The 56,031-nt window shown below is 74.4% G+C and carries 52 protein-coding genes and 2 pseudogenes; 24 read left to right on the plus strand and 30 right to left on the minus strand.

Going from position 1 to position 56,031, the window contains the following annotated elements; translation table 11 throughout:
• Window positions 1-100, plus strand: a 100-nt coding sequence (locus tag ABZ881_RS13330) for an integrase core domain-containing protein (RefSeq protein WP_358484755.1), incomplete at its 5' end; no start/stop codon positions are given.
• A gap of 2 nt (window positions 101-102) precedes the next feature.
• Here the strand turns inward: ABZ881_RS13330 and ABZ881_RS13335 are convergent.
• A complete protein-coding gene (locus ABZ881_RS13335; RefSeq protein WP_358484401.1) occupies window positions 103-474 on the minus strand; it encodes an oxidoreductase in 372 nt (123 codons plus the stop codon).
• Between the two features lie 211 nt (window positions 475-685).
• Here ABZ881_RS13335 and lpdA point away from each other — a divergent pair, with 211 nt between their 5' ends.
• From lpdA to ABZ881_RS13365, 6 genes are all read left to right on the plus strand, one after another.
• Window positions 686-2,080: a dihydrolipoyl dehydrogenase gene (lpdA, locus tag ABZ881_RS13340; protein ID WP_344028778.1), complete on the plus strand. Its 1,395-nt coding sequence runs from the start codon at window positions 686-688 to the stop codon at window positions 2,078-2,080.
• Between the two features lie 61 nt (window positions 2,081-2,141).
• Window positions 2,142-3,926 (plus strand): 2-oxoglutarate dehydrogenase, E2 component, dihydrolipoamide succinyltransferase, encoded by a 1,785-nt coding sequence (gene sucB / locus ABZ881_RS13345; RefSeq protein ID WP_358484403.1) that lies wholly within the window; start codon window positions 2,142-2,144, stop codon window positions 3,924-3,926.
• 144 nt (window positions 3,927-4,070) lie between these two features.
• Window positions 4,071-4,961 carry a TIGR01777 family oxidoreductase gene (locus tag ABZ881_RS13350; RefSeq protein ID WP_344028773.1) on the plus strand — a complete coding sequence of 297 codons (891 nt, stop codon included), beginning with the start codon at window positions 4,071-4,073 and terminating at the stop codon, window positions 4,959-4,961.
• On the plus strand, window positions 4,958-6,229 hold the full coding sequence (locus ABZ881_RS13355; RefSeq protein WP_358484405.1) for an NAD(P)/FAD-dependent oxidoreductase: 1,272 nt from the start codon (window positions 4,958-4,960) through the stop codon (window positions 6,227-6,229). The genes ABZ881_RS13350 and ABZ881_RS13355 overlap by 4 nt, the downstream gene beginning before the upstream one ends.
• A 10-nt stretch (window positions 6,230-6,239) precedes the next feature.
• Window positions 6,240-6,965, plus strand: a complete 726-nt coding sequence (gene lipB / locus ABZ881_RS13360) for a lipoyl(octanoyl) transferase LipB (protein WP_344028766.1) — start codon at window positions 6,240-6,242, stop codon at window positions 6,963-6,965.
• Between the two features lie 35 nt (window positions 6,966-7,000).
• On the plus strand, window positions 7,001-7,483 hold the full coding sequence (locus ABZ881_RS13365) for a helix-turn-helix domain-containing protein (RefSeq protein ID WP_358484407.1): 483 nt from the start codon (window positions 7,001-7,003) through the stop codon (window positions 7,481-7,483).
• Window positions 7,484-7,495: 12 nt separating this feature from the next.
• On the opposite strand, the gene ABZ881_RS13370 is transcribed toward ABZ881_RS13365, so the two are convergent.
• Window positions 7,496-8,437: an LLM class F420-dependent oxidoreductase gene (locus ABZ881_RS13370; RefSeq protein ID WP_358484409.1), complete on the minus strand. Its 942-nt coding sequence runs from the start codon at window positions 8,435-8,437 to the stop codon at window positions 7,496-7,498.
• 54 nt (window positions 8,438-8,491) lie between these two features.
• Between ABZ881_RS13370 and ABZ881_RS13375 the strand changes: the two genes are divergently transcribed.
• From ABZ881_RS13375 to ABZ881_RS13385, 3 genes are read left to right on the plus strand one after another with little or no spacing between them, the layout of a single operon-like run.
• A complete protein-coding gene (locus ABZ881_RS13375) occupies window positions 8,492-9,418 on the plus strand; it encodes an SDR family NAD(P)-dependent oxidoreductase (protein WP_344028758.1) in 927 nt (308 codons plus the stop codon).
• On the plus strand, window positions 9,415-10,419 hold the full coding sequence (lipA, locus tag ABZ881_RS13380; RefSeq protein ID WP_344028755.1) for a lipoyl synthase: 1,005 nt from the start codon (window positions 9,415-9,417) through the stop codon (window positions 10,417-10,419). The genes ABZ881_RS13375 and lipA overlap by 4 nt, the downstream gene beginning before the upstream one ends.
• A gap of 46 nt (window positions 10,420-10,465) precedes the next feature.
• Window positions 10,466-11,203, plus strand: a complete 738-nt coding sequence (locus tag ABZ881_RS13385) for a DUF4191 domain-containing protein (protein WP_358484412.1) — start codon at window positions 10,466-10,468, stop codon at window positions 11,201-11,203.
• 12 nt (window positions 11,204-11,215) lie between these two features.
• On the opposite strand, the gene ABZ881_RS13390 is transcribed toward ABZ881_RS13385, so the two are convergent.
• Window positions 11,216-11,689 (minus strand): RDD family protein, encoded by a 474-nt coding sequence (locus ABZ881_RS13390; RefSeq protein ID WP_358484414.1) that lies wholly within the window; start codon window positions 11,687-11,689, stop codon window positions 11,216-11,218.
• A 185-nt stretch (window positions 11,690-11,874) separates the two neighbouring features.
• Here ABZ881_RS13390 and glnA (ABZ881_RS13395) point away from each other — a divergent pair, with 185 nt between their 5' ends.
• Entirely contained in the window at window positions 11,875-13,296 is a 1,422-nt protein-coding gene (glnA, locus tag ABZ881_RS13395; RefSeq protein ID WP_358484416.1) for a type I glutamate--ammonia ligase, read from the plus strand.
• 153 nt (window positions 13,297-13,449) lie between these two features.
• Here the strand turns inward: glnA (ABZ881_RS13395) and ABZ881_RS13400 are convergent, their stop codons facing one another.
• From ABZ881_RS13400 to ABZ881_RS13440, 9 genes and pseudogenes are all read right to left on the minus strand, one after another.
• Entirely contained in the window at window positions 13,450-13,983 is a 534-nt protein-coding gene (locus ABZ881_RS13400; protein ID WP_358484758.1) for a cold shock domain-containing protein, read from the minus strand.
• A 6-nt stretch (window positions 13,984-13,989) separates the two neighbouring features.
• A pseudogene (locus ABZ881_RS13405) lies at window positions 13,990-14,163 on the minus strand (cold shock domain-containing protein); the annotation flags it as partial.
• Window positions 14,164-14,199: 36 nt separating this feature from the next.
• A pseudogene (locus ABZ881_RS13410) lies at window positions 14,200-14,394 on the minus strand (cold shock domain-containing protein); the annotation flags it as partial.
• A gap of 121 nt (window positions 14,395-14,515) precedes the next feature.
• Window positions 14,516-15,439, minus strand: coding sequence for an SIP domain-containing protein (locus tag ABZ881_RS13415; RefSeq protein ID WP_358484419.1), 924 nt, complete (start codon window positions 15,437-15,439; stop codon window positions 14,516-14,518).
• Window positions 15,436-16,116, minus strand: coding sequence for an isochorismatase family protein (locus tag ABZ881_RS13420; protein WP_358484420.1), 681 nt, complete (start codon window positions 16,114-16,116; stop codon window positions 15,436-15,438). The genes ABZ881_RS13415 and ABZ881_RS13420 overlap by 4 nt, the downstream gene beginning before the upstream one ends.
• Before the next feature lie 25 nt (window positions 16,117-16,141).
• Window positions 16,142-17,350: an isochorismate synthase gene (locus ABZ881_RS13425; protein ID WP_358484422.1), complete on the minus strand. Its 1,209-nt coding sequence runs from the start codon at window positions 17,348-17,350 to the stop codon at window positions 16,142-16,144.
• A gap of 48 nt (window positions 17,351-17,398) precedes the next feature.
• Complete coding sequence (locus ABZ881_RS13430) at window positions 17,399-18,703, minus strand: SidA/IucD/PvdA family monooxygenase (protein ID WP_358484424.1); 1,305 nt, start codon at window positions 18,701-18,703, stop codon at window positions 17,399-17,401.
• Window positions 18,696-18,932: an MbtH family protein gene (locus ABZ881_RS13435; protein ID WP_344028733.1), complete on the minus strand. Its 237-nt coding sequence runs from the start codon at window positions 18,930-18,932 to the stop codon at window positions 18,696-18,698. Before ABZ881_RS13435 ends, ABZ881_RS13430 begins: the two co-directional genes overlap by 8 nt.
• Window positions 18,933-19,180: 248 nt before the next feature.
• Window positions 19,181-19,447: a GlsB/YeaQ/YmgE family stress response membrane protein gene (locus ABZ881_RS13440; protein ID WP_344028730.1), complete on the minus strand. Its 267-nt coding sequence runs from the start codon at window positions 19,445-19,447 to the stop codon at window positions 19,181-19,183.
• Window positions 19,448-19,667: 220 nt separating this feature from the next.
• On the opposite strand from ABZ881_RS13440, the gene ABZ881_RS13445 reads away from it, so the two are divergent.
• On the plus strand, window positions 19,668-20,753 hold the full coding sequence (locus tag ABZ881_RS13445; RefSeq protein ID WP_358484426.1) for a 2-oxoglutarate and iron-dependent oxygenase domain-containing protein: 1,086 nt from the start codon (window positions 19,668-19,670) through the stop codon (window positions 20,751-20,753).
• A 306-nt stretch (window positions 20,754-21,059) separates the two neighbouring features.
• Here ABZ881_RS13445 and ABZ881_RS13450 read toward each other — a convergent pair whose 3' ends face one another.
• Genes ABZ881_RS13450 through ABZ881_RS13465 form a run of 4 tightly spaced genes read right to left on the minus strand, consistent with a single transcriptional unit; the run spans window position 21,060 to window position 22,918 of the window.
• The gene (locus ABZ881_RS13450) at window positions 21,060-21,494 is read right to left on the minus strand and encodes a heme-binding protein (RefSeq protein ID WP_358484428.1); all 435 of its coding nucleotides are present in this window, start codon (window positions 21,492-21,494) and stop codon (window positions 21,060-21,062) included.
• A 34-nt stretch (window positions 21,495-21,528) separates the two neighbouring features.
• The gene (locus tag ABZ881_RS13455; RefSeq protein ID WP_358484430.1) at window positions 21,529-21,951 is read right to left on the minus strand and encodes a nitroreductase/quinone reductase family protein; all 423 of its coding nucleotides are present in this window, start codon (window positions 21,949-21,951) and stop codon (window positions 21,529-21,531) included.
• Window positions 21,952-21,964: 13 nt separating this feature from the next.
• Window positions 21,965-22,681, minus strand: a complete 717-nt coding sequence (locus ABZ881_RS13460; protein WP_358484433.1) for a M50 family metallopeptidase — start codon at window positions 22,679-22,681, stop codon at window positions 21,965-21,967.
• A 30-nt stretch (window positions 22,682-22,711) separates the two neighbouring features.
• On the minus strand, window positions 22,712-22,918 hold the full coding sequence (locus ABZ881_RS13465; RefSeq protein WP_358484435.1) for a hypothetical protein: 207 nt from the start codon (window positions 22,916-22,918) through the stop codon (window positions 22,712-22,714).
• 173 nt (window positions 22,919-23,091) lie between these two features.
• Here ABZ881_RS13465 and ABZ881_RS13470 point away from each other — a divergent pair, with 173 nt between their 5' ends.
• Complete coding sequence (locus ABZ881_RS13470; protein WP_358484437.1) at window positions 23,092-24,036, plus strand: MerR family transcriptional regulator; 945 nt, start codon at window positions 23,092-23,094, stop codon at window positions 24,034-24,036.
• Here the strand turns inward: ABZ881_RS13470 and ABZ881_RS13475 are convergent.
• The 3 genes from ABZ881_RS13475 to ABZ881_RS13485 form a co-directional block, all read right to left on the minus strand.
• Entirely contained in the window at window positions 24,018-27,053 is a 3,036-nt protein-coding gene (locus ABZ881_RS13475; RefSeq protein WP_358484438.1) for a bifunctional [glutamine synthetase] adenylyltransferase/[glutamine synthetase]-adenylyl-L-tyrosine phosphorylase, read from the minus strand. The two genes, ABZ881_RS13470 and ABZ881_RS13475, sit on opposite strands and share 19 nt — an antisense overlap.
• 243 nt (window positions 27,054-27,296) lie before the next feature.
• On the minus strand, window positions 27,297-28,121 hold the full coding sequence (locus ABZ881_RS13480) for an alpha/beta fold hydrolase (RefSeq protein ID WP_358484441.1): 825 nt from the start codon (window positions 28,119-28,121) through the stop codon (window positions 27,297-27,299).
• 30 nt (window positions 28,122-28,151) lie between these two features.
• Window positions 28,152-28,583 (minus strand): Rid family hydrolase, encoded by a 432-nt coding sequence (locus ABZ881_RS13485; RefSeq protein WP_358484443.1) that lies wholly within the window; start codon window positions 28,581-28,583, stop codon window positions 28,152-28,154.
• Between the two features lie 43 nt (window positions 28,584-28,626).
• Here ABZ881_RS13485 and ABZ881_RS13490 point away from each other — a divergent pair, with 43 nt between their 5' ends.
• Window positions 28,627-29,103, plus strand: a complete 477-nt coding sequence (locus tag ABZ881_RS13490; protein WP_358484445.1) for a MarR family transcriptional regulator — start codon at window positions 28,627-28,629, stop codon at window positions 29,101-29,103.
• 168 nt (window positions 29,104-29,271) lie between these two features.
• Here ABZ881_RS13490 and glnA (ABZ881_RS13495) read toward each other — a convergent pair whose 3' ends face one another.
• Both glnA (ABZ881_RS13495) and ABZ881_RS13500 read right to left on the minus strand, forming a co-directional pair.
• Entirely contained in the window at window positions 29,272-30,615 is a 1,344-nt protein-coding gene (gene glnA, locus ABZ881_RS13495; protein ID WP_344028706.1) for a type I glutamate--ammonia ligase, read from the minus strand.
• 93 nt (window positions 30,616-30,708) lie between these two features.
• On the minus strand, window positions 30,709-32,352 hold the full coding sequence (locus ABZ881_RS13500; RefSeq protein WP_358484447.1) for an alpha/beta hydrolase: 1,644 nt from the start codon (window positions 32,350-32,352) through the stop codon (window positions 30,709-30,711).
• Between the two features lie 170 nt (window positions 32,353-32,522).
• On the opposite strand from ABZ881_RS13500, the gene panB reads away from it, so the two are divergent.
• Window positions 32,523-33,392 carry a 3-methyl-2-oxobutanoate hydroxymethyltransferase gene (gene panB, locus ABZ881_RS13505; protein ID WP_358484449.1) on the plus strand — a complete coding sequence of 290 codons (870 nt, stop codon included), beginning with the start codon at window positions 32,523-32,525 and terminating at the stop codon, window positions 33,390-33,392.
• A gap of 51 nt (window positions 33,393-33,443) precedes the next feature.
• Here the strand turns inward: panB and ABZ881_RS13510 are convergent, their stop codons facing one another.
• The gene (locus ABZ881_RS13510) at window positions 33,444-34,616 is read right to left on the minus strand and encodes a glutamate-cysteine ligase family protein (RefSeq protein WP_358484450.1); all 1,173 of its coding nucleotides are present in this window, start codon (window positions 34,614-34,616) and stop codon (window positions 33,444-33,446) included.
• A gap of 196 nt (window positions 34,617-34,812) precedes the next feature.
• Between ABZ881_RS13510 and ABZ881_RS13515 the strand changes: the two genes are divergently transcribed.
• Both ABZ881_RS13515 and ABZ881_RS13520 read left to right on the plus strand, forming a co-directional pair.
• Window positions 34,813-34,980, plus strand: a complete 168-nt coding sequence (locus ABZ881_RS13515) for a hypothetical protein (RefSeq protein ID WP_344028697.1) — start codon at window positions 34,813-34,815, stop codon at window positions 34,978-34,980.
• Window positions 34,981-34,985: 5 nt separating this feature from the next.
• On the plus strand, window positions 34,986-35,762 hold the full coding sequence (locus tag ABZ881_RS13520; RefSeq protein ID WP_358484453.1) for a hypothetical protein: 777 nt from the start codon (window positions 34,986-34,988) through the stop codon (window positions 35,760-35,762).
• 36 nt (window positions 35,763-35,798) lie between these two features.
• Here the strand turns inward: ABZ881_RS13520 and ABZ881_RS13525 are convergent, their stop codons facing one another.
• From ABZ881_RS13525 to ABZ881_RS13535, 3 genes are all read right to left on the minus strand, one after another.
• Window positions 35,799-36,578: a maleylpyruvate isomerase family mycothiol-dependent enzyme gene (locus ABZ881_RS13525; RefSeq protein WP_358484455.1), complete on the minus strand. Its 780-nt coding sequence runs from the start codon at window positions 36,576-36,578 to the stop codon at window positions 35,799-35,801.
• Window positions 36,575-37,414, minus strand: coding sequence for a fumarylacetoacetate hydrolase family protein (locus ABZ881_RS13530; RefSeq protein ID WP_358484457.1), 840 nt, complete (start codon window positions 37,412-37,414; stop codon window positions 36,575-36,577). The genes ABZ881_RS13525 and ABZ881_RS13530 overlap by 4 nt, the downstream gene beginning before the upstream one ends.
• A gap of 109 nt (window positions 37,415-37,523) precedes the next feature.
• A complete protein-coding gene (locus ABZ881_RS13535; protein WP_358484459.1) occupies window positions 37,524-39,899 on the minus strand; it encodes a xanthine dehydrogenase family protein molybdopterin-binding subunit in 2,376 nt (791 codons plus the stop codon).
• A gap of 124 nt (window positions 39,900-40,023) precedes the next feature.
• Between ABZ881_RS13535 and ABZ881_RS13540 the strand changes: the two genes are divergently transcribed.
• The gene (locus ABZ881_RS13540) at window positions 40,024-41,673 is read left to right on the plus strand and encodes a fumarate hydratase (protein ID WP_358484461.1); all 1,650 of its coding nucleotides are present in this window, start codon (window positions 40,024-40,026) and stop codon (window positions 41,671-41,673) included.
• Between the two features lie 24 nt (window positions 41,674-41,697).
• On the opposite strand, the gene ABZ881_RS13545 is transcribed toward ABZ881_RS13540, so the two are convergent.
• From ABZ881_RS13545 to ABZ881_RS13555, 3 genes are read right to left on the minus strand one after another with little or no spacing between them, the layout of a single operon-like run.
• Complete coding sequence (locus ABZ881_RS13545; RefSeq protein WP_358484462.1) at window positions 41,698-44,415, minus strand: GNAT family N-acetyltransferase; 2,718 nt, start codon at window positions 44,413-44,415, stop codon at window positions 41,698-41,700.
• Window positions 44,416-44,435: 20 nt separating this feature from the next.
• Entirely contained in the window at window positions 44,436-45,608 is a 1,173-nt protein-coding gene (locus ABZ881_RS13550) for an acetoin utilization protein AcuC (RefSeq protein ID WP_358484464.1), read from the minus strand.
• Window positions 45,609-45,642: 34 nt separating this feature from the next.
• Window positions 45,643-46,581 carry a sulfurtransferase gene (locus ABZ881_RS13555; RefSeq protein ID WP_358484465.1) on the minus strand — a complete coding sequence of 313 codons (939 nt, stop codon included), beginning with the start codon at window positions 46,579-46,581 and terminating at the stop codon, window positions 45,643-45,645.
• A gap of 81 nt (window positions 46,582-46,662) precedes the next feature.
• On the opposite strand from ABZ881_RS13555, the gene ABZ881_RS13560 reads away from it, so the two are divergent.
• Together ABZ881_RS13560 and galE are read left to right on the plus strand one after the other, a co-directional pair.
• Window positions 46,663-47,379 (plus strand): metal-dependent transcriptional regulator, encoded by a 717-nt coding sequence (locus ABZ881_RS13560; protein WP_344028673.1) that lies wholly within the window; start codon window positions 46,663-46,665, stop codon window positions 47,377-47,379.
• An 87-nt stretch (window positions 47,380-47,466) separates the two neighbouring features.
• Window positions 47,467-48,435: a UDP-glucose 4-epimerase GalE gene (galE, locus tag ABZ881_RS13565; RefSeq protein ID WP_358484467.1), complete on the plus strand. Its 969-nt coding sequence runs from the start codon at window positions 47,467-47,469 to the stop codon at window positions 48,433-48,435.
• A gap of 5 nt (window positions 48,436-48,440) precedes the next feature.
• Here galE and ABZ881_RS13570 read toward each other — a convergent pair whose 3' ends face one another.
• Window positions 48,441-49,634, minus strand: coding sequence for a DUF4192 domain-containing protein (locus ABZ881_RS13570; protein ID WP_358484468.1), 1,194 nt, complete (start codon window positions 49,632-49,634; stop codon window positions 48,441-48,443).
• Window positions 49,635-49,908: 274 nt separating this feature from the next.
• Here ABZ881_RS13570 and ABZ881_RS13575 point away from each other — a divergent pair, with 274 nt between their 5' ends.
• Both ABZ881_RS13575 and sthA read left to right on the plus strand, forming a co-directional pair.
• Window positions 49,909-51,399, plus strand: a complete 1,491-nt coding sequence (locus tag ABZ881_RS13575) for an FGGY-family carbohydrate kinase (protein WP_358484471.1) — start codon at window positions 49,909-49,911, stop codon at window positions 51,397-51,399.
• A gap of 57 nt (window positions 51,400-51,456) precedes the next feature.
• Window positions 51,457-52,890, plus strand: coding sequence for a Si-specific NAD(P)(+) transhydrogenase (gene sthA / locus ABZ881_RS13580; RefSeq protein WP_358484472.1), 1,434 nt, complete (start codon window positions 51,457-51,459; stop codon window positions 52,888-52,890).
• On the opposite strand, the gene ABZ881_RS13585 is transcribed toward sthA, so the two are convergent.
• Window positions 52,891-53,775 carry a M23 family metallopeptidase gene (locus ABZ881_RS13585; protein WP_358484474.1) on the minus strand — a complete coding sequence of 295 codons (885 nt, stop codon included), beginning with the start codon at window positions 53,773-53,775 and terminating at the stop codon, window positions 52,891-52,893. It abuts the gene before it with no gap.
• A 585-nt stretch (window positions 53,776-54,360) separates the two neighbouring features.
• Between ABZ881_RS13585 and ABZ881_RS13590 the strand changes: the two genes are divergently transcribed.
• Both ABZ881_RS13590 and ABZ881_RS13595 read left to right on the plus strand, forming a co-directional pair.
• Window positions 54,361-55,173: an SGNH/GDSL hydrolase family protein gene (locus ABZ881_RS13590; protein ID WP_358484476.1), complete on the plus strand. Its 813-nt coding sequence runs from the start codon at window positions 54,361-54,363 to the stop codon at window positions 55,171-55,173.
• Window positions 55,174-55,256: 83 nt separating this feature from the next.
• Window positions 55,257-56,021 carry a glycerophosphodiester phosphodiesterase family protein gene (locus ABZ881_RS13595; protein WP_358484478.1) on the plus strand — a complete coding sequence of 255 codons (765 nt, stop codon included), beginning with the start codon at window positions 55,257-55,259 and terminating at the stop codon, window positions 56,019-56,021.
• The last annotated feature ends 10 nt before the right edge of the window (window positions 56,022-56,031 follow it).

Raw genomic sequence — 56,031 nt, forward strand, 5'->3', positions numbered from 1 at the left:
AGCATGGCTCCACGAGTACAACCACCACCGGCCCCACTCAGCAATCGGGAAGGCCGCGCCCATCACCAGGTTGACCAACCTGGCTGGGCATCACAACTAGCGCTACCGGTCCCGGTCCTTCTCCCGCAGCTGCCGCAGCATCTCCTCCTGCTTGGTCTTCTTCCGCAGCGCCCGCTCCCGCGCGTCGTGGTCGCGCATCCGCTTCGGGTAGCCGACCAGCTGCACGTCGTAGATAGGGATCTGCATCGAGCGGGCCAGCTTCTTGGCCCGGTTCGGGTTCCCGACCCGTCGCCGGGTCCACTCGCCGTCGTGTGCGACGAACACCACCGTCGTCTCGGTCACGGTCGTCCGAGGCTCGACGAACGCCTCCACCCCGATCCGCGCGTTCGTCCATTCCCGCAGGTAGGACTCCGCACTCGGAGCCTTGGCCTGGCCGGAGGACCGGCGGGAACGGAACCTGTCCAGCAGGCCCATGGGCGTCACCCTCTCGTCGGCTCGCACGACATTCCGTACCGCCGGCGGGCGAAACGGACACACGTGATCGGTCAGTACAACGCGCGAGGACCATGATCTGCTCCCGACACCCGCACTGGCGCACCGTGCGGGTAGTGACAAGATGGGCGCCGCACTGCGGCGTCACGGCGGTGGAGGCCCCCGCCGCACGTGACCGGGAGGGAGCTGATCGGTGTCCGAGACGGGCTCAGCGAGCGCGGCCGACCTGGTGATCCTGGGCGGCGGCTCCGGCGGGTACGCCTGCGCGCTGCGCGCCGCCGAGCTGGGGCTCTCGGTCGTCCTCGTCGAGAAGGACAAGATCGGCGGCACCTGCCTGCACCGCGGCTGCATCCCGACCAAGGCGCTGCTGCACGCCGCCGAGGTCGCCGACAACGCCCGCGACGGCGCGAAGCTCGGCGTCCGGTCCACCTTCGACGGTGTCGACATGGCCGGCGTCAACTCCTACAAGGACGGCGTCGTCGGCCGGCTCCACAAGGGTCTCCAGGGGCTCGTCGCCGCCCGCGGGATCACCGTGGTCGACGGCGCGGGCACCCTCGAGGGGCCCGGCGTCGTGCGGGTCGGCGACCGGCTCCTGCACGGCAGGCACGTGGTGCTCGCGACCGGCTCCTACGCCCGCTCGCTGCCCGGCCTGGAGCTGGACGACCGGATCGTCACCTCCGACGCCGCGCTCACCCTGGACCGGGTCCCGGAACGGGTCGTGGTGCTCGGCGGCGGCGTGATCGGCGTCGAGTTCGCCAGCGTGTGGCGCTCGTTCGGGGCCGAGGTCACGATCGTCGAGGCACTCCCCCGGCTGGTCCCCGCCGAGGACGAGTTCTGCTCCACCCAGCTCGGCCGCGCCTTCCGTCGCCGGAAGATCACCGCCCGGACCGGCGTGCGGCTGAGCAAGGCCACCCGCTCCGGCGACGTCGTCACCGTCGCGCTGGAGAACGGCGAGGAGATCGACGCGGACCTGCTGCTCGTCGCGGTCGGCCGCGGCCCCAACACCACCGGTCACGGGTTCGCCGAGGCCGGGATCGCGATGTCGGACGGCTTCGTCACCGTCGACGAGCGGCTCCGGACGAACCTGGACGGCGTGTACGCCGTCGGCGACGTCACCCCCGGGCTGCAGCTGGCCCATCGCGGCTTCGCGCACGGGATCTTCGTCGCCGAGGACGTCGCGGGGCTCGCACCCACCCCGCTGTCCGACGACGGCGTCCCGCGGGTGACCTACTGCGACCCGGAGATCGCCTCGGTCGGGCTGACCGAGGACGCCGCCCGCGAGCGGCACGGCGAGGTGCACACCCTCACCTACGACCTGGCGGGCAACGGGCGGTCGCAGATCCTGCAGACCTCCGGGGCGATCAAGCTCGTCCAGGCGGGCCCGGCCGGCGCCGACGGCCCCGTGGTCGGGGTGCACATGGTCGGCTCACGGGTCGGCGAGCTCGTCGGGGAGGCGCAACTCATCTACAACTGGGAGGCTCTCCCCGCCGACGTCGCCGCACTGATCCACGCCCACCCCACGCAGAGCGAGGCGCTCGGAGAGGCCCACCTCGCCCTGGCCGGGAAACCGCTGCACACCCACGGCTGATCCCGGCCGATCCGTCCCCAGACCCGAACACCCACGCGGAACAAGAGGAGCTCCACCCGACATGGCCGTCACCGTAGAGATGCCCGCCCTGGGCGAGAGTGTCACCGAGGGCACCGTCACCCGCTGGCTCAAGTCCGAGGGCGACACCGTCGAGGTCGACGAGCCGTTGCTCGAGGTCTCGACCGACAAGGTCGACACCGAGATCCCGTCCCCCGCGGCCGGGGTGCTGAAGCGGATCATCGCCGGCGAGGACGAGACCGTCGAGGTCGGCGGTGAGCTCGCCGTGATCGGCGACGCCGACGAGTCCGACGGCGGCGGCTCCGGCGGTGCCGAGCCCGCCGCCGAGGAGGCGGCCGAGCCCGAGCCGGAGCCGGAGCCCGCGCAGGAGGAGGCGGCTGCGCCGTCGTCCGACGAGTCCGGTTCCGGTGCGTCCGGCGGCGGCTCCGGGACGCCGGTCACCATGCCCGAGCTCGGCGAGTCGGTCACCGAGGGCACCGTCACCCGCTGGCTCAAGCAGGTCGGCGACAGCGTCGACGTGGACGAGCCGCTGCTGGAGGTCTCGACCGACAAGGTCGACACCGAGATCCCGTCGCCGGTGGCCGGCACCGTCCTCGAGCATACCGTCGGCGAGGACGAGACCGTCGAGGTCGGCGCGCAGCTCGCGCTGGTCGGCGACGGCTCGGCCGCACCGGCGAGGGAGGAGGCCCCTGCTCCGAAGAAGGAGGAGCCGGCCCCGGAGGAGAAGCCGGAGCCGAAGCAGGAGGCCCCGAAGCAGGAGGCCCCGAAGCAGGAGGCCCCGAAGGCGGAGCAGCCCAAGGCGGAGGCCCCGAAGCAGCAGCAGGCGCAGCCCAAGGGGTCCACCGACACCCAGGGTTCCGCGCCGTCGTCGTCCAACGGGTCCGGCGACAGGCCGTACGTGACGCCGCTGGTCCGTAAGCTGGCCCAGGAGCACGGCGTCGACCTGGGCACGGTGACCGGCTCCGGGGTCGGCGGCCGGATCCGCAAGCAGGACGTGCTGGCGGCGGCCGAGCAGAAGTCCGCCCCGGCCCCGGCGGCCCCCGCCGCGTCCGGCGGTGCGCCGAAGCAGCCGCAGACCGTCCCGACCCGCCCGCAGGACGGCCCGCAGCCGGGCACCACGGTCAAGCTGCCGCGGCTGCGCCAGGTGATCGCCCAGCGGATGAACGAGTCGCTGGCGGTGTCCGCCCAGCTGACCACCGTCCAGGAGGTCGACCTCACCCGCATCGTCAAGCTGCGGAACAAGGTCAAGGAGGACTTCAAGCGCCGCGAGGGCGCCAACCTCACCTTCCTGGCCTTCATCGCGAAGGCGACGATCGAGGCGCTCAAGGCGTTCCCGTCGGTCAACGCCTCGATCTCCGAGGACAACAAGCAGGTCACGTACCACGGCTCGGTGCACATGGGCATCGCCGTGGACACCCCGCGCGGCCTGCTCGTCCCGGTGATCAAGGACGCCGACGACCTGTCGCTGGCCGGGATCGCCAAGAAGATCGCCGACGTGGCCGCCCGGACCCGGGACGCCAAGATCGGCCCGGACGAGCTGTCCGGCGGCACGTTCACGATCACGAACATCGGCTCCGCCGGGGCGCTGTTCGACACCCCGATCCTGAACCAGCCGCAGGTCGGCATCCTCGGCACCGGCGCGATCGTCAAGGAGCCGAAGGTCATCACCGGACCGGAGGGCGACGACGTGATCGCCGTCCGCTCGGTCTGCTACCTGCCGCTCACCTACGACCACCGCCTGGTCGACGGTGCCGACGCCGGACGCTTCCTGTCCGCGGTCCGGGCCCGCCTGGAGGAGGGTGCCTTCGAGGCCGAGCTCGGCCTGTAGGCCCGGCGCCACCCGCCCGACGGTCGCGGCCCGTCCCGGTTCACCCGGGGCGGGCCGCACCCGTACCACCACCGGGTGAACGGGTGATCACCGTCGCCACCCGCCGGGTCGCGCCCGGGCCCGGAACCGGGAAGGATCGCCGCCGTGCGAGTCGTCGTAGCCGGTTCGTCCGGTCTGATCGGAACCGCCCTGGTCGCCCACCTGCGGGGGGCGGGCCACGAGGTGCTGCGCCTGGTGCGGCGCTCCCCCGCCGCGCCGGACGAACGGGGCTGGGACCCCCCGGCCGGCACGATCGAGGACGGCACGCTGGACGGCGTCGACGCCGTCGTCAACCTCAACGGGGCCGGGCTGGCCGACCGGCCGTGGAGCGGGGCGCGCAAGCAGCTGATCCGCGACTCCCGCAACGTGCCCACCGACGTGCTCGCGACCGCGGTCGCCCGGCACGGCGTCCCGGCGTTCGTCAGCGGCTCCGCGGTCGGCTACTACGGCGACACCGGCGATCACGTCACCGACGAGTCGGCGCCGTCGGGCAGCGGTTTCCTGGCCGACGTCTGCCGGGACTGGGAGGCGGCCGCCGCGCCCGCCGCCGACGCCGGCGCGCGGGTCGTGCTGATCCGGACCGGGTTGGTGCTGTCGCCGTCCGGCGGGCTGCTGGCGATGCTGCGCCCACTGTTCCGGGGCTTCCTGGGCGGCCGGATCGGCAAGGGCACCCAGTACATGCCGTGGGTGTCGCTGGACGACCAGGTGTCCGCGCTGCGCTTCGCCGTGGAGACCGGATCGCTGTCCGGGCCGGCCAACATCACCGGCCCGGTGCCGGTCACCAACGCCGAGTTCACCCGGGAGCTGGGCGAGGCCGTCGGGCGGCCCACCCCGTTCTCGGTGCCCGCCCCGGTGGTCTCCACCGTGCTGGGCGAGCTCGGCCGGGAGACCCTGCTCAGCGGGCAGCGGGCGGTGCCGAAGGCGCTGCTCGACGCCGGGTTCCGGTTCCGGCACCACACGGTCGGCGACGCGCTGTCCGCCGCGGTCGGTACGTGAGCACGCCGGACGTCCTGGTCGTCGGCGCCGGCCTCGCCGGGCTGCGGGCGGCCGCCGTCCTGCACCGGCACGGTATGTCGGTGCAGCTGCTGGAGGCGTCCGACCGGGTCGGCGGCCGGATGGCGACCGACGTCGTCGACGGGTTCCGCTGCGACCGCGGGTTCCAGGTGCTCAACTCGTCGTACCCGGCGCTGCGCGCCGCGCTGGCCCCGCACGGCCTGGACTCGCTCGCCGCCCGCGCCTTCGAGCCCGGCGCCGCCGTCCGGGCCGGCGACGGCGAGCTGCACCGGTTCGTCAATCCGCTGCGCCGCCCGGCGTCCGCCCCCGCGACCGCCGCCGACGACCTGTTCGGCCCGCTGGACAAGGCGAAGCTGGTGGCCTGGACGGCGCGGGTGCTGGCCTCTCCCCCGGCGCGCACCGCCACGATGATCGACCGGTCGGCCGCCGACGACCTGGACGCCGCCGGGATCGGCGGTGCGGTCACCGACCGGTTCCTGCGCCCGTTCCTGTCCGGGGTGCTGGCCGATCCGGCGCTGGAGACGTCCGCGGCGTTCGTCCGGCTGGTGTGGCGCAGCTTCGCGCTCGGCACGGTCGTGGTGCCCGACGACGGGATCGAGGCGCTGCCCCGGCGGCTGGCCGCCGCGCTGCCCCCCGGCGCGGTCACGCTGCACACCAGGGTGCACGCCGTGCACGGCGGGGACGCACCGTCGGTGGACACCGACGCGGGGACGCTGCGCGCCCGGGCGGTGCTGGTCGCGGCCGACCCGCGGACCGCGGCGGCGCTGCTGCCCGGCGTCGCCGAACCCCGGCTGAACGCGCTGACCACGTTCTTCCACGTGCCCCCGCAGGCGCCGTCGGCGGCGCCGCTGCTGCACCTGGACGGCACCGGCGGACCGGTGGTCAACAGCGTCGTCCTGACGGCCGCCGCACCCGGCTACTCGGCCGACGGGCGGCCGCTGGTGGCGTCGTCGATCGTCGGCACCCCGGCCGGCACCGGGCTCGACGAGCCCGCCGTGCGACGTGAGCTGTCCCGCATCTGGGCCGTGCCGACCGACGACTGGGCGCACCTGCACACCGCGCAGGTCGACGGGGCGCTGCCGCTGCTGGAGCCCGGCCGGCCGGTGCGCCGCGACGTCGACCTGGGCCGGAACCTGTTCGTCGCGGGCGACCACCGGGACACCCCGTCCACCCAGGGCGCGCTGGTGAGCGGGCGCCGGGCGGCGCAGGCGGTGCTGGCGCGGCTCGGGGCGGCCCGGGTGCGGGGGTAATCTCGCCGGCATGCCCGATCCGCATCAGAGCTGCCGTGCCGGAACCGACCCCGTCCGGGTGGACCGGCTGGGCCGCGTCGAGTACCAGGCCGCCTGGGACACCCAGCGGGCGCACGCCGCGGCGCGCAAGGAGGGCACCGGCCCGGACGTGCTGATGCTGCTCGAGCACCCGGCGGTGTACACGGCCGGGCGCCGGACCCGGCCGGAGGACCGGCCGCAGGACGGCACCCCGGTGATCGACGTCGACCGCGGCGGCCGGATCACCTGGCACGGGCCGGGGCAGCTGGTCGGCTACCCGATCATGGCTCTGAAGGAGCCGATGGACGTCGTCGACTACGTCCGGCGGCTGGAGGAGGCGCTGATCCGGGTCTGCCACGATCTCGGGCTGCCGGCGGCCGGGCGGGTCGAGGGCCGGTCCGGGGTGTGGCTGCCCGCCGCGGGGATGCGCCCGGAGCGCAAGGTCGCCGCGATCGGGGTGCGTATCTCCGGCGGCGTGACCCAGCACGGGTTCGCCATCAACTGCGACGCCGACCTGGGCGACTTCGGCCGGATCGTGCCCTGCGGGATCGCCGACGCCGGCGTCACCACGCTGAGCACCGAGCTCGGCCGGGAGATCACCGTCGACGACGTCACCGGGGCCGTGACCACCGCCGTGCTGGACGCGATCGACGGCCGGCTCCCGGTCGCCGAGCACCCGGTCGCCCGGATGGTGGACCTGATGAGCGGGCTCGGCTGATCGACCGCTTCTCCGTAGTTCCGTAGAATGATCGGGTGACCGCAGACCGCCTGGCCGATCTGGAACGCCGCGTCGAGCAGCTCGAACAGCGGCTCGCCGCGGCCCCGGCCGTCGCCGACCCCGCCGTCGCGCCCGCCGCCACGGGGACCGGGACGGTGCGCTACTCCGGCGAGGTCGCGCTGCACGGCGAGGTCCGCTGGACCATCGAGTACGACGCCGGCGCCGCGCTCGCCCTGGACGACGAGCCGCGCACCGCGGTGCTGGCCGCGCTCGGGCATCCGGTCCGGGTCCGGATCGTCCGCGGCCTGCTGCACGGCCCGCGCGGCACGGCCGGACTGACCGAGGTCGCCGAGCTGGCCTCGACCGGCCAGCTCTACCACCATCTCAGGGCCCTCACCCACGCCGGCGTCGTCGAGCAGGACGGCCGCGGCAGCTACCGGATCGCACCGCGCGCCGTGGTGCCGGTGCTGGTGCTGCTGACCGCGGCGGCGGACCTCGGCGGGCAGCTCGGATCCTGAGCCGCACCGCGGTCAGCCGAGCCGGCCCATCACCGACGCGGCGAACTGCTCCAGGTGCTCCAGATCGGACAGATCGAGGATCTGCAGGTAGAACCGGGTCGCGCCGGTCCGCTCGGACCAGCGGCCGAGCTGGTCGACGATCTCGCCGGGGGTGCCGGCGAGGCAGTTCGCGCGGACCTCGTCGACGTCCCGGCCGACCGCGGCGGCGCGCCGGGCCAGCTCGGCGTCGTCGCGGCCGAGGCACAGCATCTGCGCGACCGAGTAGGTGAGGTCGGCGGGATCGCGGCCGATCGCGCGGCAGGCGTCGTGCACCCGCCCGAACTGGGTGGCGACCACGCCGGCGTCCTGGAACGGCACGTTGAACTCGGCGGCGAAGCGGGCGGCGAGCGCGGGCGTCCGGCGCCGGCCGATCCCGCCGACGACGACCGGCGGGGCGTCCTGCACCGGCCGCGGCAGCGCCGGCGAACCGGTGATCGTGTAGTGCGTGCCGCGGTGGTCGAACCGGTCGCCGGGCGGCGTCGCCCACAGCCCGGTGAGGATCTCCAGCTGCTCGGTGAGCAGCTCGAACCGCTGCCCGACCGGCGGGAACGGGATGCCGAGGGCGGCGTGCTCGGCCTCGAACCAGCCGGCGCCGAGGCCGACCTCGATCCGGCCGCCGGACATCTCGTCGGCCTGCGCCACGGCGACCGCGAGCGGACCGGGCAGCCGGAAGGTCGCGCTGGTGACCAGCGTGCCGAGCCGGATCCGGGTGGTCTCGCGGCCGAGCGCGGCCAGGGTCACCCAGGCGTCGGTCGGGCCGGGCAGTCCGGCCCCGGCACCGCCGTCGCCCATCGCCAGGAAGTGGTCGGAGCGGAAGAAGGCGTCGTAGCCGGCGTCCTGGGTCGTGCGGGCGACCCGCAGCAGATCGGAGTAGGTCGCGCCCTGCTGGGGTTCGGTGAAGATCCGGAAGTCCACGGTGCCGCACGGTAGCCGCGGCCGGGCCGGCCCGCGCCCGCTACCGTCGCCGCCGTGTACCCGCTCCCCGATCTCACCGGCCGCACGGTCCTCGTCACCGGCACGACGTCGGGGCTCGGCCCGGCGCTGTCCGCCGCGCTGGCCGGGGCCGGGGCCCGGGTCCTGATGGCGGCCAGGGACACCACCCGCGGCCAGCTCGCGGCGGAGCGGGCCGGCGGCGAGCTCGTCCTGCTGGACCTCGCCGACCTGGCCTCGGTCCGCTCCGCCGCGGTCGAGATCCGCGAGCGCACCGGCGACCGGCTGGACGTGCTGGTCAACAACGCGGGCGTCGCGATGGGGCCGCGCGCCGAGACCGCGGACGGCTTCGAGCTGCAGATCGGCACGAACCACCTCGGCCCGGCCGCGCTGACCTGGCTGCTCATGCCGGCGTTGCGCGCGGCGGGCGACCCGGAGCAGCCGTCCCGGGTGGTGCTGACGTCGAGCCTCGGGCACCGGACCGGCCGGCTCGACGTCGACGACCTGCACTGGCGCGCCCGCCGGTACTCCCCCAACGCCGCCTACGGGGCGTCGAAGCTGGCGAACCTGCTGTTCGCCGCGGAGCTGGACCGCAGGCTGCGGCTGGCCGGCGATCCGGTGCTGTCAGTGTCCGCGCACCCGGGGATGACCGAGTCGTCCCTGATGCAGAACTCGTTCCGGCGGGGCGGCCGCAGCACCCGCTGGGACCGCGCGTTCGGGATCCTGGACCGCATGATCACCCAGCCGGTCTCCGACGGCATCGGGCCGCAGCTGGCCGCCGCGGCCGGGCCGGTGCACGGCGGCGACCACCTCGGCCCGTCCGGCCCCGGCGAGCTGCACGGGCCACCCGGTCCGGCCCGCCGTTCCGCTGCGGCACAGGACCCGGTGCTCGCCGGCCGGCTGTGGGACGTCACCGCGGCCGCGACCGGCATCACACCGGACCCCGGGCGTACGGTGTGGGCGTGACCGTCGCACCCGAAGGCCGCAAGCTGCTCCGCCTCGAGGTCCGCAACTCGGAGACCCCGATCGAGCGAAAGCCCTCCTGGATCCGTACCCGCGCGAGGACCGGCCCGCAGTACACCGAGCTGAAGGGCCTGGTCCGGTCGGGCGGCCTGCACACGGTGTGCGAGGAGGCCGGCTGCCCCAACATCTACGAGTGCTGGGAGGACCGGGAGGCCACGTTCCTGATCGGCGGCGAGCAGTGCACCCGGCGGTGCGACTTCTGCCAGATCGACACCGGCCGGCCCGCCGATCTCGACCGTGACGAGCCGCGCCGGGTCGCCGAGTCGGTGCAGCAGATGGGTCTGCGCTACTCCACCGTCACCGGCGTCGCCCGCGACGACCTCGACGACGGTGGCTCCTGGCTCTACGCCGAGACCGTCCGGCTGATCCACGAGATGAACCCGGGCACCGGCGTCGAGCTGCTGATCCCGGACTTCAACTCGCGCGACGAGCAGCTCGGCCCGGTGTTCGACGCCCGCCCCGAGGTGCTGGCGCACAACCTGGAGACGGTCCCGCGGATCTTCAAGCGGATCCGCCCGGCGTTCCGCTACGAGCGCTCCCTCGAGGTGATCACCAAGGCCCGGGAGAAGGGCCTGGTCACCAAGTCCAACCTGATCCTGGGCATGGGCGAGACGCCGGACGAGGTGACCGCCGCGCTGCGCGACCTGCACGCGGCCGGCTGCGAGATCATCACGATCACCCAGTACCTGCGGCCGACCAAGCGGCACCACCCGGTGGAGCGCTGGGTGAAGCCGGAGGAGTTCGTCGAGCACTCGAAGGCGGCCGAGGAGATCGGCTTCGCCGGGGTCATGGCCGGCCCGCTGGTGCGCTCGTCGTACCGGGCCGGGCGGCTCTACGCGCAGACGGTCGCGCACCGCGGCGAGGAGCTGCACCCGGACCTCGCGCACCTCGCCGACTCCGGTCCGGCCGCCCAGGAGGCGAGCTCGCTGCTCGCCCGCAGCTGACCACCTCGGCGCACCGTTGATCGCGGCGGGGACGTAGTCTGGGCACATGCCCGGCAAGCCCCGCAAGCCCACGCCCGAAGAGAAGAAGGCGCGCAAGGCCGCGAAGAAGGCCGCGTCGAAGCAGCGCCGCCAGCAGATCTGGCAGGCGTTCCAGATGCAGCGCAAGGAGGACAAGAAGCTCCTCCCGATCATGATCGGCGTCTTCGTCGGTGCGATCGCGCTGCTCACCCTCATCGGCTGGTTCTTCGGGATGACCTGGTTCTTCGTCCCGTTCGGCGTGATGATCGGCGCCCTCGGGGCGTTCAGCGTGTTCGGCAGGCGGGTGCAGCGCTCGATCTACACCAAGGCCGACGGGCAGCCGGGCGCCGCGGGCTGGGCGCTGGACAACATGCGCGGGCAGTGGCGGATCACGCAGGGCATCGCGGGCACCACGCACCTCGACGCGGTGCACCGGGTCGTCGGGCGGCCCGGGATCATCTTCGTCGCCGAGGGCGCGCCGCACCGGGTGAAGAGCCTCATCGCGCAGGAGAAGAAGCGCACCGCGCGGGTCGCCGGCAGCATCCCGATCTACGACGTCCTGGTCGGCAACGAGGAGGGCCAGGTTCCGCTCAAGCGGCTCCAGCGGCACCTCATGAAGCTGCCGCGCAACATCTCCGCCGCGGAGATGGACTCGCTGGAGAACAAGCTCAACGCGCTCGGCACCCGGACCGCGGCCATGCCGAAGGGCCCGCTGCCGCAGGGCGCGAAGATGCGCAGCATCCAGCGCACCGTCCGCCGCCGCTGAGCCCCGGCGGGATCAGCCGCGCAGCACCCGCACCACGATCGTCGTGCTGGCGCGGTCGTGCCAGCCGCGGCCGTCCTGGTCGCGGATGAACGGCGGGAGCATCAGCGCGATCAGGGCGGTGCGCAGCAGCGCCCGCGGGATGCCCACGTAGTTGGCCATGTCGGTGCGGGCGACCCGCATGCCGAGCGCGATGTGTCCCGGGCTCATGCCGAACACCGACACCATCAGCGCGGTGATCACGAACCAGGCGCCGAGCACACCCCAGCTGAAGTCCGGGGTGCCGATCGCGTCGGTGCCGGCGACGAACAGCACCAGCAGGTACGCCAGCGCCCAGTCGATGCACACCCCGCCGATCCGCCTGCCGAGCCCCGCCACCGAGTAGTGCCCGGTCTCGGGCAGGCCGAAGCGCTGTCCGGGGTACCCGGCCGGCTGTACACCGGGGCCGTCGGAGGAACCGGGAAGCCAGGACTCGATCCAGCGGGCCATGCCTTCTAGCCTAGGCGTCGCAGCGGGACCGCCGCCGTCGGCCATGACCGGACATGTGGGACGAATGTGATCGTCATCCCGGTCCGGTCAGTTAACGTCGGCGAAACAGGTGAGTGATGGGTGGGCAACACGGCACTCCTACCGTCGCCCACGATCTCCACCAGCGATCGAAGGAGCCCGAGAGAGTGTTCAGCAACGCCGAAGAGGTACTCAAGTACATCTCGGACGAGAAGGTCGAGTACGTCGACATCAGGTTCTGCGACCTGCCCGGCGTCATGCAGCACCTCACCGTCCCCGCCAAGACGGCCGGCGACCTCCTGGAGAACGGCGCCGCGTTCGACGGTTCCTCCGTCCGCGGCTTCCAGGCGATCAACGAGTCCGACATGGCGCTGTTCCCGGACCCGGCGACCGCCCGCGTCGACCCGTTCCGCAAGCACAAGACGCTGAACGTCAACTTCTTCGTGCACGACCCGGTCACCGGTGAGCCCTACTCCCGTGACCCGCGGAACATCGCGCGCAAGGCGGAGGAGTACCTGGCGGCCTCCGGGATCGCCGACACCGCGTTCATGGCGCCGGAGGCGGAGTTCTACGTCTTCGACTCCATCCGGTTCGGCACCGACCCGCACCAGGCGTACCACCACATCGACTCCTCCGAGGGCTGGTGGAACACCGGCCGCGAGGAGGCCGGCGGGAACCTCGGCTACAAGGTCAACTACAAGGGTGGCTACTTCCCTGTCCCGCCGGTCGACCACTACGCCGACCTGCGCGCCGACATCGTCAGCACGATGCAGGACTCGGGCTTCGAGGTGGAGCGCGAGCACCACGAGGTCGGCACCGCCGGGCAGGCGGAGATCAACTACAAGTTCAACACCCTGCTCCACGCGGCCGACGACATCATGCTCTTCAAGTACCTCGTGAAGAACGTGGCGTGGCAGAACGGCAAGACCGCCACCTTCATGCCGAAGCCGCTGTTCGGCGACAACGGCTCGGGCATGCACGTGCACCAGTCGCTCTGGAAGGACGGCCAGCCGCTCTTCCACGACGAGTCCGGCTACGGCGGCCTGTCCGACACCGCGCGGTACTACATCGGCGGCCTGCTGCACCACGCGCCGTCGCTGCTGGCGTTCACCAACCCGACGGTGAACTCCTACCACCGCCTGGTCCCGGGCTTCGAGGCGCCGGTCAACCTGGTCTACTCGGCCCGGAACCGCTCGGCCTGCATCCGGATCCCGCTCTCCGGTGACAGCCCGAAGGCCAAGCGCATCGAGTTCCGCTGCCCCGACTCGTCGGGCAACCCGTACCTGGCGTTCTCGGCCATGCTGATGGCCGGCCTGGACGGCATCAAGAACAAGATCGAGCCGGCCGCGCCGATCGACAAGGACCTCTACGAGCTGCCGCCCGAGGAGGCCAAGGACATCGCGCAGGTCCCGTCCTCGCTCTCCGCGGTCATCGACAAGCTGGAGGAGGACCACGAGTACCTGCTCGAGGGTGGCGTTTTCACCCCCGACCTGATCGAGACCTGGATCGCCTACAAGCGGGAGAACGAGATCGACCCGCTGCGGCTCCGCCCGCACCCGTACGAGTTCGCGCTCTACTACGACGTCTGATCCAGGCGTTCCGCCGATCTCGCGGTCGGCGTGAGAACGGCGGTCGACCCGGCACGGCGCCTCCCCGGCGCCGGATCGGTGTCGACCGCCGTTCTTCGCGTTCGTGCGCCACGAACGGGGAGCGGTCCGGCCGTCGGCCGGGCCCCGCTCTCGTCAGAGACGTTCGACGCGGTCGGCCTGCGGACCCCGGTCGCTCTGCCGCACCGCGTACCGGACCCGGTCGCCCTTCTCCAGCGTCTCCGATCCCGCGACCACGGACACGTGGACGAACAGATCGTCGCCGCCCGCGTCCGGGGTGATGAAGCCGAAGCCGCGGTCGCCGTCGTAGCGCGCCACGACGCCCTCGCCGCCCCGGGCCGGCACGTCCCGCGACGCCGGCGCCACGGCCGGTGCCGATCGCCGCGGCGGCGGCGCGGGCTCGGCACCCCGGACCAGGTGCACGTCGCGGGCCTGCGGGCCCTTCTCGGACACGGCCACGTCGTAGGCGACGCGGTCGCCCTCCGCGAGCCACGTCAGCCCCTCGGCCAGGGCCCGGGCGTGGACGAAGACGTCCTCGTCGCCGGAGTCGGGGTGGATGAAGCCGAAGCCCTTGTCCTCGTCGTACCAGGCCACCGTGCCGTCAGCGCTGTCGGCGCCGTCTGCGCCGACTGCCGAGGGGAGGCCGGCCCCCGGTCCCAGCGGGATCACGTGCCCGGCCTGCGGGCCGCGCTCGCCATCGACGACCAGGAAGGCCACCCGCTGCCCCTCGACGAGCACACCGCCGGTCACGATGGCGGAGCTGTGCACGAACATGTCGGCGCCGCCGCCGTCGGGCGCCGCGAAGCCGTAGCCCTTGCCCGGCTCGTACCAGCTGACGGTGCCGAGCAGCCCCACGACGCCGCCGGCGGCCGCGTCGGCGGTGACGCGAACACGCAGCGCCTGCGGCCCGCGGTCGTTCTCCCCGACCTCGAACTCGACGGCCTGGCCCTCGCGCAGCACGTTCGCACCGTCCCCGACGATCTCGGAGGCGTGCACGAACACATCCGGCGAGTCGTCCTCGGGCGCGAGGAAGCCGAAACCTCGTTCGGCGTCGAACCAGCGGACGGTCCCCTGCGGCATCAAAAGCTCCAGATCGAGTGGGCGGGTACTGGCCCCAGTCTCCCCGACCGATCTCGCGGCCGGTCGGGCCGGGCCCTCGTCGTACCCGGGTGACGGTCCGCGGCCACGCCGCGCCGACGCCTCAGACCGGGGCACCGCCGTAGCGCTCCACCACGCACCGCCCGGCCAGCGCCGGAAGCCCGGCCAGGACGGCACCCAGGGCGTCCATCCGGTGCCGCTCCCCCGCCAGCCAGGCCCGCCCCCGCCCGGTCCCCGGCACGGCCGCCCGCACCGCCGCCAGGACGGGGCCCGGATCGGCGGCCGCGTGCACGAACACCGTGCCGAGATCGGCCGCGGTCGGCATCAGCTGCTCCTCCGCCGCGTCCGGCACGACCGCGACGGCGATCGCGCGGTCGCCCGCGCGCAGCGCGGCCACCCGGGCGGCGAGCGCGGGCTGGGCCGGATGGTCGGCTACCAGCAACGTCCAGTCCACCGGGCCGGCGGGCAGGTCCGGCACGTCGTGCGGCCCGTCGACGACGACCGCGGCGCCGCGGCGGACCCCGGCGGCCCACCGGCCGAGCGGTCCCCCGTCGTGCGCGACGACGTCGACGTCGATCTCACCGCTGGCCGCGTGCGGGTGCACGGTGACCGGGCGGGCCGCGGGCATCGGCTCGGCCCGCAGCATCAGGTACGCCCCGGGCCGGGCCCCGGCGAACCGCCCCGCGCGGTCGTCCAGGGTGATGCGGACCGTCCGCGGGGTGAGCTGCTCGACCCGTAGGACGGTCGTCGCCGACGGGCCGCCGGGCGCCGCGGCCGCGGTGGGTGCCGCGGTGGGCGCCCCGGCGCGGAGCAGCTCAAGCCAGCCGGCCAGGGTGGGCCGTTCGGCCAGGCCCAGCAGATCGACGTCGAACCCCGCGCTCTGCCAGCGCTCGACGAGCAGCATCAGCCGGACCGAGTCGATGCCCAGGTCGAGCAGGTCCTCGTCCGGGCCGACGCCGTCGAGCCCGCCGGGGACGACCGCGGTGAGCTCGGTGTGCAGCCAGCCCGGCCCGGGTGGGGCGGTCACCGGCCCTCCGCGGGCACCGGGGTGAACGCCGCCGACAGCTCCGCGAGCGAGGTCACCACGCCGCACCGGCGGGCCACCCAGTCGATCGCGGTGTCGTGGTCGGCCCGGGAGAAGTCGGCGACCCCGTCGCCGACCAGGAACGGCTGGACGTCGAGCATGAAGGCCTCGATCGCGGTGGCCAGGCAGCCGATCGAGGCGTACACGCCGGTGATCAGCAGCTGGTCCCGCCCGAGCCGGGTGAGCTCCTCGCGCAGCGGGGTGCGCTGGAACGCGCTGTAGCGCCACTTGACCAGCTGCAGGTCGCCCGGTTCCGGCGCCACCTCGTCGGCGATCGCCTCCAGCTCGGGTGCGGTGTCGACCACCCCGCCGATGCCGGCCCCCCACATGTCGGTGAGCAGCCCGCGTTCCTGCGCGGTCTGCCGGCCCGGCTGCGCGGTGTAGATGACCGGCACGCCAGCGGCGCGGCAGTCGCGCAGCAGCCCGGCCAGCCCGCCGAGCAGGCCGGGCAGCGGCCGGTCGCCGGGCGCGAACGGGCGCAGGAAGTAGCGCTGCATGTCGTGCACCAGCAGGGCGGCCCGCCTCGGGTCGGGTCGCCAGCCGACCCGGCCCGGCGGGAAGTCCGCCGGGTCGGGCGGGTCGTAGGGGTCGATGCGCCCGAGGGAACGTCCGGTGGTCATGCGTCCAGCCCTTCTCCGGTGGTGCTCACGGCTCCGCGTCCAGCCCGACGGCATCGAGGAACGTCCGGAACTTCGCCCGCGTCTCGGCGAGCTCCGCGCCCGGCTCGGAGCCGGCGACGATGCCGCCGCCCGCGTAGAGCCGCAGTGCCGCGCCCCGGACCTCGGCGCAGCGCAGGACGATCGCCCACTCGCCGTCGCCGCGCCCGTCGGTCCAGCCGACGACACCGGTGTAGTAGCGGCGGTCGTATCCTTCGGCCGCCGCGATCAGGTCCCTGGCCGCCCCGAGCGGCACCCCGCCGACGGCCGGTGTGGGGTGCAGCGCCTGGGCGACGTCGAGCGATCCGGTCCCCGGGTCCCGCACGGTGCCGGTGACCCGGGTCGAGAGGTGCCACATCGACGGGGTCCGCACCAGCACCGGCTCGGGCGGCACCACGAGATCGGTGCAGAGCGGGGCCAGCCGGGCGGCGAGATCGTCGACGACGGCCCGGTGCTCGCGGCGGTCCTTCTCCGACGCGACCAGGGCGGCGGCCCGCGCCCGGTCGGTGACCGGGTCCGGGTGCCGCGCGGCCGAGCCGGCCAGCGGGTTGGACACCACGGCCGTCCCGCGCCGGGACACCAACAGCTCCGGGCTCGCGCCGACCAGCATCCGGGTGCCGGGCTCGCCGGGATCGGAGACGTCGGCGGCGAACACGTGGCCGCAGGCGTTGCGGTCGGCCAGCCTGCGCAGCAGCGCCCCGATCGGGACCGGCCCGTCACCGGTCAGGTCGAGCGCCCGGGACAGCACCACCTTCTCCAGCCCGCCGGCGCCGATCGCGCGGACGGCCGCGGCGACGCCCGCCAGGTAGTCCGGCACCGGCGGGGTGTGGCCGACCCGCCAGCGCCCGGGCAGCGCGGGCGGGACACCGGGCAGCCACCGCGGCGGACGGCCCCGCTGCACCCGGCGCGGCACCAGCAGCCGTGGCGGGGTCGCCGGATCGAAGCCGAGCGCGCCGACCACGACCGGCTCCGGCACGCCTGTCGCGCGCGCCGTCGCGAGCAGCGACGACGCGGTGTCCGACCAGCGGTCGGCGGGCTCCGCCTCCGCGGGTGCGACGGCGGTGCCGCGGCCCAGCAGGCTCCCGTACGGCGAGGAGAAGAAGTAGTCCCCGTGCCGGTAGCCGGGCAGCGGCGACGGCGCCGGGACGCCGCCGGGCCGCTCCGCGGTGACCTCCGGCGGGGTGAGCTGGCCGGTCACCGCAACGGGTCCCTTCCCCGGCGGGCCGGTGGTCGGCGGCACACCGGCTCAGACCGCGAGCGCACGGGCCGGCCGAACCCCGGGCGCCGCCCCGGCCCGCAGGCCGAGCACGGCGTCGAGGATCTCGCCGCTGCGGACGGCGACGTTGGACAGCAGCGTCGACGCCAGGCCGTGGGTGTGCTCGGTCGCGCCCTGGACGAACACCGGGACGTCGGTGCCGCGCAGCGGCAGCCGGTAGTCCCGGCCGACCGGGATCCGCCCGCGCTCGTCGCGCAGCACGGTCAGGCCGCCGTCGAGGAAGCGGGCCGGGTCGCCGGAGCGGTAGCCGGTGGCGAACACGACCGCGTCCGTCCGCAGGTCGGAGCGCAGGCCGTCGACCGCCGACCGGACGGTGACGTCCGCTCCGTGCCCGGTCGCCGCGAGATCGACGACCTCGCTCATCCGATGGAAGTGCAGGCGTTCCCGCCCGGCGACCCGCTCGGCGTAGTGCTTCTCGTACAGCTCGCCGATCAGGTCCGGATCGACCACCGAGTAGTTGGTGTTGCGGTGCCGCTCGGTGATCCGCTGCCGGAGCTCGGGGGCGCTGCGGTGGAAGTCGTCGACCGCGTCCGGATCGAAGACCCGGTTGGCGAACGGGCTGTCGTCGGCCGGGCTGTAGCCCCACCGTCCGAACACCGCGTGCACCTCGGCGCGCGGGAAGCTGCGGTGCAGGTACTCGACCGACTCGGCCGCGCTCTGGCCGGCGCCGACGACCACGAACCGGCGCGCCCGGTCCCCCAGCCCGGCGACCAGCCGCTCGACGTTCGGCACCAGGTCGCGGTTGTGCCAGACGCGGTCGCCCGCGGTGACCCCCTCGGGCAGGTGCGGCACCAGGCCGGTCGCGATCACCACCGCGCGGGCCCGGTACCGGACGACCGCCCCGCCCCGGCGGGCCTCGACCTCCAGCACCGGTCCGGCCGGACGGACGGCGGTGACCTCGGTCCCGTAGTCCACGACGTCGTCCAGCCGGGCGGCGGCCCAGCCGAGGTAGTCGTGGTACTCCAGCCGGGTCGGGAAGAACGTCTGCCGGTTCAGGAAGTCGATCAGCCGGCCCCGCTCGGCGAGGTAGCTGAGGAACCCGAAGGTGCTGCTCGGGTTCCGGACCGTGGCCAGGTCCTTCACGAAGTTGACCTGCATCCGGGCGCCCGGGATCAGCATCCCGCCGTGCCAGCCGAACCGGGCCTGGCGTTCGAGGAAGCGGACCGACAGCGGCTCGGCGTGCTCGGTGGCGGCGACGGCCAGTGCGAGGTTGCCCGGCCCGAAGCCGATCCCGACGACGTCGAGGACCGGCCCGGTGCCGCCGATCTCACCCACCGGCGTGCTCGCGCGCGTCGCGCTCCATCCGCTCGACCAGACTGCGTGGCCGCATATCGGTCCAGACCTGCTCGATGTGGTCGAGCACCTCCTGCCGGCGGCCCGGGCCGAACGCCACGGTCCAGCCGGAGGGGACCTCGGCGAACGTCGGCCAGAGCGAGTACTGGCCCTCGTCGTTCACGAGGGCGTGGAACTCGCCGTCCTCGTCGTCAAACGGGTTCGTCGACATGGGTTGCAACTCCAGAGAGCGAGGCGCTGTGACGCCGGGGTTAACGTAGGGAACCCTAAGCTGTGATGTGGTCAGGTTTAGTTAGGCCGATCCGGTGATAGGTGGGTCACGGCGACGGAGCGGCTAACTTCAGGGTTCGGAAGACCTACACAGCGACCCACCCGACAGAGACGGGCCGAGGCGCCCGGCCCCGGACACACGTCGGCGCCGCCCGGCAGAGCCGGACGGCGCCGAGGTGGGTTCGCGGCCTAGCGGCCGACGGCCTTACGGCCGGTGACCCGGTTGTAGATGATCAGGACGATGATCGCCCCGATGATCGAGCCGATCCAGCTCGACGGCGAGAACTCGCTGAAGCCGGTGAAGATGCTGGCCAGCGCACCACCGACGAACGAGCCCACGATGCCGAGAATGATCGTGCGCACGATGCCGATGTCGTCCTTGCCCGGCACCACCGCGCGGGCGATGAAGCCCGCGACGAGGCCCAGCACGATCCAGCCCAGAATGGTCCACAGCATGGTTTTCCCCTTTCGTCCGGTTCGTCCCCTCGACGGACCGTCGCGACCTTGGTGAGTCGATCTGACACCGAGTGACCAGTGGAACGCCGATCGAAACGTTGCCGAGAGTAAACCTCCTGCGTGGTCCCGGCATGCAGGAAACGCCCCTGCACACCCGATCCGGGGTCCCCGGATCGATAGGAGGGTCGTCCCGGATGCGCCGGTCGGGGAGGATGGGGCCATGACCGGCCCGGACACCGCGAACGACCCCGTCCCCGCGCTACGGCTGGACTGCGCCCGCCGGGCCGACGGGAGCTTCGATCCCGCGTTCACCGCCACCCTGCGGGACGCGCTGCACCGGATCGGGTTCCTGCGGCTGCACGGGTTCGGCGCCGCACCCGGTCAGGTCGCGGAGCTGATGGCGGCGGCGGCCGCGTTCTTCGACCTGCCCGCCGCGCAGCGCCTCGCGCTGGACAACCGGGAGTCACCGCACTTCCGCGGCTACACCCGGCTGGGCCACGAGATCACCGCCGGCCGGCCGGACGCCCGCGAGCAGATCGACTTCGGTCCGGAGCTACCGGCCCGGCCCCGCGCCGAGTGGGACGAGCCGTACCGGCTGCTGGAGGGCCCGAACCGCTGGCCGGACGACACCGTCCCGCAGCTGCGGGTCCGGGCGCACGCCTGGGCCGATCTGATGGCGCGGGTCGCCGGCGAGCTGACCCGCGCCCTCGCCGCCGGGCTCGGCCTGCCCGAGGACCACTTCGATCCGCTGTTCACCGGCGAGCCGCACTGGTTCGGCAAGGTCATCCGCTACGTCGGACCGCCGGCGGGCGAGCCGCTCGCGCCGGACGCGCAGGGCGTCGGCCCGCACGCCGACTGGGGGTTCCTCACCCTGCTGCTGCAGGATCCGGCCGGCCCGGTCGCCGGGCTGCAGGCGCGCCCGCCGGGATCGGGCTGGGTGGACGTGCCGCCGCACGGGGACTCGCTGGTCGTCAATGTCGGCGAGATGCTGGAGGTCGCGACCGACGGCTACCTGGTCGCCACCCCGCACCGGGTGCTGGCCTGCGAGCCCGGTGCCACCCGGCAGTCGGTCGGGTTCTTCTGGTCGCCCCGGCTGGACGCCCGGCTCGATCCGGTGCCACTGCCACCCGGGCTGGCGGAGCAGGCACCGGGTGTGCACGAGACCGCGCAGAACGCGCTGCTGCCCCGGTTCGGGGACAATGCGCTCAAGGGATGGTTGCGTTCACATCCCGAGGTCGCGATCCGTCACCACCCGGATCTCGTCCGGGCCGCGCGCGGTACGGTGAGCGCAGAATCGGTCCAGTGATCCGCTCGCGGACCGCGTGCGCGGAGACGTTGACAGGGGGCCGGACCGGCTGGTTGACTCGCAGGTACCGTGTTCCACGTCACACCGTGTGACGGCTGTAATCGCCTGACCACGAAGTGTGACGGACCGCCGGTGTACGTCCCGGCCACCACCACGCGATGACCCGCACGCGCTGCTCCGCCCGCGCGTGCCCACGCACGTGCACGATCCTTCCTCGGCGGCAGGATCGTGTCCCCTCCGCGCCCCCGGGCTGACCTCGTCGCCCGGGGGTGCGGCTCGTCCGGGACCGGCCGCGACGCGCGCGTGCTACTCGGCGCCGGTGACCGCGACCAGCCCGGCCGCCTCGATCCCGGCCAGCGCCGCCGCCTCGTCGTTGAGCGAGGCGTCGCCGGTCACGCCGACCGCGCCGAGCAGCGCCCCGGCTGCGTCCGTGACGAACACCCCGCCGGGCACCGAGAGGATCTTCCCGCCGGCCAGATTGGCGACCGAGGTGAAGAACTCCGGCGAGTCGGCCGCGCGGGCCGCGATCGCCCGGTTCGTCATCCCCAGTGCCAGCACGCCGCTGGCCTTGCCGACGGCGAGATCGGGCCGCAGGAAACCGGAGCCGTCCTGGCGGGCCAGCGCGACGATCGCACCACCCGGGTCGAGGACCGCGACCGTCAGCGGATTGAAGCCCTGCTCGGTGCCGTGCTGCAACGCCGCGACGGTGATGGTCTGTGCCTGCTCAAGGGTGATCGTCATGTCCAGCACCCTGCCATCACCGGTCCGTGGACGCTCAGCGCGGGGTGAGCGCCAGCAGCGGGATCGTGCGGTCGGTCTTGCGCTCGTAGCCGGCGAACACCTCGTTGTCGTCCTTGATCCGGGTCCAGACGCGGTCCCGGTCCGCACCGGTCAGCTCGGTCGACCGCACCTGGAAGGTCTCGGCGCCGCCCGTGCCGTCGGACACCTCGACGACGGTGTCCGGGTTCGCCTTCAGGTTGTGGTACCAGGCCGGGTTGTCCGGCGCGCCCGCCTTGGAGGCGACGATCACGTAGCTGTCGCCGTCGGCGAACCAGCGCAACGGGGTGACGCGTTCGGTGCCGCTGCGTGCGCCCACGTGGTGGACCAAGATCATCGGCAGGCCGGTGAAGGGCTCGCCCACCTTCCCGTCGTTCTCGCGGAACTCGCGGATGACGCGGCTGTTGAAGTCCTCTGCCATACCGGTGATCCCATCACGCCGGGGCCCCGCCCGGGGCGAACACCACCCATCCGGCAGCCGCCGTCGCCGCGACCGAGGCGAGCACGAAGAACGCCACCCAGGCGCCGCCGGACAGCGGGGTCAGCTCGGCGAGCCGGTCGGCGTCGGAGTGCCGCAACCGCCCGCCGCGCCGGCCGCGGCGCAGCTCCAGGCAGGCCTTCACCCCGCCGAACAGCAGGAACCAGCTCAGCGCCGCCGCGAACCCGGTGCGCAGCTCCTCGTCGGCCCGCAGCGCGACCAGCACCAGCAGCGCGCCGGTGGCGACGACGGCGAGCCCGCCGTAGACGTTGCGGATCTGCAGCAGCGTGACGGCCAGCAGTCCCGCCCCGATCCAGAGCATCGCGCCGGCCGCGTCGGCGCCCACCAGGACGGCGCCGCCGAGCCCGAGCAGCGGCGGGAAGACGTACCCGGCGAGGAACATCGCGACCACCCCGGGGCCGCGGCCCGCACCGGTCGAGTAGGTGACACCGGAGGAGTCCGCGTGCAGCCGGATGCCGGTCAGCCCGCGCCCGACCAGCACCGCGACCAGGGCGTGGCCGCCCTCGTGCGCGATCGTCACCGCGGTCCGGGTGAGCCGCCAGGTCGGCCGCCACGCCACCACCACCAGTGCGAGCACCGCCGCCAGCAGCGACGCGGGCCGGGCGGCGACCAGCTCGTAGCCTCGGGTGATCAGCTCCAGGGGGGCGGCCACCCGACCAGTGAACCAGTGGCCGCGGACCGGTCAGACGGCGGCCGGCACCTCCTCGGCGAGGCGCAGCGCAGCGGCCCCGCCGGCCGCCGCGCCCGGCAGGTACATCAGGTCGACGAAGGCGTGCGTCGCCGCCGCGTCGGCGGTGCTCGATCCGGGCGGCAGGTCGACCCGCAGCACCGCGCCGATCGCGTCCGGACCGCGGCCCGCGGCGGCCGCCTCGGCGCGCAGCCGTTCCACGGCGCCGACACGGCGGCGGTCAGGTCGCGCGTCCCCGGCGTCACGACCGGCAGGAACCCGTCGGCGCGCCGCGCGATCCGGCGCAGGGCGGGCGGCCGCCGCACCGAACTGCGGCAGACCGAATCCGATTCGCACTTGACCTCCGGTCGCTGGAACCCGCGACGCTGTCCCCCGTGACCGCATCGCACACCGGAGATCATCCCGCGCTGACGATCGGCCGGCTGGCCGAGCGGACCGGGGTGCCGGTACGCACGATCCGCTTCTGGTCTGACGAGGGACTGGTGCCCGCCGACCGCAGCGCGTCGGGCCACCGGGTGTACGACGCGGCCTCGGTGGCCCGCCTCGACCTGGTCCGGACCCTGCGCGAGCTGGGCCTGGGCCTCGACGACGTGCGCGCCGTGCTGTCCCGCCGGCGGGGGGTCGGCGAGGTGGCGCAGGCGCACGTACGGGCCCTGGAGAGCCGGATCCGCGAGCTCAAGGCACAGCGCGCGGTGTGCGTGCTGCTCGCGCGGACCGGCACCGACGACACCGAACCCGATGAGAGGACCGTGACCCTGATGAACGATCTCGCCCGGCTGTCCGCCGCCCAGCGGCAGAACCTGATCGACGAGTTCGTGACCGAGACCTTCGCCGGCACCGACCCGGACGCCCCGGGTGCCGGCATCGCCGAAGGGATGCGGACGCTGCCGTCCGAGCTGCCCGACGACCCGACGCCCGAGCAGGTCGGTGCCTGGGTGGAGCTGGCGGAGCTGGTCGCCGATCCCGGCTTCCGGGCGCGCTGCCGGGAGATGGCCGTCACCGGGTCGGACGGCGCCGCGCAGCACCCGCAGCCGGACCCGGCGGCGGTGATCGAGCACGCCGGCCCGGCCGAGGCCGCCGGCGTCGACCCGGCGTCCGCCGAGGGAGCCGCCGTGCTCGCACGGATCCCTGGCGTCGACGGGCTCGATCGCGCCGCGCGGCTCCGGACGGCGGAGACCATCGAGCTGTTCTCCGACCGGCGCGTCGAGCGCTACTGGGCGCTGCTCGGCACGCTCAACGGCTGGCCCGGCCGGGCCCCGACCGTCCCGGCGTTCGAGTGGCTGGCCCGGGCGCTGCGTGCTCAGGACTCCCAGCCGTAGAACACCCGCTCGACGACGGCGCGGGCCCGCCGGGTGGTGCGCCGGTAGTCGTCGAGGAACACCCCCGGATCGCCGCCCGCCGGGTAGCCGAGCGCGGCGGCGACGGCGGCCAGCTCCCGCCCCGAGCGCGGGAGCTGGTCGCCCGGCTTGCCCTTCACCAGCATGATGGCGTTGCGGGCGCCGGTCGCGGTCCGCCAGCCCTCCTCGAGCTCGCGGGCGTCGTCGTCGTCGATCAGGCCGGCCTCGGCGGCCTCCCGCAGCCCCTCCAGGGTCGAGGTGGTCCGCAGCTCCGGCAGGTCGCCCGCGTGCTGCAGCTGCAGCAGCTGCACCGTCCACTCGACGTCGGCGAGCCCGCCCAGGCCGAGCTTGGTGTGCGTGGACCGGTCCGCGCCGCGGGGCAGCCGCTCGGCATCCACCCTGGCCTTGATCCGGCGGATCTCGGCGACCGAGGAGTCCGCGATCCCGTCGACCGGGTAGCGGATCGGGTCGATCATGGCGGTGAACTCCCGGCCCAGCGTACGGTCGCCGGCGATCGGCCGGGCCCGCAGCAGCGCCTGCGCCTCCCACACCTCGGCCCAGCGGGCGTAGTACTCGCGGTAGGACGCCAGCGTGCGCACCATCGGGCCGGACCGGCCCTCCGGGCGGAGGTCGGCGTCCACCGGCAGCTCCGGGTCCGGGCTCGGCGAGCCCAGCAGCCTGCGCACCTTCTCCACCACCCGGGTGGCCCACCGGACGGCGTCGTGGTCGCTGACGCCCTCCGCCGGGGCGCACACGAACATCACGTCGGCGTCGCTGCCGTAGCTCGACTCGCCGCCGCCGAGCCGGCCCATCCCGATCACCGACAGCAGCGCCGACCGCTCCTCCTCCGCCCGCAGCACGGCGTCCAGTGTGGATGCGATCACCGCCTCGTTCACCGAGTTCAGCGCCGCGCACACCTCGTCCACCTCGACCAGGCCGAGCAGGTCGGCGCAGGCGATGCGGAGCATCTCGTGCCGCCGGTAGGAGCGCGCCGACGCGACCGCGGCCTCCGGGGTGCTCTGCCGGGCGACCGTCGTGCGCAGCGCCACCGACACCTCGGCCGGGTCCCGGGTGAGCTCCGGGCTCTGCACGCCGGAGGACGTGGCGAGCATCCGCAGTACCTCGGGCGCCCGCTGCAGCAGGTCCGGGACCAGCGCGGACGTCCCGAGCAGCGTCATCAGCCGCTGGGCGACGGCGCCCTCGTCGCGCAGCAGCCGCAGGTACCACGGGGTCGCCGCGAGCGCCTCGGACACCCGGCGGTAGGCGAGCAGCCCGCGGTCCGGGTCCGGGCTGTGGGACAGCTCGTCGAGCAGCACCGGCAGCAGCGCGCGCTGGATCGACGCGGCCCGCGACACCCCGCCGGTGAGCGCGCGCAGGTGCCCGAGCGCGCCCTCCGGCGACGCCCAGCCGAGCGCCTTCAACCGGGCCTTCGCCGCGTCCGGCGACAGCACGGCGTCCGCCTCCTCCCCCGCCAGCCGGGAGACCGCGGAGAGCAGCGGCCGGTAGAACAGCTTCTCGTGCAGCCGGCTGACCCGCCGCGCGTTGCGCTGCCACTCGGTGACCAGCACCCCGACGACGTCGCGCCGGCCGTCCGCCCGGATCCGCGCCGAGCGGGCCAGCCAGCGCAGCGCGTCGGTGTCGTCGGCGGCGGGCAGCAGGTGGGTGCGGCGCAGCTTCTGCAGCTGCAGCCGGTGCTCCAGCAACCGCAGGAAGCGGTAGGACGCGGCCAGGTTCGCCCCGTCGTCGCGACCCACGTAGCCGCCCGCGGACAGCGCCGCGAGCGCGACGAGCGTGTTGCCCGAGTGCAGGGTGTCGTCGCTGCGGCCGTGCACCAGCTGCAGCAGCTGGACCGCGAACTCGACGTCCCGCAGCCCGCCGCGACCCAGCTTCAGCTCGCGTTCGCGCTGGTGGGACGGGATGTTCTCGACGACGCGGGTGCGCATCGCCTGCACCTCGGCGACGAAGTCGTCGCGGCTCGACACCTGCCACACCATCGGCGCGAGCGCGTCGACGTAGGCCTTCCCCAGATCGGGGTCGCCGGCGATCGGGCGGGCCTTGAGCAGCGCCTGGAACTCCCAGGTCTTCGCCCAGCGCCGGTAGTAGGTGACGTGCCCGTCCAGGGTCCGGACGAGCGCGCCCTGGCGGCCCTCCGGCCGGAGGTTCGCGTCGACCTCGAAGCAGGCCTCGCCGGCCACCCGCATCACCCGGGCGGCCAGCTTCGTCGCCGGCTGGGTCAGCTCGCCGCCGGGCTCGGTGACGAACACGACGTCGACGTCGGAGACGTAGTTCAGCTCCCGGCCGCCGCACTTGCCGAGCCCGATGATCGCCAGCCGCATCTCGTCGGGCGGGTCCTGCTCGGCGGCCGCGACGGCGAGCGCCGCGGTCAGCGCGGCCTCGGCGAGATCGGCGAGCTGCGCGGCGACGTCGTCGACCTCCATCACCGGCAGTGCCGGGTCGCCGACCGCGGCGAGATCGGCCGACGCCAACCCGAGCAGCTCGTCGCGGTAGGCGCAGCGCAGCGCGGCGACCGCGTCGGCGCCGGTGAGCGTGGCCCGGGCGCCGCCGGGGGTGCCCGGTGTCGGGGCGGCCGGATCGGCGCCGACGGCGCGCAGCAGGTTCGCGGAGCGCCGGGCCAGGTCCGGCGGCGGGTTCCCGCGGTCCGGGGTGTCGGCGAGCAGCTCCCAGCGGTCCGGATGCAGGACGAGGTGGTCGCCGAGCGCGGTGGACGAGCCGAGCGTCGCGAAGAGCCGTCCGCGCAGACCCCGGTCGGTGCGCAGGGTCCGGTCGATCGCAGGCCAGGGCGGGGTCTGCGCGAGCCGTTCGACCGCGCGCAGCGCGAGATCCGGATCGGGGCTGCGGGCCAGCGCCCACATGATCTCCTCGCAGCCGGCGACCGGTGCATCGCCGTCCCACCAGCCCAGTTCCCGCAGCATCGCGTCCGCGCCCTGGCCGGTGAGGCCGAGCCGGGCCAGCGACGTCCCCGTCCGCCGTTCCATCACGACTGCCGATCCTGCCCCATCACGCCCCGGTCACGGCACGGTCCCCGCGGCCGGGCGGCCCGGACCCGCTTGCCGGGCGACGGCCGCCCGCCGACGGCCCACCCACCCCGCGCCGGTCGGGGGGCGCCGCTCCGGGTCCGCACAGGATTCCGCACCTCGCACGGAGCAAACCCGCGCGGGCAGGGCGGGCGCGTCCGGACGGGCGGCGCGGCCGTGGGCGCGCGGGCGATCGGGGGCGGGTGGTCAGGGCGTGGCGACCGGATCGCGGTCGGGATCCGCCAGGGCGTCGAACAGGGCGTCGAGGGTTCCGGCCGACGGCAGGTGACCGGGCTCGACCTGCTCCAGCAATCGGCCGCCGGGGACCAGCGCGATGGTGTCCTCCACCGCGTCGAACGGGACCTGGTCATCGCCGCGGGAGTGCCACGCGGTGATCGGGCGGAGCACGTCGGCCGGGGTGAACCCCCACCGACGGACCTGCAGCCGGGCCTCCCTGGCCGGACCCGCGTACCCGGTCGCCAGGTTCGCGGCCAGCGCCCGCTGCATCGGCAGGTGCCCGGCGAACGCGGCGACGAAGCGGTCGTGCTCACCCGCGAAGTACGACCCGACCTGTTCGGGGTCACCGGTGCCGAAGAACTCCCAGGCCCGCAGGGACGCGTCGGGATAGTGGCCGCGGACGGCGTCGTCGTACACGTAGGGCAGACCGGACAGCAGCCACCCGGCCCGCACCCGCTCCGGGCGGAGCGCGGCGAGGGCGTAGGTGTAGGGCGCGCCCGCCGAGATGCCGACGACGTCCACCGGGGCGCCGAGCAGCTCCAGCAGCGGGTCGACGATCCTCGCCCAGTCGGCCACCGACCGCATCTGCGCGGGTGCCGACCCGCCGTATCCCGGTCGCTCGACCGCGACCAGCCGGATGCCGGTCCGATCCGCCCGGTCGGCCCAGCCCTCACCCAGTTCGGCCGACCCGAACAATCCGTGCTGCAGCAGGACCGGGGGCCCGTCGGCCCGCCCGTACTCGGCGTATCCGAGGGGCAGCCCGTGCCCGCCGGTCAGTGTCCGTCGCTCTCCCACGGCCACATCGTAGGCAAGGCATGCCTTATTTCACGAGCCGATGACGGCCGTCACGCGGATCTCCACCCGCATCGCGGCCAGTCCGAGCGCGGTCACCCCGGTCTGGGTCCACACCGGTGCCCGGCCGCCCAGGCGCGCCCTGAACTCGCGGGTCATCACGTCGTTGTGGTCGGCGCCGATGGCGTCCGCGCCCGGCGTGAGCTTGTGGTACGAGTTCACGTGCACCACGTCCGCCCAGCTCGCGCCCGCCGCGGCCAGCGTGCGGCCGACGTTGTCGAACGCCCCCACGATCTCCCGCTCCAGGTCCTCCGGGATCGCGAGCCCGTCGTCCCAGCCGCCCTGGCCGGAGATCTCGACCCGGTCGCCGATCCGCACCGCCTGGCTGTACCCGAGCTGCTCGCGCAGCACCTCGCCGTACCCGGGGGTGGCGTGGAACGACACGGCCGAATTCACTTCACTCATGAACTCAAGCTACAACTCATGACTTCACATGTAAAGTGATTGCATGGAGACCGGAGACACCGGCAACGACCTGCGCTGGCTCGACCCGGACGAGAAGGAGGTCTGGACCGGGCTGCTGTCCCTGCTCCTGCTGCTGCCCGGCCGGCTCGAGTCGCCGTTGCAGCAGTCGCACGGGCTCACCCTGTTCGAGTACCTCGTGCTCAGCCACATGTCCGAGGCGCCGCAGCGGCGGCTGCGCATGAGCGAGCTCGCTTTCCTCGCGAACGGGTCGCTGTCGCGGCTGTCGAACGTGGTGAAGCGGCTCGAGCGGCGCGAGTGGGTCGAGCGGTCGCCCGACCCCGACGACGGCCGCTACACGATCGCCGCACTCACCGGGGCAGGGCTCGCCGTGCTGCAGGACGCGGCCCCGACCCACCTGCGGTCGGTCCGCGAGCTGGCCCTGGACCGCCTGGACGCCGACGACCGGGCGGCGCTCGCCCGGATCGCCGGCCGGCTGCGGGTACGCCCCAGGGAGTTCTGACGCCCCCGGCTCCCGCTGCCCGTCCGGGTGGAGCGCGAAGCTGCTCTCACCGACCGCCGTCGCGCAGTGGGTGGCCCAGCACGTTCGACACCCGCTCGTACTGTCCCTCGCCGCCCCTGGTGATCCCCTGCGGGAGCGGGCCCGGCACGATCCCGGTGTCGGATCCCGCTACAGCACCGGGAGGTACGTGGCCAGCTCGTGCGGCGTCACGTTCCGGCGGTAGGCGTCCCACTCGGCGCGCTTGTTGCGCAGGAAGAAGTCGAACACGTGCTCGCCGAGGTACTCGGCGACCAGCTCGGAGCGCTCCATGACGTCCAGCGCCTCGGTCAGGTTCTGCGGCAGCAGCTCGTAGCCCAGCGCCTTGCGCTCGGTGTCGGTGAGCGCCCAGACGTCGTCCTCGGTGGCCGGCGGCAGCTCGTAGCCCTTCTGGATGCCGGTCAGCCCGGCGCCCAGGATGACCGCGTAGGCCAGGTACGGGTTGCACGCCGAGTCCAGCGTGCGGACCTCGATCCGGCGCGACGACGACTTGCCCGGCGAGTACATCGGCACCCGGACCAGCGCGGAGCGGTTCGCGTGCCCCCAGGAGACCGCGGTCGGCGCCTCGCCGCCGGTGATCAGCCGCTTGTAGGAGTTGACCCACTGGTTGGTGACGGCGGTGATCTCCCGGGCGTGCTTGAGCACGCCCGCGACGAACGCCTTGCCGGTCGCGGACAGCTCGTACGGGTCGTCCGGGTCGTGGAAGGCGTTGTGGTCGCCCTCGAACAGCGAGAAGTGGGTGTGCATCGCCGAGCCGGGGTGCTCGGAGAACGGCTTGGGCATGAACGACGCCCGCACCCCCTGGGTCAGCGCGACCTCCTTCACGACGTAGCGGAACGTCATGAGGTTGTCGGCCATGGTCAGCGCGTCGGCGTAGCGCAGGTCGATCTCCTGCTGGCCGGGCCCGCCCTCGTGGTGGCTGAACTCGACGGAGATGCCCATCGACTCCAGCGTCTCGATGGTGTTGCGCCGGAAGTGCGGCGCGACGTCGTGGCTGGCCTGGTCGAAGTAGCCGCCGGAGTCGGCGGGGACCGGGCGGGTGCCGTCGTCGGGCAGGTCGCGCAGCAGGTAGAACTCGATCTCCGGGTGCACGTAGCAGGTGAACCCGGCCTCGCCGGCCTTGTTCAACGCGCGGGTCAGCACGTGCCGCGGGTCCGCCCAGGACGGCGAGCCGTCCGGCATCGCGATGTCGCAGAACATCCGCGCCGAGTAGTGCTCGCCGGAGGCGGTCTCCCAGGGCAGCACCTGGAACGTCGACGGATCCGGCTTCGCGACCATGTCCGACTCGTAGACCCGGGCGAAGCCCTCGATCGCGGAACCGTCGAAACCGATCCCCTCGGCGAAGGCCCCCTCCAGCTCGGCCGGGGCGATGGCCACCGACTTGAGGTAGCCGAGCACGTCCGTGAACCACAGACGGACGAATCGGATGTCGCGCTCCTCGAGCGTGCGGAGAACGAACTCCTGCTGGCGGTCCATGCGGCGGAGCCTAGGAAGTCCGTGTTACGCGGAAGTTACCGGGGTGTGCGGGTGCCCCGAGCGGGGCGCCCACCACCCGGCCGGGTCCCGGCGTCACGACGGCATCAGGGTGCACTCGGCGCCCTCCTCCGGCACGGTCAGGTTCACCAGGTAGTCGATCGCGAGCCGGTCCACGCACGGGTCTCCCTGCAGGGACGCGGTGTGCTGCTCGCCGTTGACCGAGATCAGGCTGCCGCCGAGCTGGTCGGCCAGATCGACGCCGGCCTGGTACGGCGTGGCCGGGTCACCGGTGACCGACACCACGACGACCGGCGGGAGCCCGTCGACCAGTGGCGTGTGCGGCTCGCTGGTCGGCGGCGCCGGCCAGAACGCGCAGGCGTCCCGCGCGCCGACCGGCCCGCGCCCGGTGGACCGGAACGGCGCCGCCTCGTCGGCCTGGGTGGCGAGCTCGAGCGCCTCGGCGGGCTCGGTCAGCGCCGGCTGGTTCACGCAGGTGATCGCCTGGAACGCCTGCAGCATGTTGGAGTACTCGCCCTGCGCGTCGCGCCGGTGGTAGAGGTCGGCGAGCTGCATGAGGAAGTCGCCGTTGCCGTTCGCCACCTGGGAGATGCCCTGCTGCAGGGCGGGCCACAGCTGGGAGACGTAGAGCGCCTGGCTGACCCCGGTCTGCGCGTCGTTGAAGCTCAGCATCCGGCCGTCGCCCGCCGGGACCGGTTCGTCGATCAGCGGCTGCATGATCGCCTGGAACGCGGCCGTGGCCTGTGCCGGGTCGGTGCCGAGCGGGCAGTTCTCCCGGGTGGTGCAGTCCTTGGCGAAGTTGTCGAAGGCGAGCTGGAACCCGGCGTTCTGCTTGACCGTGGACTCGATCGTGGTCTGCGTCGGGTCGACCGCGCCGTCGAGCAGCAGCGCCCGCACGTTCTGCGGGAACGCCTCGGCGTACGCGGTGCCCAGCTCGGTGCCGTAGGAGAACCCGGCATAGGTCAGCTGCTCGTCGCCGACCACGGCGCGCAGGATGTCCATGTCCTTCGCGACGTCCCGGGTGCCGACGTTGGCCAGCACGTCGGCGCCGGTGCGCTCGGTGCACCGCTCGGCGAACTGCCTGCTGTGCGCCTCGGCGGCGGCGACGCCCTCCGGCGAGGGATCGGCGAAGACCTTCGCCCGGTCCTCGTCGTTCTCCTGGTCGGTCAGGCACTCGATGAGCGGCACACTGGCGCCGGTGCCGCGCGGGTCGAACCCGATCAGGTCGAACCGGTCGCCCAGGCCGTTCGCCGCCCAGCTCGACGCCTGGCCCGCCATGAACGAGGTGCCCGACGCGCCTGGCCCGCCCGGGTCGGTGAACAGCGAGCCGATCCGATCGCCGGTGGCCTTCTTGCGCAGCAGCGCGATCTGCATCGTCTCGCCGCCGGGCTCCGCGTAGTCCTGCGGGACGGTGACCCGGGTGCAGTCGAGCTCCGGATCGGCGTAGGCCGGCTGGTCCTCGGTGGTGGGCGCGTAGTCGGCACACGGGCCCCAGGTCAGCTGCTGGCCGTAGAACTGCTCCAGCCCCGGCTCGGCGGGGGCCTGCGCCTCGTCGGTGCTGGTCCCGGCGTCCGAACAGGCACCGACCAGCACCAGGACCGCCGCCCCGAGGGCCCCGATGCCGGCCGCCCGCCCGCGGCGCCGCACCGGCAGGGCCCCGGGACGACGCGATGGTGACGCGGGTCCGCCGACCCGGGGACGCAGCATTCGGGGGAGCATGTCCGGAGCATGCCATCGACCCCCGACGGTTCCGGACGCGGCACCGGCCGGTGAGCGTTCCCACACCGCCGCCCACCGCGGCGTCCCCGCTGCCACCCTGGAACCGCCATCGACGGCGAACCCGGGGACCCGTGACCAGCGCGGGCCTCGAGGACGGAAGGAGCTCACCGATGAGCGCACAGGACCTGAGCACACAGGACCACGGCGAGGTCACCGCGCCCTACCGGGCCCCCTCGGCGCCGCCGAGGCGGACCCGCGTGCACCACCTGCTGCAGTGGAAGCAGGAGGGCAGGCGCTGGCCGATGCTCACCGCCTACGACGTCTACACCGCGCAGATCTTCGACGACGCCGGCATCCCGGTGCTGCTCGTCGGCGACTCGGCGGGCAACAACGTGTTCGGCCACGACAACACCATCCCGGTCACGGTGGACGAGCTGCTCCCGCTGACCCGGGCCGTGGTCCGCGGGGCGCGCAGCGCGCTGGTGGTGGCGGACCTGCCGTTCGGCAGCTACCAGGTCTCCCCCGCCCAGGCCCAGGAGACCGCGTTCCGGTTCATGAAGGAGGCCGGTGCGCACGCGGTCAAGCTGGAGGGCGGCGCCCGGTTCGCACCGCAGGTCGAGGCGCTGACCGCGTCCGGCGTCCCGGTGATGGCGCACCTGGGCTTCACCCCGCAGAGCGAGCACGCGCTGGGCGGGTTCCGGATCCAGGGCCGCGGCGACGGCGCGGACCGGCTCGTCGAGGACGCACTGGCGCTGCAGGAGGCCGGTGCGTTCGCCGTCGTGCTGGAGATGGTGCCCGCCGACGTCGCGAAGCGGGTCACCGCGGAGCTGCGGATCCCGACCGTCGGGATCGGCGCCGGCCCGGAGTGCGACGCCCAGGTGCTCGTCTGGTCGGACATGGCCGGGATGAACCGCGGGAAGGTACCGCGGTTCGTGCGCCGCTACGCCGATGTCGGCGGGGTGCTGCACGACGCGGCCGCCGCGTTCGCCGCCGAGGTGCGCGACGGCGAGTACCCGGCCGAGGAGCACAGCTACCACTGACCAGCACTGACCAGCACTGACGCCGCAGGCCCGGTCCCGGCTCCGCCGGGGTTACCGGGGACGCGGCGCGGCGGCAGGGATCCCCGGGACCCCCGGGATGCCGGGGATCCCGCCGCCGGCGCGGTGCCGGGCGAGCATCCGCACGGCCGGGTTCTCCCGGCGCTCCAGCAGCGCCCGCAGCAGCGCCAGCCGCTCGCCGTGGCCGGGCTCGCCGCGCAGCGCGGCCGCCGCGGCGTCGAGCACCGCCTGCGAGCCGCTGCGGACCGCCGGGTCCGACCAGCCGCGCAGCGCGGCCCGGCGGTGCGCGGCCGCGTCCGGGGTGCGCCGGCGGCCGGTCAGGGTGTCGTCGCGCAGCACCCCGGTGAGCAGGCTGAGCAGTGCGCCGGGCAGCCCGCCCCGGCCGCCCTCGGCCGGCTCCTCCCCCGGCACCGCGGCGATCGCGTCGAACGCCTTGAACTCGATCCGGCCGATCTCGCCCGGGATGCCGGCGTGCCGGGTCAGGCTCGGGTCGGTCGGTGGGAGCGCCGCGCCCGGATCCAGGTAGGCCAGCGCGGCCGGGCGCGGCCCGGTCCGCCGGGACGTCCGTGCCGACTCGCCTCCCCACGGCCGCCCCTCCCGGAAAGGCGACGAGAACGACCACGGCACCAGGTAGGGGCTGTAGTAGGTGAGCTTGGCGGCGGCGTCGGCCAGCACCGCCGGATCGGTCCCGGCCTCCGGGAACGACAGGTTCAGGTCCGGCCCCCAGGTGACCATGTGCAGGTGGGCGGTCCGCTCCTCGGGCGAGGACGCCATCAGCTCGCGCTCGTGCGCGTTGGCCGGCGGGTCCAGGTGGTAGGCCGAACGGCCGGGATGGAAGCCCAGCGCGACCGGGCGCAGCCCGTGCCGGCCGGCGACCTCGGCGAGCAGCCGTGCGTCGGCGCACAGCGCGGACTCGGCGGCGTCCACCGAGTCGTGCACGACGGTACGGATCTCGATGCCCTTCGGATCGAACCGCCACAGCCCGCCGTGCTCGTCGAGCCGCTCGTAGCCCTCGGCGTACCACCGCTTGCGCCGGATCCCGGCGTCCCCGATCCGCAGGTCGGCCTGGCCGTCCGGGAGATCGGGCAGCTCGTCGACGACGGCGGCGACCTCGGCGTGGGTCAGCGTCGTGAAGTCGGCGAGCGAGCCGTCCGCCCGGAGCAGGGCGAGCTCGTGCTCGATGCCGTATCGCGCCGGTCCCTGCACCGATCACCCCCGGTTCGCCGCTCATGAGCCCTGAGTGAGCGCTGGACGAGCCTACCGGCGCCGGTGGTCCGTCCGGATGTGATCCGAACCGGACGTGCTCACCCGTTCCGCCCTGGACAACATCGCGCCGAGCGGTCAGCCTGGTGACGGCGGCCACACCAGGTCCGCCCGGGAACCCCGGACCACGGGAGGCGTCATGAGGCTGGGCCGCAAGATCTCCGAGGGATTCGCCGTGGACCACGAGGCCGACCGGGTCGCCGCGGCACAGGAGGGCCCCCGGCCCACCGCCACCGACCCCGAGTTCGCGGACTGGGCACCGGCCGATCACGAGCACCCGGCGCGCTCGGGGTCCCGCGAGGACTGATCGACGTGCGCGCTCCGTTCCGTCGACTGCCGCGGGAACACCCGACCGGCCCGCTGGACGGGCACAAGCTGGCCTTCCCGATGCTGTCCGCGGACGGCACGATGGCCGGCTTCAGCGGCGTCACCCTCGGCCGGGCGCACGTCTACCGCACCGTCGACGACGCGGTGTGCGCGCACGGCTGCCGGCACGCCTGCCCGTCCCGCTGGTGCGACTGCGGCTTCTACTGCTTCCACTCCGACTCCGACGCCCGGGAGCTGGCCTGCGCGCCGGAGCACCAGGGCTCGGTGCTGCTGGAGGTCGCGGTGTCCGGCCGGTTCCGCCGCTACGAGCTGGGCCTGCGCTACTCCCGGCAGCGGGTCCGGTCGGTCCGGATGCGGCCCTGCCGGTGCGGGATGCCGGTGTCCGCGCTCGCCGACACCGGCGCCGGGCAGCGGGGCTGGCGCCGGCTCGAACCGGTCTGTGCCCGTTGCGCGGGCGCCCGGCCGGTGCTGACCCCGGACCGCTTCGCCCGGCTGGCCGGGATCGAGCTGCTGCCCGACGACGTCCCGGCCGGCCCGCTCACCCCGATCGGCGCCCGCGCCGCCGGCGCCGATCCGGATCGGCTGCTCGACGACTCGGCGTTCGGCGGGCGGGACGAGATCGAGGGCGACGCGGTCGCGACGGCCGGGGCGGTCGCGGTGCTCACCGCGGAGATGGCGCTGCTGCAGGCCCGGCTCGACGAGATGGCCCGCCAGCTCGGCCGGGCCACCGCACGGCTCGACGAGCTGGAGGGGCGGAACTGAGCCGGACCGGGTCGGGTCGGGTCGGAATCGGGGTCGTCAGAGCCAGGACGGCAGCGGCCCCGGCAGGTTGCCCGCGGCGTCCCGCAGACCCTTGCCGAACGGCCTGCCGAGCAGCCAGGCGATCAGGTCCGGTGCGCGGCCGCGCACCGTCCCCAGGTCCGCCGGGGCCGAGCCGTCGGTCCCGGCCGGGCCGGGCCCGAACTCCAGCACCTGCCCGGTGCGCGACTCCTCCAGCCGGACGTGCGGGCAGCCGGGCCTGCGCTCCAGGTGCACGACGACGTCGGCGACCAGCACCCGTCGCATCGGGATCGGCAGGTCCTTGAACGACGCCCCGACGTCGAGATCGACGGCGTGGATCCAGACCTCCCTGGCGCGCAGCCACGGCACCGCGGTGACCGGGATCCCGGCGCCCTGCGCGGTCCGGACCCGGGCCGACCAGGCCCGGGCCGGCATCGCCCGGACGGCGTCGGCCAGCCGGTCGGAGGAGGCGACGACGTCGGCCCGGATCTCGTCGGCGGAGCGCGCGGCACCGGCCTCGATGTCTGCGTCGCGGGCCGCCACGCTGCGGTAGGCCGGCGTCTCGATCCCGGTCCGGGCCCAGGTCAGCAGGTTGCGCATCGCGTCGGCGTTGCGGGCGACGTGGGTGAGCACGTGCGCCCGCGTCCAGCCGGCGAGCAGCGACGGCGCGGTGAGCGCGTCACCGCCCATCCGGGTCATCAGGCCCCGCAGGTGGGCCTGGCCGTCACCGGCCCAGGCCAGCGAGTCGGCCAGCGGCGGCGGGACGGTGGGTCGCGCGGCGGGAGGGTCCCCACTCACCGCACGGACCGGCAGACGTTGCGGCACTCGCCGACCCCGTCCACCGCCGTGACGATCTCGCAGCCGTCGGTCAGGTAGCGCGGCGGCGTGCGGGCGTCGCCGACACCGCCCGGGGTCCCGGTGGCGATGACGTCGCCGGGGTTCAGGGTGAGGATCGTGGAGAGGTACACGACCAGGTCGACGACGCCGAACACCAGCTGGTCGGTGGTCGAGTCCTGCATGGTCTCGCCGGCCAGCTCGGACCGGATGCGCAGCGCGCCGCCGTCCGCCGGGTCGGCGGGCAGCTCGTCCGGGGTGACCAGCTCAGGGCCCAGCGGGGTGGAGTGCTCCCAGGTCTTGCCCTGCAGGAACTGCTTGGTGCGCCGCTGGTAGTCGCGCATGCTGACGTCGTTGAGCACGGTGTAGCCGGCGATCGCGGCCCGGGCGGCCTCGGCGTCGGCGTGCCGGACCGACCGTCCGATGACAACGGTCAGCTCGGCCTCGTAGTCGACCCGGTCGGACTCGGCGGGCAGCTCGATCTCGTCCCGGGCGCCGATCAGCGCGGGCGCGAACTTGCCGAAGATCGTCGGGTACTCGGGCAGCTCGTTGCCCATCTCCAGCACGTGGTCGCGGTAGTTCAGCCCGACACAGATGATCTTCTCGGGGCTCGGGACGAGCGGCGCGTGATCCAGGTTCGCGGCGTCGTGCACCGGGCCGTCGGCGCCGGTGGCGTGCTCGAACCAGTCCGGGCGCTCCAGCAGCGCACGGACGTCGGCCTCCCCGGTCTCGACGGCGGTGTCGCCGTCGAGACGCACCGCCCGGTGCCCGGTCGCGGTCCGGATCGTCGCCAGCCTCATCGTGTGCGCGTCCCTCCAGTGAGTCCGTCGGCGGTATCGCCTGGGTCCGGCTGAGAGTCTGCGGCACCGGCTCCGGCGGCCCCACCCCAGGGTGGGGTCGCCGTCCGGCTCAGATGGCGCCGGCCTCGTCGTCGGCGGCCTCGCCACCGCGCACCGGGAGCCCGTCGAACACCGCGGGCGGCTCCCGCCAGGCGTCCTGCGGGGCGCCCGGCCGGGCGGCCGTGACGGCCCGCCACACGCGCTCCGGGGTGCACGGCAGGTCGACGTGCCGCACGCCGAGATCGGCCAGCGCGTCCACCACCGCGTTCTGCACGGCCGGCGTCGACCCGATCGTCGCGGACTCGCCGATCCCCTTGGCTCCCAGCGAGTTCAGCGGGGTCGGCGTCTCGGTGGTGGCCACCTCGAAGGAGAGCATGTCGGCCGCGGTCGGGATCGTGTAGGCGGCCAGGCTGGAGGTCAGCGGCTGGCCCTCGTCGTCGAACAGCACCTGCTCGTGCAGCGCCTGCGCGATGCCCTGGGCCAGGCCGCCGTGCTGCTGGCCCTCGACGAGCAGCGGATTGAGGATCCGCCCGCAGTCGTCGACGGCGACGTGCCGCAGCGGGGTGACCCGCCCGGTGTCGGTGTCGACCTCGACCACCGACACGTGCGCGCCGAACGGGAACGTCGCCCCGTCCTGCTGGGAGTCCAGCCCGACGTGCAGCTCCTCCCCGGCCTGCGCGGCCTGCCGGTGCACCTCGCTCCAGCCGACGGTCGGGCCGCCGGGCACGCCGGTGACGCCGAACCGGCCGTCGTCGGTGATCAGCACGTCGTCGGCGGAGGCCTCCAGCAGCGCCGCGGCGAGCTTGCGGGCCCGGTCGTACAGCTCGTGCGCGGCCTCGGCGACCGCGGTGCCGCCCAGCTGCAGCGAACGCGATCCGCCGGTCCCGGCGCCGCGCGGGACGAGCGAGGTGTCCGACTGCACGTACCGGATGTTCTCCAGCGAGATGCCGAGCCGGTCGGCGACCAGCATCGAGAACGACGTCGCGTGCCCCTGGCCGTGCGCCGAGGTGCCTGCCGACACGGTGGCCGTCCCGTCCTCGTGCACGGTCACCGAGCCGTACTCGCCGCCCCCGCCGCCGGCGGTCACCTCGACATAGGCGGCGACCCCGATGCCGAGCCGGACCGGGTCCCCGGCCGCCCGTCTGCGGGCCTGCTCGGCGCGCAGCTCGTCGTACCCGGCGATCCGCAGCGCCTCGCGCAGCGGCAGGTCGTAGTCGCCGACGTCGTAGGTCGCGCCGGTCGGCGTGGTGTGCGGGAACGCGGCCGGATCGAGCAGGTTGCGCCGGCGCAGCTCCACCGGGTCGATCCCCAGCTCGGCGGCTGCGACGTCGACCAGCCGCTCCAGGTGCGCGGCCGCCTCGGGGCGGCCGGCGCCGCGGAACGCGCCCATCGGGGTGGTGTTGGTCAGCGCGGCGACCGCGTCGTAGCGCAGCGCCGGGATGTCGTAGACGCCGGTCGCCATCAGGTAGGTGGTGCGCAGCGGCAGCGCGCCGCCGAATCCGGCGTACGCGCCGGCGTCGCCGATCACCCGGGCGCGCAGTCCGGTCATCCGGCCGTCCCGGGTGAGGCCCAGCTCGTAGTACCCGACCTGGCCGCGCCCGTGCGGCATCGAGACCAGGTTCTCCGAGCGGGTCTCCACCCAGGTCAGCGGGCGGCCCAGGGCGCGGGCGGCGACGACGGTGGCGGTGTGCTCGGCGAGCACGCCGGCCTTCGCGCCGAACCCGCCGCCGATGTGCGGCGCGATCACCCGGACGTCGCCGGGCTCCAGCCCGAGCAGGCCGGCGATCTGCGCGCGGAAGCCGTGCGGCATCTGGGTGGAGACGTGCACGGTGAGCGCGAACTCGTCGCCGGGGCCACCGGGTTCGACGGCGATCGCGTTGCCCTCCAGCGGCACGGCCGCCACCCGCTGGTTCTCCATCCGGGCCCGGACGACGATCTCGGCGCCGTCCAGCGGGTCCGGCCCGGGACCGCGCTCGCCGCCCGCGAGGTTGCTGCCCAGCTCCGGGAACTGCAGCTCGGCGCCGTCGGCCAGGGCGGCCTCCGGGTCGGTGACGGCGGGCAGCGGGTCGTAGTCGACCTCGACGAGCTCGGCGGCGTCCACCGCGGCCGCGCGGCTCTCGGCGACGACCAGCGCGACCGCCTCGCCGACGAACCGGACCCGGTCGGTCGCCAGCGGCGGGCGCGGGGTCCGCGGGTTCAGCACCATCAGGCCGTGGTGGGCGGGCAGGTCGAGATCGGCGGCGGTGTACACGGCGAGCACCCCGGGCGCCGCCGCGGCGGCGGCCGTCTCGATGCCGGTGACCAGCGCGTGCGCCAGCGGCGACCGAACGAAGGCGACGTGCGCCAGCGACTCGCGGCGCAGGTTGCCCACGTAGGTGCTGCGACCGGTGATCAGGTCGGCGTCCTCGACGCGACGGACCGATGTTCCGAGGATCGAACCAGGCATGTGACCCACGCTACCGGACAACCGGAGGGCCGTCCGGTTAGTCGGGCGCAGCGGCCGGGGTCACGTCGTCGCGTGCGTCTCCACCTGCGGTCGCGCACCGGGCCGGCCCGGTAGCGTCCCGGCCATGCCCGAGTTCCACCACACCGACGTGCTCCCGCTCGGCCCGGACGACACCGAGTACCGCGAGCTCGACCTGCCCGCGGGCACCGTGACCGAGGCCGCCGGACGCACCTTCCTCGAGGTGCCGCCGGAGACGATCACCGGTCTCGTCCGCGCCGCCGTCACCGACATCCAGCACCTGCTGCGGCCGTCGCACCTGCGCCAGCTGCGCGCCATCGTCGACGACCCGGAGGCGAGCGGCAACGACCGGTTCGTCGCCACCGACCTGCTGCGCAACGCCTGCGTCTCGGCCGGCGGGGTGCTGCCGATGTGCCAGGACACCGGCACTGCGATCGTGGTCGGCAAGAAGACCGAGACCGTGCTGACCGGCGGCGACGACGAGGCCGCCGTCTCGCGCGGCGTGTTCGAGGCCTACCAGGAGCTCAACCTGCGCTACTCGCAGATGGCGCCGCTGAGCTTCTGGGACGAGAAGAACACCGGGACCAACCTCCCGGCCCAGGTCGAGCTGTACGCCAAGCCCGGCCTGGACCCGTACTACGAGTTCCTGGTCATGGCCAAGGGCGGCGGCTCGGCCAACAAGACCTTCCTCTACCAGGAGACCAAGGCGCTGCTGAACCCGAAGCGGCTCGCCACCTTCCTCGACGAGAAGCTGCGCTCACTGGGCACCGCGGCCTGCCCGCCGTACCACCTCGCGATCGTCGTCGGCGGCATGTCGGCCGAGTACAACCTGAAGGTCGCCAAGCTCGCCTCGGCCCGCTACCTGGACAACCTCCCCACCGAGGGGTCCGAGCTCGGGCACGCGATCCGGGACACCGAACTGGAGCAGCAGGTGCTGGAGCTGACCCGCAACTTCGGGATCGGCGCCCAGTTCGGCGGCAAGTACTTCTGCCACGACGTGCGGGTGATCCGGCTGCCCCGGCACGGCGCGTCGCTGCCGGTCGGGGTGGCCGTCTCCTGCTCGGCCGACCGACAGGCCAAGGCGAAGATCACCCCGTCCGGGGTGTACCTGGAGCAGCTGGAGCGCGATCCGGCGCAGTACCTGCCCGAGGCCACCGACGCCGACCTGTCCGACGAGGTCGTGCGGGTCGACCTGAACCGGCCGATGGACGAGATCCGGGCCCAGCTCTCGCAGCTGCCGGTGAAGACGCGGCTGTCGCTGACCGGGCCGCTGGTCGTCGCCCGCGACATCGCGCACGCCAAGATCGCCGAGCGGCTCGACGCCGGCGAGCCGATGCCGCAGTACCTGCGCGACCACGCGGTGTACTACGCGGGCCCGGCGAAGACCCCGGAGGGCTACGCGTCCGGCTCGTTCGGCCCGACCACGGCCGGCCGGATGGACTCCTACGTGAAGCAGTTCCAGGAGGCCGGCGGGTCGCTGGTGATGCTCGCGAAGGGCAACCGGTCCAAGCAGGTGGTGGACTCCTGCGCGGCCAACGGCGGCTTCTACCTGGGCTCGATCGGCGGCCCGGCCGCCCGGCTCGCCCAGGACTGCATCCACAAGGTCGACGTGCTCGAGTACCCGGAACTCGGCATGGAGGCGGTCTGGAAGATCGAGGTCGAGGACTTCCCGGCGTTCGTCGTGATGGACGACAAGGGCAACGACTTCTTCGCCGACACCTCCACCCCCACCCTGCAGGTGTCGTTCCGCAGCTGACCGCGGCCGGCCCCGCCGCCCGGTTCAGGCCAGGCGGCGGGGACCGGCGTCGCGTCGGCTGGGCGGGCGGCCGACCGTCACCCTGGCCCCGGTGACGAAGGCGCCCTCCGGGGAGGCCAGCACCGGGTCCAGGGACAGCGACCGGATCTGCGGGATGTCCTCGGTGAGCCGGCCGACCCGCAGAACGACGTCCTCCAGCGCGGCTGTGTCCACCGGCTCGGTGCCGCGGTAGCCGGTCAGCAGCGGGGCGGCGCGGGGCGCCCGGATCAGCCGACGCGCGTCCTCGGTGGACACCGGCAGAACCCGGTAGGCGCGGTCGTCGAGCAGCTCGGTGGCCATCCCGGACAGGCCGAAGGCGAGCAGCGAGCCGAACGACGGGTCGTCGACGACCTCCAGCTTGCAGGACGTGCCCTTCGGCGCCATCCGCTGCACGTACACCTCCTGCGACCCGGTGACCCGGGACAGCTCGGCGTGCGCCGCCCGCACCGCGTCGGCCGAGACGAGATCGAGCCGGACGCCGACGAAGTCGCCGCGGTGCCGCCACTCGTCGGCGGTCGCCTTGATCACCACCGGGTAGCCGACCCGCTCGGCGGCGGCGACGGCTGCGTCCGCGCCGTCGGCCCGCTCGAAGGCGATGACCCGCAGGCCGTAGCAGTCGAGCAGCTCGACGGCCTCGGTGTCGGTCAGCTGGTGCTCGGCGTCCGGGTCGAAGGAAGCGACCAGCCGCCGGGCCCGTTCGGTGTCGATCCCCTCGGGGACGACGAACTCGCCGACCGGGGTGTTGCGCCACTCGGCGTACCGGGTGACCCGGCCGAGCGCCGACGTCGCCCGCTCCGGGCTCGCGTAGCTGGGCACCGATCCGCGGCCGGGGTTGCCGTCGGCCTGCGGCACGGACAGCTCCTCCGGTATCCCCTCGGCGGCGAGGAAGACTGCGAGCACCGGGACGCCCGCGCCGTCCGCGGCGTCGCGCAGCGCGTGCGCGTGCGCGGTGCCCTCGACCGCGACCGGTGGCACGAAGACCGCGATCAGCGCGTCCGGCCGGCCCGGGCCGTCCAGCGCGGAGCGCACCGCGGCCGCGAACTCCGCGGGCGAGGCGCGGGTGCCGACGTCGACCGGATCGGCGGCCGGTTCGAGCCCCTCGTCCAGCAGGCCGTCGGTGACGAGCAGGTTCACCGCGGTCGAGTTGCCGACGACGGACACCCGCCGTCCGTCGGGCAGCGGCTGGTAGGCGAGCAGCAGCGCGGTGTCGAACAGCTGCGGCAGGGTCTGCACCCGGATGACGCCGGACTGCTCGAACAGCGCCTGCACGCTCGGCTCGTCGATCGGTGCGGCGACCGAGGCCAGCGACGGCAGCGGCCCGGTGTGCCGGCCGGACTTCACCGCCACGATCGGCTTCGTCCGGGCCAGCCGGCGCGCGACCCGGGCGAACTTGCGCGGGTTGCCGAACGTCTCCAGGTAGAGCAGCACCTGGTCGGTCGCCGGGTCGGTCTGCCAGTACTGCATGAGGTCGTTGCCGGAGACGTCGGCCCGGTTGCCCGCCGACACGAACGACGACAGCCCCAGCCCGCGGCTGCGCGCGTTCGCCAGGATCGCGGTGCCCAGCGCACCGGACTGGCAGAAGAAGCCGGTGCTGCCCGGGCCGGGCAGCGCCGGGGCCAGCGTCGCGTTGAGCCGGACCGCCGGATCCGGGTTGGCGACGCCGAGGGCGTTCGGCCCGACCACCCGCATGCCGTGCGCGCGGGCCTCGGCGACCAGCCGGCGCTCGGCGACGGTGCCGCCGTCGTCGCCCGCGTCGGCGAACCCGGAGCTGATCACCACCAGCACCTTGACGCCCTTGGCCAGGCAGGAGTCCATGACCTCGTCGATGTTCGCGGCCGGGACGGCGACCACGGCGAGATCGACCTCGTCCGGGATGTCGATCACCGACGGGTAGGCGCGCACCCCGCGCACCGACCGCGCGTCCGGGTTGACCGGGTACACCGGGCCGGTGAACCCGGCCTGCAGCAGGTTGGACAGGACGGTGTGGCCGAGCTTGGTCTCGTCCGCCGAGGCACCGATCACCGCGACCGAGCCGGGGTGCAGCAGGTTCGCCACGCTGCGCGCCTCGGCGGCCTGCTCGCGGGAGTCGCGGACCGCGATCGACTTCTCGGTCGGGTCGATGTCGAACTCCAGGTGCAGCACGCCCTCCGCGAAGGCCCGCTTGACCTGGTAGCCGGCCTCCCGGAAGACGCGCACCATCGCGTGGTTCTCGACGAGCACCTCGGCCTCGAACCGGGACAGGCCGTTCTCCCGGGCGGCCGCGGCGAGATGCTCGAGCAGGATCGAGCCGAGCCCGCGGGACTGGTGGTCGTCGCGCACGACGAACGCGACCTCGGCGGAGGTGACGGGCTCGTCGGTCCCGGCGCCCTGCGACACGGCCGCGCCGCCGCTCGCGGTCAGGCCCTCGTACCGGCCGACCGCGATGATCTCGTCGCCGAGCAGCGCCAGGAACGCGACCCGGCTGCGGTGGTCGACGACGGTGAACCGTTCCAGGTCGCGCGGCGAGATCCGCGGGTAGGGACCGAAGTAGCGCAGGTAGCGGGTGCGGTCGGACAGCTTGGCGTGGAAGGCGAGCAGGGCGTCGGCGTCGTCGGGGGTGATCGGGCGCAGGTGCACGATCCCGCCGTCGGAGGCGACGACGTCGGCCTCCCACTGCCGGGGATAGGGGTAGGGGTGCTCGTGCTGCGGCTCGTCGTCGGGCATGGGTCCGTCCTGTCCGCCGCTCAGTCCCGCGGGTCGTCGGGTTCGAGGCCGTGCAGGGGGAACAGCGCCCGGCGGGTCTCCAGGATGGCCGAGTCGACGCGTTCCCCGAACGACCCGCCCCAGCGCTCGAACGACGGGTCCGCGCCGTCGGACATGGAGACCGGCAGCGGCGCCCGGGTGTTGGTGGACGCCTTCGCCGTCCAGTCCGCCGGGATCGAGGTGTCCGGGTCGAGATCGCGGTCCAGCGCGACGGCCATCAGGTGCGTCCAGGAGCGCGGGACCACCCGGTACAGGGCGTAGCCGCCGCCGCCGAGGATCAGCCACTTCCCACCGGCCGTGGTCTCGGCGAGCTCGCGCAGCGCGTGGTAGACGGCGCGGTGGCCGTCCACCGACATCTCCAGGTTCGCCAGCGGGTCCTCGGCGTGGGTGTCCGCCCCGCACTCGGTGACCAGCACCTGCGGCCGGAACTGCTCCAGCAGCGAGGGCACCACGCCGTGGAAGGCGCGCAGCCAGCCGGCGTCCCCGGTGCCCGGCGGGAGCGCGATGTTCACCGCGTAGCCCTCGCCGTCGCCGCGGCCCAGCTCGCCCGCCCAGCCGGTGCCCGGCCAGAGGGTGAGCGGGTGCTGGTGCAGCGAGATCGTCATGACCCGCGGGTCGTCGTAGAAGGCGGCCTGCACGCCGTCGCCGTGGTGCACGTCGACGTCGAGGTAGGCGATCCGCTCGTAGCCCTGCTCCAGCAGCCAGGCAATCGCGACCGAGCAGTCGTTGTAGACGCAGAACCCGGCGGCCCGGTCGCGCATCGCGTGGTGCAGCCCGCCCGCCATGTTCACGGCCCGGTCGGCGCGGCCCTCGGCGATCTCCCGGGCGGCGCGCACCGAGCCGCCCGCGATCAGGGCGGCCGCCTCGTGCATCCCGAAGAAGATCGGGTTGTCGGAGGTGCCGAGCCCGTGCCCGACGCCGAACGGCGCCTCCGGCGCGGACCGGACGGCGGTCCGGTAGCCGGCGGTGTGCACCCGGTCGAGATCGGCCTCGGTCGCCGGTTCCGGCTCGATCAGCTCGACGCCGTCGAGCACACCCAGCCCGCGGGACAGCTCCATCATGAGCTCGAGCCGCACCGGGTTGAGGGGATGGTCGTCGGACAGCTGGTAGGTGAGGAACTCCGGTGTCCACACGACCGACGTGCGCGCGCTCATGGGAGGGGACCGTATGCCAGACGCGGGGTCACGGTCACTCCCGAGCGGCCCACGGCCGGTCGCCGGTGGCGGCGGGGCGCTGCGGATCCGAGCTCCACTCCGACCAGGAGCCCGGGTAGAGCGCGGCCGGCGCGGCCGGCGTGGTGAGCCCGGACTCCTCCAGCGCGAGCACGATCGCGCAGGCGTTGATGCCCGAGCCGCAGTAGGCGCCGGCCGGTGTCCCCGGCGCCATCCCGGCCGCGCGGAACCGGTCGGCCAGCACGCCGGCGGCGGGCCAGCGCCCGTCCGGCCCGGCGGTGGCCGCCGCCGGGGTGTTGCGGGCGCCCGGGATGTGCCCGGCCCGCGGGTCCACCGGCTCGGTCTCGCCGCGGAACCGGGCCGCGGCGCGGGCGTCGAGCAGCACGCCGTCACGGGCCAGCGCGGCCGCGCCGTCGGCGTCGACCACGGGCATCGCGCCCGGCCGGACGACCAGGTCGCCGGGCGGCGCCGGATCCGGCTCCGGGGCGTCGCCCGCGGTGCCGGCCACCGGCAGGCCGATCGCCTCCCAGGCGGTGAACCCGCCGTCGAGCACCCGGATCCGGCCGGGTGCGACGCCTGCCCAGCGCAGCAGCCACCAGGCGCGCGCGGCGACCGAGCCGTCGACGTCGTCGTAGGCGACGACGAGCTGGCCGGGTGCGTCGTCGCGGATCCCGGCGGCGCGCAGCACGGCCTGCAGCGCGGCGGGCCCCGGCAGCGGGTGCCGCCCGCCCGGCCCGGGCGCCGACGGGCCGGCCGCCAGCTCGGTGTCGAGGTCGACGAAGACCGCACCCGGGATCCGGCGGGCCGCGTGGTCCCCGCGCCCGGGCGGGCCGAGCAGCCGCCATCGCACGTCGAGCAGCACGGGGCGGGTGGTCTCGGGCGGACCGGCCCCAGCCCCCGCAGTGGGGGCGAGCAGATCCGCGAGATCCTCGGGGGCGATCATGGAACCGGACACGCGCCCCATCCTGCCCCGGACGGGCGCACCGTGCCCGGGCGCCGGCCTGGGTAGACTGGCCACCGAATGAAGGGGCCCCACGTGAACGACCTCATCGACACCACGGAGATGTATCTCCGAACCATCTACGAACTCGAGGAGGAAGGCGTCGTCCCGCTGCGCGCGCGGATCGCCGAACGCCTCGGTCAGAGCGGCCCGACCGTCAGCCAGACCGTCGCCCGGATGGAGCGGGACGGGCTGGTCGTCGTTGCCGGGGACCGCCACCTCGAGCTGACCGACGACGGCCGCAGCCGGGCCGTCGCCGTCATGCGCAAGCACCGGCTGGCCGAACGCCTGCTGATCGACGTGATCGGCCTGGAGTGGGAGCTCGTCCACGCCGAGGCGTGCCGCTGGGAGCACGTCATGAGCGAGGACGTCGAGCGGAAGCTGCTCCGACTGCTCGACAAGCCGACCGTGTCGCCCTACGGCAACCCGATCCCGGGCCTGGAGGAGCTGGAGCGGGGCGACGGGCTGTCCGCGTCCTCCTCGGTGCCGCCGGCGCTCGAGGTGGGGCTGCAGCGGCTCGACGAGCTGGCCCGCCGCGGCGGCGGCCGGGTCGAGGTGCGCCGGATCGCCGAGCACGTCCAGAACGACGCGGAGCTGATGGCCGAGCTCAAGCTGGCCGGGATCGTGCCGGGGCACATCGTGGAGGTCGGCTCCATCCCGCGGTTCGGCGATCCCGTCCCGGTGGTCACCGAGGGCGAGAAGGCCACCGTGGCCCCCCTGGTGGCGCACGCCGTCCTCGTCCGGGCGCAGTAGGCACCCCGCACCCCGGGGGCACGACGACGCACCGGGGGGCGGGGTGAGAGGCTCGCACCGTCGGATCGGCACGGTGGGAGGACCGGAGTGAAGCTGCTCGTCACCGGTGGGGCGGGGTACGTCGGCAGCGTGTGCGCGGCACACCTGCTCGCAGCCGGGCACGAGGTCGTCGTGCTCGACGACCTGTCCACCGGGCACCGGGACGCCGTGCCCACCGGAGCGACGCTCGTCGAGGGCGAGCTGGGCGCGACCGCGGGCGAGGTCCTGGCCGGGGGCTCCTTCGACGGCGTGCTGCACTTCGCCGCACGGTCGCTGGTCGGTGAGTCGGTCGAGAAGCCGGAGCGGTACTGGGACGGCAACGTGGTCGCCTCGTTCCGGCTGCTGGAGGCGATCCGCGAGCACGCGGTGCCGCGGCTGGTCTTCTCCTCGACCGCGGCCACCTACGGCGAGCCGGACCGGGTGCCGATCCCGGAGACCGCCGCGACCCGGCCGACCAACCCGTACGGCGCGAGCAAGCTCGCCATCGACCACATGATGACCTCGTACGCGCACGCGCACGGCCTCGCCGCGACCAGCCTGCGGTACTTCAACGTCGCCGGGGCGCACGTGGGCGGCGGGCACCGGCTCGGCGAGCGGCACGCGACCGAGACCCACCTCATCCCGCTGGTCCTGCAGGTCGCCGCCGGCACCCGCGAGTCCATCTCGATCTACGGTGACGACTGGCCGACCCCCGACGGCACCTGCGTGCGCGACTACATCCACGTCGACGACCTGGCCGACGCCCACCTGCTCGCGCTGGACCACGCCACCCCCGGCCGGCACGACATCTACAACCTGGGCAGCGGGCACGGGTTCTCCGTGCTGGAGGTCGTCGAGACCTGCCGCCGGGTGACCGGGCACCCGATCCCGGCGGTCGTGGCGCCGCGCCGCCCCGGTGACCCGGCGGTGCTGGTCGCCGCCGGCGACCTGGCGGCCGAGCAGCTGGGCTGGAAGCCCTCGCGCACCGAGATCGAGCGGATCGTCGCCGACGCGTGGGAGTTCGCCCGCAGCCGCTGACCCGCTCACCGGGAGCCGCCCGGGCCGCCGGTGCCGAGCATCGCGGTGAGCAGCCGTCGCAGCCCGCCGGGGCCCGCGTACGGCGACCGCTCCCCCGGTGTCGTGGCGCCGCGCAGCGAGGTGTCCACCACCGCGGCGAGCACCTGGTCCGGCCGGTCGGTGAGCGTCCGTTCCACCGCGAGCGCGGCCAGCGGCCCGTCGCCGCGCAGCAGCGCGCAGACCGCCAGCAACGCCGCCGGATGCGCCCGCCCGGGCGCGGGCAGCGCGCGGGTCAGCGCCGCCCACAGCTGTTCGGCGTGCGGGGCCTGCGCCCCGAGGCACCGCCGCAGCGCCTCGTCCCGGAACGCCGGGTCGCCGAACGCGGCCCGGAACCGCCGGGCGGACCCGTCGTCGATCGCGAGCCGCCCCCGGGCGGCGTCGGCCAGCGCGGCGTCGAGCAGCGTGCGCCCGGCCGGGCCTCCGGACACGTCCACCGGCGGCGGGTCCGCGGCCAGCCGCTCCCGGCGGGCGCGGTCGGTGGCGCCGCCGGCCAGCTGGTCGCGGACGGCCGCCCGGTCGGGGAGCACCGCCCGGCCCTCCAGCACCGCTGCGGCCGCCGCGAACGGGGTGGCGGCCGGGCCGGGCACCACCCCCGAGCAGTCGCACACCTGCCCCGGCAGCGGGTAGCAGCTCCAGCGGTCGCCCTCCCGGGTGCCGGCCGCCCAGAGCACGGCGAGCGGGACGATGCCGGCCCAGCCGAGCGCGCGGCGGGTGGCGACCGCGACGTCGCGGCGGGTGCGGCGGGCGGGCCGGGCCGGTGTCCGCGCACCCCGGACGACGACGGCCACCGCCTCCGCCGGGCCGTCCCCGGACAGCACCGACACCGCCTCGTCGCACACCCGGCGGACCTGGTGCGGGGCCGGCAGGTCGACCCGCAGGGTGAGCCCCACCCGCCGCCCGCCGCCCGGCCCGCCGATCGCGACCAGGACCAGCGAGTCCTCCGGATGGAAGCCGATCAGCACCGGGATCGCGGCCAGCACCTCCCCGGTGTCGCCGAGCCGCAGCCGTGGCCCGGCCGGGTCGCCGACCGGCGGATCCGGCGGTGCGGCGCCCGGGTGTGGCCGGGCCGGTGCGGGGCTCGGCACCGGCGGATCCGCCGGTGGGGGAACCGGGCGGATCCCGGGCGGTGCGCCGGGATCGGGCTGGGCGGGGATCGTCATGCGGCGATCCTGCGACAGCGGGCCGGGTCCGCGACGGTGCCGGCCCGCGGGCTGTGGACAACCGGCCTCGCGACCACTTCCGGAGGGGGTCTCGTGGACAGGTCCGGCTCCGCGGGCCGCGGAGCGCCCGAACTGTCGGACCGGTCTGCTATCGGCGGCGCGGCCGGTGCCCGGCGGCAGCACCGGACGCACCCCGCCCGGCACCCCGCAACCTGCACCGATGTTCTGCCCGGCAGCGCTGCGCGGCACACCCCGGGGAGGGTAGGAAAGTCCCATGCAGGTCTATCTGGGCGTCGACATCGGGACCTCCGGCTCGAAGGGCGTCGTCGTCGACACCGGTGGCCGGCTGCTCGCCCGGGCCGATCGCGCCCACGACACCGCCCAGCCCCGCCCGGGCTGGGTCGAGCACGACGCGGAGACGATCTGGTGGGGTGACTTCACCGGGATCGTCCGGGAGCTGCTCACCGCCGTCCCGGACGCGGAGCCGGCCGGGCTCGGCGTGTCCGGGATCGGCCCGACGCTGCTCCCGGCGGATGCCGACGGGCGCCCGCTGCGCCCGGCGATCCTCTACGGCGTCGACACCCGGGCCGGGGTCGAGATCGACGAGCTGACCGCCGAGCTGGGCGCCGAGGCGATCCTCGCCCGGGCCGGGACACCGCTGTCGTCGCAGGCGGTGGGCCCGAAGTGGCGCTGGCTGGCCCGGCACGAGCCGGAGGTGCACCGGCGCGCGTCACTGTTCCTGATGTGCTCGTCGTACCTGGTGCACCGGCTCACCGGCGAGTACGTGCTCGACCACCACTCGGCCAGCCAGTGCGACCCGATGTACGACCTCGCCGCCGCGGACTGGGCGCACGACTGGGCGGAGCTGACCGCCCCGGGGATCGAGCTGCCCCGGCTGCTGTGGCCGACCGAGGTGGCCGGGCAGGTGGGCGCCGCGGCGGCCGCCGAGACCGGGCTGCCGCAGGGGCTGCCCGTCACCGCCGGGACGGTCGACGCCTGGGCCGAGGCGACCAGCGCCGGCGTCACCTCACCCGGCGAGGTCATGGTCATGTACGGCACCACCATGTTCCTGATCGAGGTGATCGACCGGGCGCACCCGCACCCGGCGATGTGGACGACCCGCGGCGTCGTCCCCGGCAGCACCACCCTCGCCGCCGGGATGGCCACCTCGGGCGCCATCACCAACTGGCTGCGCGACCTGACCGGCGAGGGTTTCACCGAGCTGGTCGCCGAGGCCGCGCAGGTGCCGCCCGGCAGCGGCGGGCTGCTGCTGCTCCCCTACTTCGCCGGCGAGCGCACCCCGCTGTTCGATCCCGACGCCCGCGGCGTCCTCGCCGGACTGACCACCGGGCACACCCGGGGCGAGGTGTACCGGGCGGCGCTGGAGGGCATCGCGCACGGTGTCCGGCACAACCTGGAGGTGATGCGGCAGGCGGGCGGCGGCACGAAGCGGCTGGTGGCGGTGGGCGGCGGGGTCCAGGGTGGACTGTGGACGCGGATCGTCACCGACGTGACCGGGGTGCCCCAGGACGTCCCCGAGCAGACCGTGGGGGCCGCGCTGGGCGACGCGTGGCTGGCCGCGGTCGCGACCGGCGCGGAGCCCGAACTGCGCAGGTGGAACCCGGTCGCCCGGACGATCGAGCCGGATCCGGCGGCCCGCGAGATCTACGACCGGTACCACCCGCACTACCGCTCGCTGTACACCGCGACCCGGGAGACCGCGCATTTCCTCGCGGAGGAGCGCCGCCGGGCGTACCAGGCGTGACACGCTGTTCACGCGCGGGCTGTTGCCCGGTGCCCCGGCGGCGATGAGGCTGGTCGCGTGACCGACCCGGAGGTGCACCCCGTGTACGACTACGACCTGGTGGTGATCGGTTCCGGCCCCGGCGGGCAGAAGGCCGCGATCGCCGCGGCCAAGCTCGGCAGGCGCGTCGCCATCGCGGACCGCGGGCACATGATGGGCGGCGTCTGCGTCAACACCGGGACCATCCCGTCGAAGACGCTGCGCGAGGCCGTCCTGTACCTGTCGGGGTTCAGCCAGCGCGAGTTGTACGGCGCGAGCTACCGGGTCAAGGCCGAGATCACGATCGACGACCTGCTGGCCCGCACCCGGCACGTGATAGGCCGGGAGACCGAGATCGTCCGCAACCAGCTGCTCCGCAACCACGTCGACATCCTCACCGGCACTGCCCGGTTCACCGACCCGCACACGGTCGTCGTCGAGGGCGCCGGGCGGGGCGACCACAACCGGGTCAGCGCGGAGAAGGTCGTGATCGCGACCGGGACCCGGCCGGCCCGGCCGGACACGGTCGCGTTCGACGGCGAGCGGGTCGTCGACTCCGACCAGGTGCTGGAGCTGGGCCGGGTGCCCGGCTCGATGGTGGTCGTCGGCGCCGGGGTGATCGGGATCGAGTACGCCTCGATGTTCGCCGCGCTGGGCACCCGGGTCACCGTGGTGGAGAAGCGGGACACGATGCTCGGCTTCTGCGACCCGGAGGTCGTCGAGTCGCTGAAGTTCCACCTGCGCGACCAGGCCGTGACGTTCCGGTTCTGCGAGGAGGTGTCCTCGGTCGAGGTGAACGGGAAGGGCACCGTCACCAGCCTCGCCAGCGGGAAGAAGATCCCGGCCGACATGGTCATGTACTCGGCGGGCCGGCAGGGGCTGACCGCCGAGCTGGACCTGGAGAAGGCGGGCCTGAGCGCCGACCCGCGCGGCCGGATCGAGGTGGACAAGCAGTTCCGGTCCACAGTGGAGCACATCGCCGCGGTCGGCGACGTGATCGGATTCCCGGCGCTCGCGTCGACCAGCATGGACCAGGGCAGGCTGGCCGCCTACCACCTGTTCGACGAGCCGGTCCGCCAGCTGCACGAGCTGCAGCCGATCGGGATCTACACCATCCCGGAGATCTCGTTCTGCGGGCACACCGAGGCGGAGCTGACCTCGGCCGCGGTGCCGTACGAGACCGGGCTCGCCCGGTACCGGGAGCTGGCGCGCGGCGCGATCGTCGGCGACTCCTACGGGATGCTGAAGCTGCTCGTCTCCGTGGAGGACCGGACGCTGCTCGGCGTGCACGTCTTCGGGACGAACGCGACCGATCTGGTGCACATCGGGCAGGCCGTCATGGGCTGCGGCGGGACCGTCGACTACCTGGTCGACACCGTCTTCAACTACCCGACCCTGTCCGAGGCGTACAAGGTGGCGGCCCTGGACGCGACGAACAAGATCCGCGCACTGGAGAGCGTGCAGAAGTCCTGATCAGGTGTAGGAGAAGCCCCTGGCGTCCAGCCACGGCTTCGGGTTGATCTTCGTGCCGCTCGGGTCGATGACCTCGATGTGCAGGTGCGGCCCGGTCGACTGGCCCCGGTTGCCGACCTCGGCGATCTGCTGCCCGGCGGTCACCCGCTCGCCCACCGACACCAGCGAGCGGTTGATGTGGCCGTAGACGGTGATCGTGCCGTCGTCGTGCTGCACCCGGACCCACATGCCGAACCCGCTCGCCGCGCCGGAGCTGATCACGGTGCCGTCGATCGGGACGTTGATCGGGGTGCCGATCGGGGCGGCGATGTCCAGGCCCATGTGCTGGGAGCCCCAGCGCGAGCCGAACCCGGAGGTGACCCGGCCGGACACGATCGACACCGCGCCACCGGCGACCGACGGGCTCTCCAGCGAGCCGGTGGCACCGGCGGCCCGGGCGGCCTCGGCGGCGCGGGCCTGCTCGGCGGCGGCCTCCTGCACCTTCGCGATCGAGGTGACGGCGCCGTCGACGGCGTCTGCCGCGCTGGAGTGCACGCCGGCTCCGGCGATGACGGTCTGCGCGGCGACCGAGGCGCCGCCGGCGGCCGGGGTGGCCAGCGCGGCGATCGTGCCGGGATCGGCGATCGGCGCGGCGGCGGGGACCGCCTCGGGCGCCGCCAGGCCGGCCGTGGCGCCGCCGCCGGTGAACGCCGCGGAGGCGGTGCCCAGCCAGCCGGTCACCGGGGCGGGGAGCCCCTCGCCGCCGACCGAGGCGTGCGCGGCGCCGGCGAGACCGCCGACCGCGACGACCGCGGCCGCGATCCGGGTGCTCGCGGAGTAGCGGGGGCGGTCCTCGGCGCGGCGGGCGCGCCGGACGTGCGGACCGGACGGGAACGCGCCGGCCATGCCTCCGACCCCTGCCACCGCGAACTGCGGTGACAGGAGCCCGAGACCCGCGGGCCGACCCTGGGGGGAGCGATGCCGTGCCACGTCTTCCTTCCGGATCGCGGAACGGCGGACAACCCGTGGGGAGCGGGGCAGCCCGTCGGGGGGTCGGGCTGCGTCCGGTTCGTGACCGTTCCGTGATCTGACGCCGACGCTAGCCCGCCGCCCCGCGAGGGCAAACCCGAACGAGTGATGACGAGACCACTGGAAGCCACCGGGCGGTGAGCGGACGCTGGGTGACGAGAGCGGCCATCACCTGCCGTTCATCGCAGGGACAACCGGTCGGTGCGCCGAAGAATCAGCCATCCACCTGCGATGACGGGATCGCGCACCGGACGGGCGAGTGGTACGTCCGTTTGCCGCCCTGTGCTGCCGGTCACTCAGCGTGGTCGAGCGGGCAGGGCCGGGAGCTGCGCCGACGCCGCGGACGCCGCCGGCCGGCAGATCCCGCACACCCGTTCGGCCCACCGGTGCCGCACGGCCCGTACCGCCCCTCACCCGGAACCGCGATTGCCCGCCCGTTCCCCGCCGGGTTGGCTGGGCCGCGTGCGCCGACTCCTGGTCCCCGTGCTGGCCGTGCTGCTGCTCGTCGGCCTCGCCCCCGCGGCCGTCGCCGCCCCGGTCGCGTCGGCGCAGCAGGCGACCCGCTACGTCGCGCTCGGCGACTCCTACGCGGCGGGCGTCGGTGCGGCCACCGACGCGGCGAGCGGGGAGTGCCTGCGCGGGCCCGACGCCTATCCCGCGCTCTGGGCGGAACGGCGCGGGCCCGCGTCGTTCAGCACGGTCGCCTGCAGCGGAGCGACCAGCGGCGAGGTGCTCGCCCGCCAGGTCAGAACGGTCTCCGCGGACACCAGCCTGGTGACGATCACCGCGGGCGGCAACGACACCGGCTTCGGCCCGGTGCTCGCCACCTGCAGCACCGCGCCGGACGACGAGACCTGCTTCCGGGCGGTCCGCGGCGGTGAGCGGATCGCCGAGTTGTTCGCACCGGGCGGGCTGATCTCGGTGATCGTCGCGGTGCGGCTGCAGGCACCGGACGCCCGGATCGTCGTCCTCGGCTATCCGCGGCTGTTCGAGCCCGGCGCGGCCTGCGACGTCCCGGGCGTCCCGAACGCGGCCCGCCGGGAGGCGCTCAACCGGGCCGCCGACACCCTGAACGACGCGCTCGCCGACGCCGCGCAGCGCTTCCGCGGGCAGTTCGTCGACGTCCGCGACGCGTTCGCCGGGCACGGCCTGTGCGGCGCCGAGCCGTGGATCAACCCGCCCGCCGCGGGCAGCCCGGCCGCCTACCACCCGACCGCCGCCGGATACCGGGACGGCTACCTGCCCGCCCTCGACGCCGCCGCCGCCCGACCGTGACCCGTGACCGGTTCGGCCCGGTGTCATCCCGGCGCCGTCCGGCGTGCACCGGGCCGACCGCCCGGCCCGGCAGGATCGGCGACATGCGACACCCCTCCCCCGCCGGACCGGGCCCGGCCGTGCAGGTGGTCGCCCACCGGGGCGCCTCCACCGACGCCCCGGAGAACACCCTCGCCGCCGTCGACGAGGCGCTCGCGCAGGGCGCCGACTCGATCGAGGTCGACCTGCAGCGGACCGCCGACGGGCAGCTCGTCCTGCTGCACGACACCACCCTCGCCCGCACCACCGACGTCGCCCGCGTCCTCCCGGACCGGGCCGCGGAACCGGTCGGGACGTTCACCCTCGCCGAGCTGAAGCGGCTCGACGCGGGCTCCTGGTTCGGTCCCGGGTTCGCCGGGGAGCCGGTCCCCACCCTCGGCGAGCTTCTCGCCCGCGTCGGGGACCGGGCCGGCCTGCTGATCGAGCTGAAGGACCCGGCGTCCTACCCGGGCATCGAGCAACAGGTCGCCGACGCCGTCGGGGCACCGCGGGCCGACGTCGCGGTGCAGTCCTTCGACCACGACGCGTTGCGCCGGTTCGCCGCCGCCGCGCCGGACGTCCCGGCGGGCCTGCTGTTCGACAGCCGGCCCACCGACGCCGAGCTGGACGCCGCCGCGGCCGTCGCCGACCAGGTGAACCCGAGCTTCCGGGTCACCGACGCCGCACTGGTCGCGGCGGTCCGGGCCCGCGGGATGGAGACCGGCGTGTACACCGTCAACACCGGGGCCGACCTGCGCCGCATGATCGACGCCGGGGTGCACCGGATCATCACCGACGTGCCGGGGGCGCTGCGGGCGCTGCTCGGCTGACCCGTCCGGC

The sequence above is a fragment of the Pseudonocardia sp. NPDC046786 genome (assembly GCF_040645415.1).
Taxonomy (GTDB): domain Bacteria; phylum Actinomycetota; class Actinomycetes; order Mycobacteriales; family Pseudonocardiaceae; genus Pseudonocardia; species Pseudonocardia kongjuensis.

Bases quoted from the DNA above. Each gene is read 5' to 3' on its own strand.
- ABZ881_RS13445 (WP_358484426.1), top strand. From the start codon at position 19,668: ATGACCGGCCCGGACACCGCGAACGACCCCGTCCCCGCGCTACGGCTG.
- ABZ881_RS13535 (WP_358484459.1), bottom strand. From the start codon at position 39,899: ATGCCTGGTTCGATCCTCGGAACATCGGTCCGTCGCGTCGAGGACGCC.
- glnA (WP_344028706.1), bottom strand. From the start codon at position 30,615: ATGGACCGCCAGCAGGAGTTCGTTCTCCGCACGCTCGAGGAGCGCGAC.
- ABZ881_RS13440 (WP_344028730.1), bottom strand. From the start codon at position 19,447: ATGCTGTGGACCATTCTGGGCTGGATCGTGCTGGGCCTCGTCGCGGGC.
- ABZ881_RS13530 (WP_358484457.1), bottom strand. From the start codon at position 37,414: ATGAGGCTGGCGACGATCCGGACCGCGACCGGGCACCGGGCGGTGCGT.
- ABZ881_RS13515 (WP_344028697.1), top strand. From the start codon at position 34,813: ATGAGGCTGGGCCGCAAGATCTCCGAGGGATTCGCCGTGGACCACGAG.
- ABZ881_RS13595 (WP_358484478.1), top strand. From the start codon at position 55,257: ATGCGACACCCCTCCCCCGCCGGACCGGGCCCGGCCGTGCAGGTGGTC.
- panB (WP_358484449.1), top strand. From the start codon at position 32,523: ATGAGCGCACAGGACCTGAGCACACAGGACCACGGCGAGGTCACCGCG.
- ABZ881_RS13540 (WP_358484461.1), top strand. From the start codon at position 40,024: ATGCCCGAGTTCCACCACACCGACGTGCTCCCGCTCGGCCCGGACGAC.
- ABZ881_RS13435 (WP_344028733.1), bottom strand. From the start codon at position 18,932: ATGTCGACGAACCCGTTTGACGACGAGGACGGCGAGTTCCACGCCCTC.
- ABZ881_RS13575 (WP_358484471.1), top strand. From the start codon at position 49,909: ATGCAGGTCTATCTGGGCGTCGACATCGGGACCTCCGGCTCGAAGGGC.
- ABZ881_RS13500 (WP_358484447.1), bottom strand. From the start codon at position 32,352: ATGCTCCCCCGAATGCTGCGTCCCCGGGTCGGCGGACCCGCGTCACCA.
- ABZ881_RS13550 (WP_358484464.1), bottom strand. From the start codon at position 45,608: ATGAGCGCGCGCACGTCGGTCGTGTGGACACCGGAGTTCCTCACCTAC.
- ABZ881_RS13390 (WP_358484414.1), bottom strand. From the start codon at position 11,689: ATGGCCCGCTGGATCGAGTCCTGGCTTCCCGGTTCCTCCGACGGCCCC.
- ABZ881_RS13420 (WP_358484420.1), bottom strand. From the start codon at position 16,116: ATGACCACCGGACGTTCCCTCGGGCGCATCGACCCCTACGACCCGCCC.
- ABZ881_RS13335 (WP_358484401.1), bottom strand. From the start codon at position 474: ATGGGCCTGCTGGACAGGTTCCGTTCCCGCCGGTCCTCCGGCCAGGCC.
- ABZ881_RS13385 (WP_358484412.1), top strand. From the start codon at position 10,466: ATGCCCGGCAAGCCCCGCAAGCCCACGCCCGAAGAGAAGAAGGCGCGC.
- sucB (WP_358484403.1), top strand. From the start codon at position 2,142: ATGGCCGTCACCGTAGAGATGCCCGCCCTGGGCGAGAGTGTCACCGAG.
- ABZ881_RS13570 (WP_358484468.1), bottom strand. From the start codon at position 49,634: ATGACGATCCCCGCCCAGCCCGATCCCGGCGCACCGCCCGGGATCCGC.
- ABZ881_RS13545 (WP_358484462.1), bottom strand. From the start codon at position 44,415: ATGCCCGACGACGAGCCGCAGCACGAGCACCCCTACCCCTATCCCCGG.
- ABZ881_RS13455 (WP_358484430.1), bottom strand. From the start codon at position 21,951: ATGGCAGAGGACTTCAACAGCCGCGTCATCCGCGAGTTCCGCGAGAAC.
- lipB (WP_344028766.1), top strand. From the start codon at position 6,240: ATGCCCGATCCGCATCAGAGCTGCCGTGCCGGAACCGACCCCGTCCGG.
- ABZ881_RS13485 (WP_358484443.1), bottom strand. From the start codon at position 28,583: ATGAGTGAAGTGAATTCGGCCGTGTCGTTCCACGCCACCCCCGGGTAC.
- ABZ881_RS13450 (WP_358484428.1), bottom strand. From the start codon at position 21,494: ATGACGATCACCCTTGAGCAGGCACAGACCATCACCGTCGCGGCGTTG.
- ABZ881_RS13585 (WP_358484474.1), bottom strand. From the start codon at position 53,775: ATGGCCGGCGCGTTCCCGTCCGGTCCGCACGTCCGGCGCGCCCGCCGC.
- ABZ881_RS13490 (WP_358484445.1), top strand. From the start codon at position 28,627: ATGGAGACCGGAGACACCGGCAACGACCTGCGCTGGCTCGACCCGGAC.